Here is a 57,671-nt window from a genome sequence, read left to right on the forward strand (position 1 = left end):
GACACAAGGTCAATCACCACCTTGTCGAGTTTTAATAGGAAAAAAGAGGAGTTCCGTTATGGGTATTTTTTCTCGATTTGCAGATATCGTTAACTCAAACATCAGTGCATTGCTGGACAAGGCGGAAGATCCTGAAAAAATGATCCGTCTTATCATTCAAGAAATGGAAGACACACTTGTTGAAGTGCGTACTAACTCGGCTAAAGCGATTGCAGACAAAAAAGAGTTGGCTCGTAAAGTTGAAACGTTAGAAGAGCAAATTGGCGAATGGAGCCAAAAAGCGAGCCTAGCGTTGGTAAAACAGCGTGAAGATTTGGCTCGTGCAGCGTTAATTGAAAAGCAAAAGCTTGAGCAAGTGATAAAAGGTCTTCACACTGAGCAGACGTTAGTAGAAGAAACGATCGACAAGCTTACAGGCGAGATCGGTAAGTTAGAAAGCAAAATTGCAGAAACGCGTGCAAAACAGCAAGCACTAGCAATTCGTAACCAAACAGCTTCTAACCGTCGTGATGTGCAAAAACACCTGCACACTAGCCGTACTAATGAAGCGATGGCGAAGTTTGAGCAGTACTCGCGTAAAGTGGATGAAATGGAAGCAGAAGCAGATTTGTACGCACAAACTGGTAATGCAAAATCGCTAGAGCAAGAGTTTGCAGAGCTTCAAGCTCAAGACGAAATCGAAAAAGAGTTGGCAAAACTGAAAGAACAGATGTCATCGAAAGATAAATAACAAAGGAGCCATTTATGTCGACATTTTTTATAGCAGGACCAGTGATTGTCTTTTTAATCTTTGTCGCTCCACTATGGCTCTTCTTACACTATCGCAGCAAACGCAAAACAGATAGTGCACTGTCGAGCCAAGATTTAGAGCGCCTTCAGGTACTATCTGAAAAAGCGGAAGCGATGCAGTCCCGAGTTGATACATTGGAGCGCATCTTGGATGCTGAGTCACCAACATGGAGACGCAAGTATGACTAATCGAGAGCTGTATCGTGACCCAGTAAATGGCAAAATCTCCGGTGTTTGCGCCGGAATTGCCAACTACTTTGGTGCAGAGGTTTGGTTGATTCGTATTGTAGTGATTTCTGCAGCGCTGTTGGGCGGTACGTTTTTGGTGTTGTTAGCATACGTCGCGATGGCGTTTATGTTAGAAAAGCAACCAGTGACGTATTCTGAAAATATCCGAGCGCAACAAGAGCACACACTTAAAAGTAAGCCTTGGCAGAAAGGACAAAGTCCGGACCAATTGCTCAGTGTGTTGGAACGCGATTTTGACCGTCTTGATGGCAAAATCCGTAACATGGAAGCGTATGTTACGTCTGATACATATAGGGTGAATCGGGAGTTCAGCAAGCTCTAAACACTCCGTATCCAAAGAAGATTTAAACGAAGCAGGCGCAAAGCCTGCTTTTTTGTCACAAATTACTAATTTTAAAGCACTATTAATCTTTTCAACTCTGGAAGTTCGCCCAGAATTCATCTACTTTAAAAATAATCCCTTAATTTTTTATGGATGAATGTAATGAGAAGATTGCTCATTCCTGTCGCCATCTCGGCTGTGTTGTCGGGGTGTGGTAAAGAACTTCCCCCTGTTCCAGAACCTGAATCCCGCCCCGCAAAGCTATTTACAGTATCTGTTGGCAATGCCCAATTTGAACGACACTTTCCTGCCACGACGGAAGCTGGTGATAAAGCGGTACTGACGTTTCGAGTTCCTGGACTTCTTCAAACGATTGAGGTGAATGAAGGTCAAGTCGTCAGCAAAGGCGATGTATTGGCTTCATTAAACCCTGATGAATATGCTCTGCTTGAACAGCAAGCTCGGGCAAATTTCGCGCTCGCAGACGTGCAGTACAAGCGATACCAAAAGTTACGCAAAGACCAAGTGGTGTCCGAACAAGATTTTGATGAGGCAAAAGCGAATCACAATTCAGCCAAAGCTCAGTGGAATCAAGCAAAGGCAAATTTAAGGTATACCAAACTTGTCGCGCCATATGATGGTACGATTTCATATATTCCAGCAGAAAACCATGAGTATGTTGCCGCAAAAGAAGGCGTGATGAATATTCAATCTAACCAACTTCTTAAGGTGATATTCCAAGTCCCTGACTATCTGCTAAATCGTTACACCCAGGGTAGCGATGTCTCTGCCAGAATGGTCTTTGACGCTTTCCCCGAGCAGTCATTTGACTTGACCTTTCAAGAAATCGATACAGAAGCAGATCCTAAAACCGGTAGTTACAAAGTCACTATGGTTATGGAGCGACCAGCAGAAATAGGCCTTTTACCGGGCATGTCTGGCAATGCTTACCTCCTATCTAAAAATGCTGGTGCAACAAAAATTCCTAATTCCGCGCTGCTAGAAGAGAACGGCAAAACATACGTTTGGCGTGTTGATGAGCAAGGCATTGTGTCCAAAGCCGCTATTGAGATGAATGACAAAAACCAAGTGTTAGCTGGGCTTAACGATGGCGATCAAATCATTATCTCTGGTGTTAGTGTAATTGAACCCGGAATTAAGGTAAGAGCGTGGATTAAGGAAAGAGGGTTGTAATATGAAAGGAATCATCTCTCTAGCGGCATTATTTTCAACGTTTCTTCTTGTTGGTTGTGGCGATAAGGCACCAGAAAAAGCTCTTGAGACACCGCGTGTAAGAGTTACCTCACTAGCGGGAAATCGGGTGGATGACAACTTATATTTCCCTGCGGTTGCGAATGCAGCGGATCGCTCTCATTTGAGTTTCAGAGTGGCAGGAGAAGTCAGCCGCATCATGGTAAAAGAGGGCGATAAAGTCACGAAGGGTGATGTTATCGCAACGTTGGACCCTACGGACTATGAGTTGGATGTAGATAATGCGAGTGCGCGTTTTTCTGTTGTTGACAGTCAGTATCGCCGTTCACGTCCTTTGGTTGATAAAGGCCTATTAGCTAAGTCTCAGTTTGATGAAATTGCAGCACAACGACAAATCGCTCTGGCTGAGCTTAAGTTAGCGAAACTCCGTTTATCATTTACTGCCTTAAAGGCGCCTGTGGATGGGATCATTTCTCGAGTTAATATCGAGCAATTCGAAAATGTCCAAGTCGGACAGCATATCGTCAATATTCATAGTTTGGAGCGAGTAGAGGTGCTTATTCAACTTCCAGACAGGCTCTATGTGAACCAACCGCCAACGGAAGAAAGACTTACCGCGATAAAAGCATTGGTGCGCGTGCCTAGTGGTAACGAGTACAACGCGACCGTGAAAGAATTTACGACTGAGCCAGACCCAACAACAGGCACGTTTACCGTCACATTATCGCTTCCTATGCCGGAAGATGAATACATCCTAGATGGGATGGCAGTTGAGGTGACCTCCAAAGATAAGAACGTTGGCTTGGATCTCAATTTAGGAATTAATGTTCCTATTGAAGCCATTTTCAATGCGGACGGTGACGAGCTGGGGCGGGAAAACAAATTTGTTTGGGTACTGAATGATGGCAACACGGTATCGCGCAGACAGGTGCGAGCAGGTAAAGCATCTAAAACGTCCATTCAAATCCTTGATGGTCTCATGCTCAAAGACAAAGTTGTGATTGCCGGTGTTTCTCGGTTAAGGGATGGCATGAAAGTGGAAGTGATACAGGAAATGGCTACGCAGGAGGCCGGTCTATGAGCGATCTTAATAAATCAGTGCCTCAAAGTGATGATGATGTGACCGGTATTGCTGCGTACTTCATCCGAAATCGTGTCATCAGTTGGATGGTCGCACTGATCTTTTTGATTGGTGGTATCGCTGCATTCTTTGGGTTAGGGCGTCTTGAAGACCCTGCTTTTACCATCAAAGATGCCATGGTGGTGACCTCTTATCCTGGTGCGACGCCGCAACAAGTCGAAGAAGAAGTGACTTATCCGATCGAAAAAGCGATTCAGCAGCTTACTTATGTTGATGAAGTGAATTCGATTTCTAGCCGAGGATTATCGCAAATCACGGTCACGATGAAGAACAATTATGGCCCTGATGATCTGCCACAAATCTGGGATGAGTTACGCCGTAAAGTGAATGACCTTAAAGGGACGTTGCCTCCGGGTGTGAATGAACCTCAAGTGATCGATGATTTTGGTGATGTTTACGGGATTTTGTTAGCGGTGACTGGCGACGGTTATAGCTACAAAGAGCTACTGGATTACGTCGATTACTTACGCCGAGAGCTCGAACTGGTTGATGGCGTGAGTAAAGTTTCGGTATCCGGGCAACAGCAAGAGCAAGTTTTCATCGAAGTATCGATGAAAAAGCTGAGCAGTATAGGACTTTCCCCCGATACGGTCTTTAATCTTCTCTCGACGCAAAACGTGGTTTCTGACGCAGGGGCGATCAGAATTGGTGACGAGTACATCAGAATTCAGCCGACTGGCGAATTCCAGAGTGTGGATGAGCTAGGCGATTTGTTGATTACTGAGTCGGGTGCTCAGGGGCTCATTTTCTTGAAAGATGTGGCGGAAATAAAACGCGGGTATGTAGAAGTACCGAGTAATATTATTAATTTTAACGGAAGTCTTGCACTAAACGTCGGCGTTTCTTTTGCTGAAGGCGTCAACGTCGTTGAAGTCGGAAAAGCGTTTGATCATCGCCTTGCAGAGCTAAAGTACCAACAACCTGTTGGTATCGAAATCTCGGAAATTTACAGTCAGCCTAAAGAGGTGGATAAATCGGTTAGCGGTTTTGTTGTCAGCTTGGCTCAAGCTGTCGGTATCGTCATTATCGTACTTCTGTTCTTTATGGGGCTACGTTCAGGTCTGCTTATCGGTTTAATTTTACTGCTGACGGTGTTGGGTACGTTCATTTTCATGAAGTATCTCGCGATAGATTTGCAGCGGATTTCATTAGGTGCCTTGGTTATCGCGTTAGGTATGTTGGTGGACAATGCAATCGTCGTGGTTGAAGGGATTTTGATTGGTACTCAAAAAGGACGAACTCGACTCCAAGCAGCGACTGACATTGTTACCCAAACCAAGTGGCCATTACTTGGGGCAACTGTGATCGCGGTAACTGCATTTGCGCCCATTGGACTGTCTGAAGACTCGACGGGTGAATACTGTGGCACTTTGTTTACGGTTCTGCTGATCTCATTGATGTTGAGTTGGTTTACCGCTATCTCGTTGACACCGTTCTTTGCTGACATCTTCTTTAAAGGCCAGAAGATTAAACAAGGTGAAGGGGAAGAAAATGATCCATATAACGGGGTTATTTTCGTTATTTATAAAAAGTTTCTCCAGTTCTGTATGCGCCGTGCTTGGTTTACCGTTGTGGTGCTGATTGCGGGATTAGCGGCAAGTGTTTATGGGTTCACCTTTGTGAAGCAAGCGTTTTTCCCATCGTCGACAACGCCTATTTTTCAGTTAGATGTATGGATGCCGGAAGGAACTGATATTCGCGCAACCAACACAACGCTTAAAGAGTTAGAAAGTTGGTTAGCTAAGCAAGAGCATGTTGACCATATCACGACGACCGCGGGTAAAGGCTTACAGCGCTTCATGTTAACGTACGCGCCAGAGAAAAGTTATGCGGCTTATGGTGAGATAACCACTCGTATGGAAAATTACGAAGCGTTAAAACCATTAATGGCGAAGTTTCGAGAGTATTTAAAAGCCAACTACCCAGAAATCAATTACAAGCTCAAACAGATTGAGTTAGGCCCTGGTGGTGGTGCAAAAATTGAAGCGCGCATTATTGGCTCAGATCCAACCGTCCTTCGTACGATAGCCGCTCAGGTCAAGGACATCATGTACGCCGATCCTCAGGCAACAAATATCAGGCATGATTGGCGTGAACGAACCCAAGTTCTTGAACCTCAGTTTAACGAGAGTCAGGCACGTCGCTATGGCATTACCAAATCGGACGTCGATGACTTCTTGTCCATGTCATTCTCTGGAATGACGATAGGTTTATACCGAGACGGCACGACGCTCATGCCTATCGTGGCTCGCTTACCTGAAGATGAACGCATTGATATTCGTAACATCGAAGGCATGAAAATATGGAGTCCAGCACAGAGTGAGTTTATCCCACTTCAACAAGTTACAATGGGTTACGACATGCGCTGGGAGGATCCTATCATCGTGCGTAAGAACCGTAAGCGCATGCTCACTGTGATGGCAGACCCTGATATTCTAGGTGAAGAAACCGCATCGACGTTGCAAAAACGTTTACAGCCCCAAATCGAAGCGATTCAAATGCCTCCTGGCTATTCACTAGAATGGGGTGGTGAGTACGAATCTTCAGGTGATGCTCAAGAGTCGCTGTTTACTACCATGCCAATGGGGTACTTGTTCATGTTCTTGATCACCGTATTCCTATTTAACTCTATCAAAGAGCCACTCATTGTTTGGCTTACCGTGCCGCTGGCGTTAATTGGTGTCACCACCGGTTTGTTGGCACTCAACACGCCGTTTGGTTTTATGGCATTGCTCGGCTTCTTAAGCTTATCGGGAATGGTGCTCAAAAATGGTATCGTATTACTGGACCAAATTGAAATAGAAATGAAATCGGGTAAAGAGGCTTATGATGCGGTCGTTGATGCTGCGGTAAGCCGTGTTCGTCCTGTGTGTATGGCTGCAATCACGACGATCCTTGGTATGATCCCACTATTACCAGATATTTTCTTCAAACCAATGGCGGTTACGATTATGTTTGGTTTGGGCTTTGCGACAGTCCTGACACTGATTGTCGTGCCAGTGTTGTATCGTTTGTTTCATAAAGTGGCAGTACCGAAACAGGCTTAGTGCTACTGATATAACGATGAAAAGTATCGCGCCTCTAGCTCATCAGTTAGAGGCGCTTTTTAAGGAAGAATAATGACAGAACAAAAAACGTGTGCGTGGGCGATGAATCACCCATTAGAGCGCGAATATCATGATTCCGAATGGGGCGTGCCAGTATATGACGACCAAGTCCTGTTTGAATTTATTACGTTGGAAGGTGCACAAGCTGGGCTTAGTTGGATCACCATTCTTAAAAAGCGCGAAGGATATAGAGAAGCGTTCGAGAACTACGACCTAGATGCGTTGGAACAAAGAAATGAAGAACGCGCTGAATACATCGTGGAAAACTTCGATGTTGTAAGGCATCGCGGAAAGATTAACTCGGTTTTCAGTAATGCCAAAGCGGCCAAAGCGTTAATTGCTGAATACGGGAGTTTATCAGACGCGTTGTGGCAGTTCGTGGACGGCGAACCAATCGTCAATCAATGGCAGCATATGAGTGACGTACCAGCTTCGACAGAGCAATCCAAAGCCATGAGTAAATTCCTTAAAAAGAAAGGCTTCAAGTTTGTCGGTGAAACCATCTGTTATGCTTTCATGCAAGCCGTCGGCATGGTGGATGACCATATCGTTGGATGTCCTAAAAAGCAGAATAAGTAACGTTTGGCTTATTAAGTTTATGTTGTTAGTTCTGGCTATCATGAATACGTTCCAAAGCTTCGATTCGACGCCATTGAGTGGCATCGAAGCTTTGCTTTCTTAAAGCAATGATTTCTGCCTGTTTTTCGTCTTGCCCTAGAAAATCTCTATTCAGAATATCTTGACGCTGTTTTAAGTAAGTGGCGAGTTGAGTCTCAAATGATGCTCTTTGCTCATCAAGCTTTTGCAGCCTCTGCGCTCCGGCATCTCCTACCAGAGCAACACGGGCGATGTACTTATCTTGTGAATCAAGCTGAGAAGCTTGCTCGAGCTGCTCTGCTAATGCGTTATTGCGTTCACTTTCTCGGATGTAATCTGGTTGTTCTGATAACGCTTGATTGAGAAGGTGTGTTTGACTCTCGATATCCGATGCCTGTGTTTTAATCGTCAGTTTTTCCAATGCAAGTTGGCGAAGTCGGTTTTCTTCGTCAAACAATTGAGCTATCTGGACCTCGCTAAAGTATTGAAGTTGTAAATTCAGTATCGCTTCATTCAGCATGGTTAGCTGTTCAATCGTTAGTTGGTTGTGGTCAAAAGGCTCTAATGCAGAGAGCGCTTGCTTGTAGGAAAGGTAGGTCTGGAAGAGTTTGGCATCAATATTCAGTGTTTGTTTTACTAAAGTGTCATCATTGACTTCCGCTTTGATCGTATCGAGATCTTCTTCGCCCAGCCGGCTAAGAGAATATTCGAAGAAGTCTTTTGGGGAAGAAACATCGGCGGCTATGTCTTGCTGAGATTGCGAATGGCTAGAGGTTATCTCTTGTTGTTTGTCGCTTTGCAATAGAGAAAACGCTCCCACGCCAAATATCGAGAGCAGGATAAAAGTGGTGAGAGCGACTTTCTTCATTGTGATGACCTCTTATAAACCTTGAAGTTTGAGACGATTTGCATGTTGGCGATAAAGCGTGACTGGATCGGTTTCAAAAAGATGATGAATACCGAGTAGGCCGTTAATTTCATCCAAATGGTTCATTTGATAATCATCACGTATGACTTTGCCCAAATGTGTGCTGCACGCACCAACTAAGCCATCATTTGGCCCATCAAAGGCTAAGCCAAGTACCATCATGGCAGCGTCGGTCGGATCGAAAACGTTTGTAAAAGTGGATGATCCGGTCCATGAGTAGTAATAAACGCCATTTGAAGCTAGCAAGTCGCCATTACCACATTCGCTAGTAGGCACTCCCTCTGGGTAGTGCTGGTTAAACGCCAATGAGCCTTCCGTGGTCAAGGCTGCTAATGAGGCTAAAGGGTCTTGGTCGAGATCAGAACCGCCTGATAGAAGATTAATAAGAGTGGTTAAGCCTTGCGCCAGTTTTACCGCGAGCTGCTCACTACCAGAACCCTCAGATACGGTGCCACGAACTAAATCTGCCACTTTAGACCCTTTATTAACGCCACCGATACTCGTAACTGATGCGACTAGGTCAGGACGGACAGAGGCAACATAGCGCGTTGTGGGACCACCATGACTGTGACCAATGAGATTGACTTTCTCTGCGCCTGTTGCAGCAAGTAAGGTTTCTACTTGAGCAAGCAGTTGCTCCCCTCGAACTTCGCTGCTGTTGGTCGCGGATACCTGCGCGACATAAACTTTAGCGCCGTCTTTCGTTAAGGAATGTGGTATTCCGAAAAAGTAATCTACGCCTGCGAGGGTATCAAAACCAAATAATCCATGAACCAGAACAATTGGATACTTGGTTTGGGTATAACCCGTTGCGGCGTGTACGGTGGTTATTGGGACGGTAATTAAGGTAAAAAGCATTAGCGCTATGAATTTGAGTTTCAAAACTATCTCCTTGTGGTATGACCTCTTATGAATGATAAAAAGTAGGAGAGAAACTCTAAATTTGGAAAGCCTATTTGTGGCACATTATTTCATTCTGTGACTGCTCAATTGAAAAACAACACAAATGATTAACATTAACGAATAGGTGGTGGGAATGTTAGGTAATTCTAATTAAGTCAGCGAGTTATAAAAACGCCCCGCGAAGCAGGGCGATTCAATTACTATTTTAGAGAGACTTCTTTTTCTAAAATTAACGCGTTATAGCGTGCAAAACCAGCCTCTAGATCGGCGAGCAAGTCATCCACGTCTTCTAAGCCAATATGAATACGAACTAAAGTGCCCTCAAAGTGTGGGTGCGCTACGGTTCTCAAGCTGTTAAAGCTCTTTGGTTCGTTAGCTAGAATGAGGCTTTCATACCCGCCCCAAGAATAACCCATACTGAAGTGTTTCATACCGTCAAGCAGAGCCGTCGTCGCTTTTGGATAAGACGTTTTGAGAACAAATGAAAACAAGCCGTTTCCACCAGTGAAGTCACGTTTGAAAAACTCATGGCCAGGGCACGATTCCAATGCTGGGTGGCGGACATGATCAACTTCCGGACGAGAAGCTAGCCACTTGGCGACTTTCAAGCTACTTTCTGCGTGTTGTCTTAGGCGAACATCCAGCGTGCGAATACCACGAAGGCCTAGGTATGCGTCGTCAGGAGAAACGCACTGACCCATCAAGTAGCTTTGTTCACGCAGTTGGGGCCAGTATTTTTCGGAAGCTACGGCTGTACCTAACATTACATCAGAGTGACCAACTATGTATTTGGTGGCGGCTTGAATGGAAATATCGACACCATGTTCAAATGGTGAGAAGTTCACGCCAGCTCCCCATGTGTTATCAAGCATCACAATAATATCGTGCTCGTGAGCAATGCGCGCCAATGTTGGTACATCCTGCACCTCCATTGTGACTGACCCCGGAGATTCTAGGAAAAGGACTTTGGTATTTGGTTTAATCAAATCACGAATACCTTCGCCGATCATCGGATCATAATAGGTAGTTTCGATGCCCATTTTCTTCATGATGGTATTACAAAAATCACGAGTTGGTTCGTAACAAGTGTCCACCATTAGAATGTGATCGCCAGTTTCGACGAAAGAGAGAATCGCATTTGAAATTGCTGCCGTCCCACAAGGGTAGAGAGCACAACCTGCTCCACCTTCAATCTCAACCATTGCATCTTGAAAAGCGAAGTGCGTGTTAGTGCCACGGCGACCATAAAATAATGTTTTATTGGTACGGTTCATGGTGGCTTGGTTCTTCTCTGCAACCGTGTTGAATACCACGGTTGAAGCGCGTTGAACGGGTGGGTTTACAACACCGTTTGTCCACTTTTTATCGCGGCCAGCGGTAATGAGCTTGGTTTTTTTGCCCTCTGACATAAAAGTTCCCTGTCTTAAATATTACGATTTTGATTATTTAAAACATGGACGACATAACGTTTGCAAGGGAAAAGTCAACTATCACCCAATAATAGCCGAGATTATCGAGTGAAGGCGTCAAAGCTGAAAGGTTGAGTTGCAGGCTTAGAACGTATCGCTAAGGTGAAAAACGTAAGTAGAACAAACCTCCAGCAAGATGTTTGAAGCACTGGAGGTTTTTTTAGTGGGTGTATTTGAGGTATTAGAGGAGTGGATTGAAGAGATAGAACACTCGCTCTAAGAACCGAGAAAATAGGCTCCTTTTCTCCCATTCTTCCAATACAACAGTGTGAGATTGCTTAATATAGCTATCTTGTAACCAAGACATTTGCTTGGTGAACTCTTCGTCATCAACGGCGAGGGTAACTTCGAAGTTTAGCCACAAGCTGCGCATATCCATGTTTACGGTGCCAACTAAACAGAATTGGTCGTCAATTACGACGGATTTCGTATGCAGCAAACCACCATAAAACTCATAGATTTTGACTCCTGCACACAAAAGCTCACTATAAAAAGCGCGTGATGCCCATTGCACCATCATCGAGTCATTTTTATGTGGAATAATGAGTTCAACATCAATGCCTCGTTGTGCTGTCATCTTTAACGTTTCAAGTAAGTCTGCATTGGGCACGAAATATGGCGTTGTAATTCGTACCGAGCGATTGGCTTGGTTGATTGCCAATGTTAATACTTGATAGATCAGATATTCCGGCATACCAGGGCCAGAAGGCACAACCTGAATAGGGTGTTGGAATTCACTCTCATCGATCTTGCATTCAGGTAGTCTCGGTAAATGACGTTCGCCAGTTTCGACTTCCCAATCCCAACAGTGGATAGCACTCAATACGTTTACCGTTGGTCCCGTAATGCGAACCATGATGTCCACCCAATGCCCGACGCCACTGTTTTGTTTGAAGTAAGCCGGGTCAACCAAGTTCATTGAACCTGTATAAGCAATTTCATCATCAATTACGATGATCTTGCGATGTTGGCGAAGATCAAGACGACGTAAGAAAATACGCCACATCTTCACTTCTAGCGCTTGAATAACTTCAATTCCAGCATCCTGCATCATTCGATACCAAGGACTTCTGAAAAAACGTGGACTACCTGCTGAATCGAGCAATAGTTTGACATCTACGCCGCGTTTAGCCGCTTGGATAAGTGCAGAAGCGACAGAGTCAGCCAAACCACCTGGATGCCAAATGTAGAATACCATTCGAATACTGCTCTGCGCGTTTTCGATGTCTTCAATAATGGAATGCAAAATCTCATTAGGTGACTGTTGCAGCGACAATGTATTACCGCTCAATGCGGGAAGACCAAGGCGGTTGTTACAAAGTTCATCAATTCGGTAGATGTGCCTTCCCATCGTTTCTGGGTTGTGCGCGTTACAGTCGTTCAACTGACTGAACCACTTCTCGAATGGTGTAAACATCTCTTTTGCGCGTTCGGCCCGTTTTCTGCCTAAGTTCAGTTCACCGAAGAGGAAATAACACGCGACACCCAGAACGGGAAGGATATAAATGATCATTAGCCAAGCTAAAGACACGCTCACTGCACGGCGCTTTAAAACGACACGAATGGTCACACCTGCGACCAGTAACCAATATAGCCCGATGCCAGCTAAAGTAAGAAAGTGATAAAACTTGTCCATATACGCTCAGAGTAATATGCCCTTCTAGGATATTAAGCATAAAAGTGGGTTGGGGGAATAGATTTCCCATTTAGACGTGGGATTGACCTTATATGAGGAACAAATTTCATAACAGCTGATTCTGTTATTTTAATGTGAAAAATAAGGTCATTCTTTAACTTTTGAACAAAAAAGCAGCATTTAACCTGCGTAACTCGACACTTGTGCGATAAATGTACTTTTTTGGGGTTCCAATTTTAAAGGGGAGCTGCTTTACTTTCTAGACATAGTGCGTCGAACGCTTATTTTATAAGTGTACAATAATTTTTACATAAACTTTTTAGACGCCTATCTCTATGCATACACAACAAACTAATTTTGGAGAAAAAGCGTGGCTACAACTAATACAGCAGCACCACGTGATACGTGGAGGTCTAAACTAGGCTTCGTAATGGCAGCAGCGGGGTCCGCTGTCGGTTTAGGCAATATATGGAAATTCCCTTACACAGCGGGTGAGAGTGGCGGCGGTGCATTCGTTGCTATCTACCTTATCTTTGTTATTTTTATCGGCTTTAGCGTGATGCTGACAGAGTTCGCTATTGGTCGTAAGACAGGTCTTTCTGCCGTAGGTGCATTCAAAACAACTGACCGACGCTGGACGTTCACTGGCGTTATGGGAGTCTTCAGTGGTCTTTTGATCATGGGCTTCTACCCAGTGGTTGGTGGTTGGGCATTGGCCTACATCTTTAAAGTGGGCGGTGGTCTACTCAGCGCGCCAGAAGCAATTGGCGACAGCTTTGGCGGTTTCATCTCAGATCCGATTCAACCTTTAATGTGGATGGGTGTTTACCTGTTCCTTAACGTCATGATTGTGATGAAAGGGATTTCGGGTGGTATTGAGAAAGCCGGTAAGGTTCTGATGCCGCTTTTGTTCTTAATCCTAATCGTTGTTTCTGTTAAAGGCTTGATGCTGCCAGGTGCAATGGCTGGCCTTGAGTTCTTATTCATGCCGGACTTTTCTAAAGTCGATAGCAATGTGGTTCTTGCTGCACTAGGGCAGGCGTTCTTCTCACTTAGCTTAGGTATGGGCTGTATGATGACGTACGGTTCTTACCTGAAGAAGAAAGAGAACCTAGTTCAAACAACCGGTATGGTTACTGCGATGGATACAGGTGTAGCGATTCTTGCTGGTGTTGCTATGTTCCCAGCTATGTTTGCCTTTGGCATGGAGCCTGCGGCAGGCCCTGGTCTTGTATTCGTTGTTGTTCCTCAACTATTTGCTGAAATGGGCGGTGTGATTGGGTTGCTATTCGCGTTGCTATTTTTCATCGGCTTGACGGTGGCGGCATTAACTTCTTCAGTATCACTATTGGAAGTTGTCGTATCTTACCTAATCGATGAGAAAGGCATGAAGCGCTCTAACGCGGTTCTGTCTGCAAGTGCAGTTATGGCGGCATTATGTATTTTTGCGTCACTATCGTTAGGTGGAATGGGGCCAACGCTGTTTGGTACAGGTGCCTTTGATATCTTCGACTTGCTAACGGACAAAATCTTCCTAGCGGTTGGTGGTATGTTGGTTTGTATCTTTGCTGGATGGCGCCTAAGCCGTGCTGAGCTAGAAAAAGAGATCACTAATGACGGCGAAGTATCCTTCCCGCTATTTGGATTGTGGTACAACCTAGTTAAATACCTGATTCCTGTTGCGATTGCTATTGTTGCCTTCATGGGGATTAAGTCTGGCTTTGATAGTGGTAAAGGTGAAATCATGCTGCTGGGTATCGCAATCATTGGTCTTGCTGGTATTTTCTCTAGAAAGCTCTAGCTCAGGCCTTAGGGCAAGCCTCGATAGCTTTGTCCGATAACTTATGTATACTGCTGGCTCCAAACGTGGAGCCAGTTTTTTTATGTTCGATATTCTACATACCCATCCCGATTTTCTGATCATCAATAAGCATCCCAACGTCTCTGTTCATAAAGACGATGGCGACACAATGCTGCTGCAAGAAGTGGCTAAGCAGAGTGGTGATGAGCAGCTCTATCTTATCCATCGCTTGGATAAAATGACATCGGGTATTCTGCTCCTCGGACGCAACGCCAAAGCGGCCAGTGCGTTATCGCAAGCCTTCGCTGACCGCCAAGTGGAAAAGTTCTATCTGGCGATTGGCTCTAAAAAGCCGAAAAAGAAACAAGGTTTGGTCGTTGGTGATATGGAGCGTTCGCGCCGTTCATCATGGAAGCTGGTCAACAGCAAAAATAACCCAGCCGTTACCCAGTTTTTCTCTCTTGCGGCAGAGCCAGGAGAGCGCCTATTTTTATGTAAGCCACACACTGGTAAAACGCATCAAATCCGCGTGGCATTAAAATCGGTTGGCTCAGGTATTGTTGGTGACCCGATTTACAATGCAGGCAATGAGGCTGATCGCGGTTATCTGCATGCATTTTCACTTTGCTTCCAATACCGAGATGAGCAATATCGCTTTGTTTGCGACCCACGAGAACACAAAATGCTTGGTAAAAAATGGCACAGTGAGACCGTCTCTCAGGGTTTGGATACTTGGCTTTCCCCTTGGGAACTGAACTGGCCTACGATCAAATAACCGTCACAAAGAAAACTAATAAGAGAACTCGATGCAAGCATCACAACTTCCGCTGTTCTTTCAGCATCTAGAAACCGAGCTCGCGCAAGCTCCGAATGAAATTCGTCGACTGTTTCATGGTCGTGGCCGCCGTTTTGAGGGCCTAGAGCAAATTACCTGTGACTGGTTACAAGGTCAGTTGATCATCAACTTGTTTAAAGAAGTCGACGACGCGTTTCTCGCTGAGCTGAAAAGCGGCCTCAATGCGTTGGCACAATCACAACTGTGGGCAGATAAGCAAGGTCGCACTATGGTTCTTCAGCACCGTTATGCCGATGGTGCGCCTTCAGAAGTGCTTGTTGGTGAATTAGACGCTCGCCCTGTCGTTGAAGAAAGTGGTTTGAAATACCAATTGGATATTGGCCGCAACCAAAACTTCGGTCTGTTTTTGGACATGCGCTACGGTCGTGATTGGGTACGGGAAAATGCGAAGCATAAAAACGTGCTTAACTTGTTTGCTTACACGTGTGGCTTTTCTGTCGCTGCCATTGCGGGTGGTGCAGATAAAGTGGTTAACGTCGACATGGCGAAAGCGTCGTTGTCTAAAGGTCGTGAGAACCACAAGCTAAATGGTCATAACATCAACCAGGTAAGCTTTATGGGGCACGATATCTTTAAATCGTGGGGTAAGATTAAAAAATCTGGTCAGTATGACTTGATTATCATTGACCCACCTTCATTCCAGAAAGGCAGCTTTGCACTGACCAAAGACTACAAAAAGATTCTGCGTCGATTGCCTGATTTGTTGGCAGACAGCGGTCAAGTGATGGCATGTGTGAACTCGCCATCTGTGACAAGCGACTTCTTGATTGAAAGCATGAAAGAAGAAGCGCCAGAGTTGACATACCGTGAGCGTCTGGATAACCCGCCAGAGTTTATGGACGTAGACAGCGAAGCTGCATTGAAAGTGTTGTTGTTTAGCGAGAAGCAATGACGACGAAATGAAAGTTGTACCTATCTATAATACCAGCCGTTTGAGTACGGCTGGCATTTCCGCGATACCCCGTCAATCTGAATAGCGAGACACGAGTGTGATTCAGAGTCTATTCTCAGAGTGAGCTATTCCTAACACGCTGATATTAGATTCCTGATCTCGCCTAGGCTCGTCGGAATGACGGGAAACAATAAAAGATCGATACCAGCAGCATTAACCGATCTGCACTTCAAGATCCGCTTCGATGGTTGATGAGCAGGCGAGCACATAGCCTTGTTCAATTTCTTCTGGCGTTAGTGTTTCTAGGCTGGTGGAAGAGACGTTGCCTTGACGAACCTTGCATTTGCACGAGCCACAAATGCCGCTACGACAAGCGACGATTAATGGTAAACCTGCGCCTTCAAGCACACCGGACAGTACCTGACCTTTTTGCGCATCGATGGTTTGAGCAAAGTCAGGAACAGAAACACGAACAACTTCATCGGAGACCGATGTTTCTGCGCCAGTCGCTGGCGTAAAACTCTCTTGGTAGAAGTTCGTCATGTCAAAACCAAGGTCATTCAAATAGCCGTGAACATCTTGCATGAACTGACTTGGACCACACAGGTAAACGGTGCGTTGCTTGAAATCAGGAACAAGCTCTTTAAGCCAGTCGGCGTTCAAACGACCTTGTGGGTGTGACGTTCCTTCGCGGTTTTTCAGCAACAGCTTTAAATGGAAGTTGGGATACACAGCGTCGAACGTTTCTAGCTGATCGTAGTAAATCGTCTCTTCTGGGCTGCGTGCGATATGAAGAAATGCGATGTCCACATCGTTGTCGTTTTCATCTTGCTTACTCAGCCAGTGTTTTGCCATCGAAAATACGGGCGTGACACCGCAACCTGCACTGATAAGCAAGGCTCTTGTTTCGCCATCACGTAAAACGGGTGGGTGGTCAATGCAGTTAAATTCGCCCGCTGGTGGTAATGCTTGAACGGTATCACCGAGCAGCAGCGAGTCAACGATGTAGTTCGATACTTTACCGCCAGATACTCGTTTGATGGTGAGTTGAAGGTGATCGTCTTCATTGATAGAGCTGATTGAATAGGCACGAAACTCCATTTTTCCATCAATTTCGACGCCTAAGTTAATAAACTGGCCAGGCTTAAACTGAAACAGAAGTGATTCGGTTAGTTCGGCCAATTTGATGCTGACGGTGTCGTGTGTTTCGAAGTATTTGTCGATGCAACGGAGCGTGACGGGTTGGTTACCTTGCCATTCAAAAAACATAACAATCTCTTTGGTTGTGGCTATTTTTAGTTCGAAATAGATAGCGCCTCCACGTAAGGAGGCGCGTAACAAGCAGGTTTATTAGGCTGCTAGGATGGCTTTTAGATCATCCTGAACATTGCCAATACTGCGCATATCGAACTTCTCTTGGATGATGGCGATTAGGTTTGGCGTTAGGAATGCCGGTGCAGTAGGGCCTGTGTAAATGCCTTTCACGCCCAATGCAAATAGCGTTAGCAAGATAACGATCGCTTTTTGCTCGAACCAAGAAAGCACAAGCGTGAGTGGTAGTTCATTGATGTCACAGTCAAACTCTTTCGCCAGTGCAAGTGCAAGCTGGATTGCAGAGTAAGCATCGTTACATTGGCCCACATCCAATAGGCGAGGGATACCGTTGATATCGCCAAACGTATTCTTGTTGAAGCGGAACTTACCACACGCCAACGTCAGGATGAGCGTATCTTCTGGCGCTTCAGCCGTAAAATCGGTGTAGTAGCTGCGTTCCGCTTTATCGCCGTCACAGCCGCCGACTAGGAAGAAGTGTTTGATGTTGCCTTGCTTCACTTGGTCGATAACCGCAGGGGCAGCGTTCATCAGTGCATTGCGACCAAAACCAACCGTGATGTGGTGTTCGATTTCATCGTGTTGGAAACCGTCTTGCGCTAGAGCACATTCAATCACTTGGCTAAAATCATCGCCTTCGATGTGAGCCACACCAGGCCAGCCAACAATACTACGGGTGAATAGACGGTCTGCGTATTGACCTACATTTGGATTCAACAAGCAGTTTGACGTCATTACGATTGCGCCAGGGAAGTTTGCGAACTCTTTCTGTTGGTTTTGCCATGCGCTGCCGTAGTTACCGACAAGATGAGGGTATTTCTTCAGCTCAGGGTAGCCGTGTGCAGGCAGCATTTCACCGTTGGTGTAAACGTTGATGCCTTTGCCTTCAGTCTGTTGCAGGATTTTTTCTAGGTCATGCAAATCATGGCCAGAAACAAGAATACATTTACCTTTTACTGGCTTGACGTTCACCGTGGTTGGTTCTGGATGGCCGAAGGTCATTGTTTCACCTTGGTCGAGCATTTCCATCACTTTGTAGTTCATCAGGCCGACGCGCATTGAGCAATCAAGTAGTTCGCCGAGATCTTCAGGGTCTGTGCCCAACCACGCCATGATTTCATGGTATTCGGCATAGATATCGTTGTTGGTTTGATCAAGAACACGTGCGTGCTCCATGTACGCGGCTGCACCTTTAAGGCCGTATAGGCAAAGTAGGCGCAGGCCAATAACATCTTCATGTACTTGGTCTTTACCACGGTTAACGGCAACTTGAGGAGCAAAAGCTAAGATTGCTTCTGCACTGTTTGGCAGCTCAAAGTGAGCAACCGCAGGAATGTCAGCAACTTCGGTATCGGCGAGCGTGGCTGCAGACATCACTTGCTCTTTTAGCAATACTTTGTAAGTTGCTGCTTGAGAAGTCAGCTCTAGGACACGTTCAGGGTCGAAGTTTACGTTCGTCAATGTAGAGAAAAATGCTTTTGGTGCCCATTGGTTGATTTCATCGTTAATGATATTGAATTCAAGTGCTTTTGATGCCCAAAAAGAAACCCCTTGCAGTGTGTAAACCAACACGTCTTGTAGGTCTGATACTTCAGAAGTTTTGCCACACATGCCTTGTGCAAAAGAACAACCTTTAACAGCAGGGGTTTGAATTGTCTGTTCACATTGAATACAGAACATATTGGGTTCTCCAGTGATTGTTTTAATAGTCGTGATGTTGACCACTAGAGAGCAGAATGCGTGCCAGTTGTTATCTTATTGATTTATATTTAATTTTATCGTTTTTAGATGAGTGGTTGATGTAATTAAGACAACGCAGTTGATGTCTTAATTACATCGGGTTCTTGTGGTTGGTTATTTATTGATCCCGAGCTTTTTACCCATCCGATATAAGTTCCCGCGATCCATTTGTAAAAACTCCGCTGCTTTTGCCCAAACGCCACCAGTTTGGCTCAAAGCATGTTCAATTAAATCACGCTGATAGCTTTCTATTAGCTCTCGCATTGGCTGACTTTCTTTAGGCAGATAATGCGATGTGTTTTTTACATCATCGAGAGCCAATGAGGTGTCGAAATGGTTAAGCATGATCGTGCTCGCACCTTGTTGAATGGCGTGTAAAGCCGCGCGAGTTAAAGTGTGTTCGAGCTCGCGCACGTTTCCGTACCAAGGTAAAGACTCCAGTTGAGTCAACACCTTAGGATGAACGTGCAGATTGGGCGCATTAAATTGTTGGCGTACTTTTTCTAACAGGTATCCTGCTAAAACGGGAATATCACCGTCACGGGCACGCAGTGGGGGGACTTGGATTGGGAACACGTTCAAACGGTGGAAAAGGTCTGCTCGAAACGTGCCAGCTTCGACCTCTTTTTCTAATTGTCGATTGGTCGCGGCGATGGTGCGCACATTGACCATCAAATGCTGATCGCTACCCACACGTTGCAGCTCGCCTTGCTGAATTACGCGCAGCAATTTTGCCTGTAAAATCAAAGGCAGTTCGCCCACTTCATCGAGGAAAATCGTTCCGCCGTCTGCCAGTTCAAACTTACCGGCGCGGTGGCTATTGGCTCCAGTGAATGCGCCTTTGACATGACCAAACAGTTCACTCTCAGCCAGACCTTCAGGCAGGGCCGCACAGTTGACGTAAATCATAGGCTTATCGCTACGATGAGATTGCGCGTGCACCGAGTGCGCGACCAGTTCTTTACCAGTACCGGTCTCTCCTGTGATAAGTACCGCGTAATCCGATTGAGCAACGGTTGCAATGTTGTTTCGTAACTGGTTGATCTGCTGGCTCAAGCCTACCATTTCGCCATGTTGAGAACGGGCTTGCTGGATAAGGGTTTGAGTGACGCTTTTCTGCTTTTGGTTTTGTGCTTTGAGCGCTTTCAATTGGGCAATGTTACGCAATGTCGCAGCGGTCAAAGCCGCCAAGGTTTCGATAGCGACAGGATCGATGTCATCAAACGCGCCCACCGTTAGTGCATCCATAGTTAGTGCGCCAACAAGTTGGCCTTCTACATACAAGCTAAAGCCCATGCAATCGTGAACATCAATGCACTGGTCTTCGGTTAATAGTGTGCCGTCAAAAGGATCAGGCAGTGAACAATCGGCATCGAAACGCACCGGTTCGCGGCTATGAATAATGGCATCTAAGCGTGGATGCGCTTTGGGGAAATAGCGACGACCTAAGACCGAGCTGGATAAGCCTTTTACCGCGACAGGAGTCAGAAACCCATCCTCATCGAAGATAAACAGGCAGCTCGCATCACATGGGAATACTTGCGCGACCCCATCAATGAGGTTTTGATATTGCTGTTCGTGAGAGCGATTAGAGCTGAGGTTTAGCGCGATATTAAGGAGTACGTGGTCAACAGTCGGAGTCATAACAAGCCCAAAGTTATCTAGAATGGGCTCATGCTAGCAACTTGATGTCATTTGAACATCGAAAGGTGTGGGATATTGATGTTCCATTGACGACGATCAAACTTGATACAAATAGAGTCGCGCAAGCCGATGAGTAAGCAACGTACGCTTGCGCGGATTAAGCTCTTTGAAACAAAACAGCAGACCAATGGAAAGGAGTTACCGCGTTCAAATTAGCGAGGAACAACCCTTGCTTCATTGCCAGACATGTTGATTTGAACGGCTTGTCCTGGCTGAAAAATCATGTTTGGGTTTGCTTCTTGAACGACAGAGATTATTTTTCCATCCTCTAAGCGAATAGTCAGATTCACACCATTTCGTTTCGCGGTTGCTTCAGCGGCTTTACTGCCGGCATAACCACCCAGCAGACCACCACCAATAGCTGCGATATCCGAGCCAGAGCCGCCCCCGACTTTTGAGCCTAATATACCACCCACGGCGGCACCAGCGATTGTACCTATGGCGTTGGATTGGGTAGAGGCATCAATGGTTACTGGTTCAACTTTCTCTATCTTTCCGTAGTAAACCTGCTGAACTTTGCGCGTGTCTGAAGAGCCGTATGCATCTCCGTACGGGTTAGGTGAGGTACAGCCGCTAAGCATAACAATACAAGACATGATGAGCAGCATACCTAGCTTGACGTATTTTTTCATATAGCCTCCGAATGATTTCTCTCCATCCAAAGAGTATATACCCCAATTTAATATATGCTTTAGTGTTATATAAAACAGGTGCTTAGCGGCTGTTCTATCAAGGCAACGTGAACTTCTAAGTGGTTTAATGGCCTTTAAGCGTATGAAACCCAGAGTAAATTCGCGTAACTGTGGTAAACCAACATGCCGCACCAAAAATGTAAGCAATGACCGAAAAGTGCTGCGGCATCAGGCAAAACAGCACAAAACAGCCGATGGTTTCCGTGCCTTCGGTTAAACCGCTCATGTAGTAGAGAGATTTGTGTTTATACACCGGATTATCGATGCCTTGTTTCCCTGCCATGATGGCAAAAGCCAAAAAGCTGCTTCCCGTTCCGACAAAGGAAAAAATCAAAAATGCCCCTGCAATGGCATTTTGTTCTGGGTTTGCTAACACAAAACCAAAAGGAATCAGGGAATAGAACAGAAAATCTAAGCTGATATCGAGAAAACCGCCCGCATCAGTAATGCCTTGAATCCTCGCCAGTGCACCGTCTAATCCATCACAGATTCTATTCAGCAAAATAAACAGCAACGCCAACAAGTATTGTTCGGCGATCAAAGCCGGCAGGGTAAAACAGCCAAGCACAAAGCCAAATACTGTCGTTTGATTTGCGGTGATACCACATTTGTCGAGGTATGTCGCACTGAGTGCCAGCGGTTTGCGGATGAGCTTTATACTTAGGCTATCAAGCATGATTTGTCTCCCACGGCCAGTTTAGACAACGGCTGCCATTGGGAATATCGTCTTCATCGTGGGTTACCATCAAAGTAGGGATGTTCGCTTGCTGCAATTGCTCTACCACCCAACTACGGAATTGCACGCGCAGATCTTTATCTAACTTGCTGTAGGGCTCATCGAGTAGCGCAACTTTCGGCTTTGCCAACAGCATACGAGTCAAAGCAATACGGGCACGTTGTCCTCCGGAGATTTGATCTGGGAAGGATTCGGCAAGTTTGGTCAATGCAATGTTCTTCAGTGCTTGCATGGCGTGAGCTTTACGCTCTTCACCTTTGATTGAGTTTGGTAGCGCGAAGGCAAGGTTCTCCCACACCGTCAAGTGAGGGAAGAGCAAATCGTCTTGGAATAGAATACCGACCTGACGCTTATGGGCAGGGAGGGCATCCAACTTTTCGTTATCAAGCGTAATGGATCCAGAGTAGTTGAACTCAGCGGATAGGTGCCCAGCTATGGCATCCAACAAAGTGGATTTACCACAGCCGCTTGGTCCCATCAGAGTAACAATTTCACCTTTCTCTACGGTCATGTTGAACGCTGAAAAAAGCGTGTCGCCATTGGCTTTACGGATGGCGAGGTTTTCGAGACAAAGACTCATTCAGTAGTAAACCTTTTATAGACAAGCGGCGATACTTCACGTGTAAGCGGCTTAGTAGTATCGCAAAAGAGAAGAACAAGAACGGCAAGAGTGCTTGCCAAATGGCGTAAATCGCGGTGACACGTCGGTCAAAACCACTGGATAGTGCAACGGCTTCGGTTGTGATGGTGCTAATGCGCCCAGCCCCTAGCACCAATGTCGGCAGGTATTGCGCCAGACTTACGCTAATCCCGACAGCCCATGCGAATGCAATCGCAGGTAGGAGGATTGGCAGTTTCACTTTTAACCAAGCTTGCATCGGTGATTTACCCAAGCTGAGTGCGACGCGAGTTAAGCCGTTATCGAAGCTACGCCATGGACCGTCTAGCGAGAGGTAAATAAATGGGAATGCGAAGAACACATGCGCCCAGCATACCCAAAAGAAATACGCGTTACTGTTAAAATACAGTGTCACTACTTGCATACCGAATAGCACCGATAGCTGAGGAATCAGCATTGGGATGGCGATAATGTAACCGGGCACCTGCCAGCGATAACGAAGGCGATACTCGTGTGCGATCAAGGCAAGGACTAGAGCGACGGTCGCGCTGATAACGGCAATCAGCATGCTCTGTTCCAGCGTGCCAAGAATGCTGTGCCATTCGTATTCCCAAAAACGCAGGCTATAGCGGCTCGGTAGTAAATCTGGAAAGCGCCAGCGTTGAGCAAAGCTCCACACCACCATGAGTGGAATCATTAGAAGTGCGAGTAGCGCGATCAGTGAAAATAGGGTTTTACCGGGTAAACGAAACCCGTTTCGACCAGAGTACTGCCAGCGTTTGAAGCCTTTGGTAATACACCATTCCATTAAGCGTGCAAATCCAATCAAAAGGCTAGCGATAGCAAACAACACGACCGCGCCTGCGGCAGCTCTTGGTAGAAGTGATAAATCAGGATCGTTAAACCACTGCCATACCAAAACCGCAAACGTCGGTGGGTTGGTAGGGCCAATAATCAATGCAACATCAACAACCGACAAGCTGTAAGCCAATACCGCCAGCATTGGAAAGCGCAGTTTTGCTATCCATTGTGGGAATACGCATTTCCACCACGCTTGCGCCGAACTGTAGCCCATCGAATGACTGACTTTTTCAATCTTATCGACTTTCAATTGCTGAAGAATTGGAATACTCATCAACAATAAAAACGGCACTTCTTTAATCGCAAGCATGATGACCAAACCGAATGCATGCGGGTCTTTAATCAGCAATGTTAAGTCATTCACCGTTTGTGCATTGGGATCGTAACCAAACAGTTGGTTGAGAACACGAACGCCCATACCTGTTGGTGCAAACAAGAACGCAAAGCCAATTGCAAACGCGACATGCGGCATAGCGAGAAGTGGCGAGAGGCTAACTTCAATTTTTCGCCAAAACTTGCTGCCCCACGATGCTTGCAAAATTGCAAATGTGATCAAGCAAGCCAAGTAGCTACTAAAAATGGCAGAGTAGAAAGTCAGCCCGATGGATGTCCAAACACCCTCCCAATCAAAAACAGCGTTAAAGCCATCCAAAGAAAAGTGGTGCAAGCCGATAGGAGGTACATAACCGAGCGCAGAAACCACCACTCCGAGTAGTCCCGGAATGGTAGGTAAAATACAAACAGCGATAATAACTAAATATAGCGCTCTTAACATGGGCTCTTATTAATTCCCGTAGCGTTTCAACCATTCTTTTTCTAAGGCAGATTGCCAACTCGGATGCGGCTCAGCGATAGATTTGAATTGTTGAGTATTTTTAGCCGAACCTGTTAGGTATTGGCTGCTTAGCACTGAAGGATCGCCCCAGATGTTAAGGTTACCTTTGCGAGATTGTGCTTCAGGGCTCAATAAAAAGTTTATCGCAACTTGCGCACCGGCACTGGCATTTGCGTTCCAAGGAATCGCTAAGAAGTGAATGTTTGAGAGTGCACCTGCGTCCATCGCATACGCTTTGGTGCTGTTTGCAAGATTACCACTTGATTGTGCAGAGAAAACCGCGTTTGGGTTAAAGGTAATCGCAAGATCAATCTGACCATCATCCAGTAATTGAAGCGTTTCAGCCGTCCCTCCTGGGAATTGCTTACCGCCACGCCAAGCAACTTTATGGAACTCATCTAGGTAAGCCCACAGCGGTTGAGTGATTTGCTCAAATGTTTCGCCAGTGACTGGTTTTTGCAAAGCGGGATCGTTGTTGGTCAACTCAATCAACAGTGCTTTAATAAAGCTTGTCCCATGAAACTCTGGTGGGCGAGGGTAAGTTAGGCGATTTGGAAACGCTTTTGCGTAACTCAGCATTTCAGCAAAAGATCGAGGAGGGTTATGCAGGGTTTGCTCATCGTGAATAAACACTAATTGCCCCACACCCCAAGGTGCTTCCAGACCTTCAGTCGGCTCTGAAAAATCCACATCAATTGGCAATGATTTATCAACGTACTGCCAGCTTGGCAAACCTTCAACAAAAGGACCAAACAGTAATTGGTTATCCTTCATTGATTTGAAGTTCTCGCCATTAATCCAAACCATATCAACACTGCCACCGCTGTTTTTGCCTGCGGCTTTTTCTGCGATAAGTCGAGTGGTGGTCTCAGAAATATCGGTGACTTTAACGTGGTTTAGCGTCACGTTATAACGCGATTTTAGCTCTCTACTCGCCCACTGGATGTAGCGATTAATTTCTTGGCTTCCGCCCCAAGCATGAAAGTAGACGGATTGTCCGTCGGCTTGTTGTTCGATTTTTTGCCATTCACTAGCAACCGATGAGTTGGCAAAAGAAGATGTCGCGAAAGTGGTGGCTAAAATGCCAACGGTACTGAGTAGCTTTTTCATATCTATTCCGTGTTATGTCTTTTTATTCTCGTTTCCGGCGTTATTGACGTCTAAACAAGTCGCTCCGCTTTGTTACAAGGATAGTAATCCATCTCTCTCTATTATCAATGGCAATCCCAAACGGAATCACTCATTGATTCAAAGAATTATTCTCAATGTGAAGCAAAACGAAGAAAGGACAATTCTGGTGTCGTTTTAGGTATACAGGAGCGGACCGCTTGTTTGACGATATTCTTTCAAGTAATTGAAAATTATTGTCCTCAAGCAACTTCGATATGTTGATTTGGAAGACTGAACCCGCATCGTAGACGTGGCGTTGAGGGCGTAAAGAGGGAAAGAGTTTGTCGTTTTAAACGATTTTGCTAACCGAAACGTGCGAAACAGACATCCTGCCTGCTTTGATATGGATTAGGACGCATAAAAAAGCAGCCATTTTATGGCTGCTCTTAGAATATGAAATGGGACTTAGTTTACCCAATCACGCAACTGAAACGTTAGTTCGTGATCGTCATTTTTAAGCATTAGCCCTTCTTTGGTTAGCGTTATATCACTCCATTCAGTAAGAGTTTCAGACATCGCTTGCTCAATTTTCATTTGGTCATCCATACACATCTTCATGGTCATTCCCATTTTTTCGATGCGTAGTTGATTGTTTTTTAGTTCAGCTTGACCAAAGAAGTTGTTACACCCCGCGTTACCATTTGCAGTCAGATTTTCTCCGATTTCTAAGCGAGGCGCTTGCTGACGTTCTTTTAATTCGATGTTTTTACCATCAATCTGAACCAGCTCCCAATTATGGTGCTGTAAATCTTGAGCCGTAATTTCTTTCACATTGTCACCGTTGCTAGCACATGCAGTCATAAGAACAGGAAGAGAGATTGCTGTAACTAACGTTTTTAGGCTAAGCTTCATTTTATAGACTCCGTTTTTAGAAAACGTGGTAAGTATAGGTAATAAAACACTGTTTTTGTCAGCATAAGGTAATAGTTTCGTATTACTGTGACAGAGTCCAGTTTATATACTCAAACGGCTTCAAGGTGCAAGATGTATAGCACTGTTGGGAGCTTATATTGAAGTCGTTATAATATCATTACAGCACAGCGAGCAAAAACGGTTAGAGCATGGAGCAACTAGAGTTTTTTACCGTCCCAAACCCTTGCGTTGGTATTTGTAGTGTGGACGAAAAAGGGTATTGCAAAGGATGTATGCGTAAAAGAGAAGAGCGATTTAACTGGCTCACTTATACCCCTGCTCAACAGTTGCATGTAATTAAGCTATGCCGTCAGCGCTATAGAAGAAAGGTATTGGCAGGGAAGGGCAAGGCAGAAGAGTCTCAAGAAGAATTATCACCACAGCAAGATCTCTTTTAAATTTCGAATTATCCCGGCTCGGCAATAATCAATGATGAGCCGGGACTGTATTAGCTCTTACTATGCGGTGCGTGTAAGGCATACTCGTTAAATTAGCGCTACTTCATTGACCAACGGTCACTGACCCATCCCCCAGCATGTTCGTCAAAGTGGCTTCCTGAAAATCGATGATTGAATTCAACATCTAATTTACTTGTCGGGCGTTCATCCATCAGCTGATGAATGTATCTCGCCATAGGATCCGTGCAAGCTTCGCGCTCTCTACGGGTAACCACTTCTTTGATCATTTGAAGTCTGTAGCTATTGCTGGCTCGTTTCATTTTTGACCTCCTGAACTCGATGGCAGCAGTTTGAACATATTGACGTCCAGATCGCTGCTCATTGGTGAACGCTTGGCGGCGAATCACCTTCGTTTTAGGTCAAAAAGACAAATTGTTTGAGAGCAGTGTTTGTAACGCCATTCACATCTTTCCTAGAATCATCCACTAAGCTACGAAACTTCATAGCGAAAAGTTAGTTGATGAATCTGTATTTTCGAAAGACCTTATCAAACATAGAAGCCCAGCACATGGGCGTCAACAACACAAATGAATAATTTTTGAACACTTTATGAAGGGCGATAATTTTCAGCACTTTAACGAAAATAAAAAAACCGAAGCGTCACGCTTCGGTTTTTAGGGAGGCTCTGACGGAACAACTTCTAAAAGCTCTTCACGTCAGAGTGTAAGGTGTTTTTAGCTATTAGTTGCTGGGCAACCTTTCACAGCTTGACCGTTACTGAAGTACTTGATGTTTTCTAAGTTTTTGTTGTAGCTATCCGCAGAGATCTGTGGGTTATTTACGAAGAACTCACGTAAAACGTATGCATCGGTTAGCTGGGTAGATTGAACATCGATGATTGGATAGTTATCGCCACCAGCAGCACTGAAACTGATTACAGAGAATGTGTACGTTGCGTCTAGATCGAAGCCTTTATTGTTAATGTCAGTAATGGTTACTGAGCCAGCATCACAATTTACATCTAAAGTGATGTTATCCAGTTGAGCGTAAGCACCAGAGCCTGCAGATTTCGTCGCAACCACATCTAGGTACTCTTTAACTTCTTTGCCTGTCATAGTTGCTTTAGTCACGAAGTTACCAAATGGCTGAACGGTTAGTACGTCACGGTAAGTGATATCACCATCTTGGATTGAATCACGCACACCGCCAGAGTTCATCACACCAAAGTCAGCACCTACCGTTTTGTAAGTACGGTATGCCTCGCCCAGTAGATGACCTAGGTTAGTTTGTTGAGAGCGAACTACGTTACGATCACCTTCTAACTTACCCGTTGTATTAGAAATCTTCTCATCTAATAACTCTTGACCTTGCTGTTGGTATGGCAGTAGTAACGCTTTTACCGTCGCATCTTGTTGAATGCGTTCACCGATCACTTCATCGTTGTCGTCCAAAAGGTTTACAGGAATCAGTGCGTAATTCGCTAAGTGAAGCTTGCCGTCGTAATATTCGAAGTCCGCACGACCCACATATTTACCCCACTCATGCGCTTGCATAATCCAAGTGCCTTTTTGTTGGTCTGGCGCGCAATCATCACCAGGTTTGAAATCAGCATACTCATTGGTACCTGGCTCCATACACACTGGGTTTTGTGAGTGACCACCGATGATAGCGTCTAGTTGTCCCTCTTCAAGAGAGCGAGCGAGCTTCACGTCCCCTGGTGCTTCACTACCATTATTACCATCTTGGTAGTGACCCATGTGCGTCGTTGCAAATACTAGGTCTACTTTTTCGTTTTCTTCGATTTCCTTAAGTACTTTTTTGATTTCAACTTGAGGGTCTTCGAAGTGGATGTTTGATACGTTGTCTGGATTAACTAGCTTCGCCGTGTCCTGGGTGGTTAGACCAATAACAGCGATCTTAAGGCCGTTGATAGTAAATACTTTGTAAGGGTCGAAGTAACGCTCATTGGTATCTTTCTTATAGATATTCGCAGCCAGCATAGGGAAGTCAGCTAGCTCAGCTTGCATATCGAGAATATCTAGTGAGTTATCAAACTCGTGGTTACCGACAGCCATTGCATCGTAACCAAGTAGGTTCATCCCTACGAAGTCTGGAACCGCATCTTGCATGTCTGATTCTGGTACGCCGGTATTAATATCACCGCCAGATAGTAGAATGGTTTCACCGCCTTTTGCTTCGACTTCTGCGCGAATAGATTCGATTAAAGTGTGACGCGCAGCCATGCCATATTCGCCGTCGCTGTTATGCCAAAAGCGACCGTGGTTATCGTTAGTGTGGAGAACGGTGAACTTAGTACAAGAATCTGCAGTCTCGCAGGTTACTGGAGAATTATCGCTGTCTGAGCCGCATCCTGCTAGCGCAGCGCCCACTGCCATTACCAAAAGAGATTTGGAAAACTTCATAAGGGATCCTTTCTTTGTGATTTTGTTATTGTTACGGCGTGAAATATACGGAATTAATGTGAAACTTTAGTGATCTATCTCTTATTTATACTTCTATCGGAGACATGAATTAATAAGCCTGCAAACTACGTCTCCAATTAAACAGAAATAGTTTTTAGTATATTGAAATTAGAGGGAGGGGGTTATTTTGTGAAGTGGTCAATTGAATGAATGTGGTTTGTGTGAATCAATGCACATTTTTGCGAAGTATAGCGCTGATTTTGGTGATTATTTTGCCAAGTTCATGTTTTTCTTAGCAGCTATGACACAAATCGTTATAAATTTTCGCTCTGATGATGAGGGAAATGTTTTGTATATAAAATGATCACTGTAAAACCCAAACTCGTTTGATCTTGGCTTACTCTGTTTAATACAACCAGAAATGGTATTTCTCTCTTTACTATAATTGCGACCGTTTAGAAGTCTTATGCCTTAGATATCGTTTATTTATTCTTATTCGATACCTTACCGTGTTTATCCCGCTTTCGATACCCGGATGTTAAAACAAATAGATTCAATCTAATGAGCGAAAGTGAAACGTAAATAACGTGGCGTTTTCTCGAATATTACGATGTGCACTATCATTGAATTAATGAAAATGAAATGGAGTAATGTAAAGCGTTGCATCTGTGGCTGCTCGCTTTGAGCTTCGATTCAAAGAGTAGGGTTGAAAGAATTTGTAAGTGGCGAATTTTAAGAAAGGATAGTAATGAGATACACAGTAAGGAACGCAGTCAGAGAGGAAGCAACTCAAATCGCCAAGATACATGTTGATTCGTGGCAGGTAGCATACAAAGGGTTAATGCCACAGAGCTACATCGATCAGTTTACGATTGAGCGCCGAGAAAGGATGTGGACGCGAGTCATGACTGAGCAACTGGCCCAATTGATCGTGGTTGAGAGGCAAGGGGAAATCGTCGGCTTTTTAAGTTACGAACTACCTAACCACACCTGTGAAGATAAAACGGCGTGGGTAACATGTTGCTATGTCTCTCCTTTGCATTATGGGCAAGGGGCAGGGAGTGCACTGTTAGATGAACTAGAAACGCGTCTACTCTCTACGCCCGTTATACAGATAAGCCTGAAAGCACTGGATACCAATAAACAGGGGCTTAACTTCTACAAGAAGTGTGGTTTTGTACGTACTGGAGAGGAAGAGGCGGAAATCATTGACCGTATGACGCTGACGGATCTCACTTTAGTGAAGTACATTGCCCGTTCGTAAATCAATTGTTATATGCCACATATAGTAAAACCCCGGAGGTGGTAAGACTCCGGGGTTTTGAAATTTTTTAGATGTCTCGGTTGGTAAGTCCGATTATCTTTAATGCAAAAGGTTTGGATTTAATCCGATTAATTCCTTGGTAGGGAATTAGATACGGATGAAGTCCATGTGTTCAACTTTTGGCTTGAACGCGTGACGTTGAACGTCTTGTGGCTTAACTTTAACTTCTTTGCCATCGATAACTAGAACTAGGCCTTCGTAGAATTCAGGCTTGTCCATTTGGTTTACGATGTCGTCGTGGTTAAGAACGATAGCTACTGCTGCTTCTTCACCGCCGTATACAACTGCAGGGAATTTGCCAGCGTGACGTAGGCGGCGGCTCGCACCTTTACCTAGTTCAGTACGTACTACTGCTTCGAATTTCATAGTATTTACTCTCAAATTAGTAAAAATCAAATGTTCACAATCAACAATGCGACCTTGTTGTTCGTGGTAAAGCTTGAAACAGGAACTGTTCAAGCGAGCGCGGATACTATCATTCCACTTATAAATGGGCAACCCAAATCGTACCCAAATCAACAAAAAGGTATGATTTATCTGGGTGTAAGGCTATCCCTTTTAACGCTTTGCTTGGATTTTGTTCACATCGGCTTCATTTTCATCGGTTTACTAATCATGGTCCGAAGAACAAAGTTTATGCGTTATATGCTTTATGTTCGGCTGAGGTGTAAGACTAAAGATGCTTTTAAGCCACCTAAAGCGCTCGCTTCCAGTGTTAATTGACCTCGGTAACTGTGTGCCATTTCACTGACTATATTTAGACCAAGACCTGACCCAGGGGTTGCTTCATCCAATCTAACGCCTCTCTTGATTACTTGACTCAGTTTATCTTTAGGGATGCCTGGCCCATCATCTTCAATGATGATGTGTATATTGTCTTTATCCTGAGAGGAGTGCACACGAATCATGTTGTTGGCCCACTTATAGGCATTTTCAAGCAAGTTACCCAGCATTTCGTCGAGATCGGTCTGCTCTACCGCTACATTCAGCTCTGAATCAAGTTCATTAATTAAGGAGATATCTCGGCTCGCATACACTTTATCAAACGCCATTGAGATAGCATCCACACGCTCTGCTGGGTTCGATTTCACTGATAAAATATTCATAGACCCCGCCATGCGGGCACGGCCCAGATGGTAATCGATATGATCTTGTATTTGATTGATCGGAGTACGCAGACGGGATTGCGTATCAGGTTCTAACGTCTGTACTTCATTTTTTAGGACAGAAAGGGGGGTTTTTAGCGCATGTGAGAGATTGCCTGCATGATTCCTAGCTCGTTCTAACAACTCCTGATAATGGAAAAGCAGAGCGTTGAGGTCGAAGATAAGAGGAGAAATCTCTTTCGGATAGGTTTCTTCTAGACTCTTTTTGTTACCAGACTTCAGCTCGGCCAACTCTTTTTGTAACTTTGTAAGCGGACTCAATGACCATGCAATTTGCAGCAAAATGACGGCAAGAACCCCTGCGAATAATAAGCCTAAAATAAGCCAGAGTTGCCCGATTAGCGTTTGCAGGGTGCTTTTGATAGGCTCTTCGTCAATACCAATAATGATATGGATAGGCCCATCGTAATCTGGTAAGTACAGAGCTTTTTCGATGGTAATCAGCCTTTCACCTCTCGCGCCGTAAGCATCGTTATCCAGACCTTTGTATTCGATTTTTTTGTCCCACAAAGAACGAGAACGCTCGAGACTCGTCTCAGTAGAGGCACTCCAATATAAACCACTGTAAGGTCGGTTAAATCGAGGATCTGAGAGCAGAGCAGCGAGTGAGAGGTGCCCAATCTCATCGACTTCTAACTGAGCGGCGATTTCATCCATAAAAATGCTCAGCTGTGAGCGAGTGTCGTCAACCATATAGTTGTACACTTGGGTCGGTATCGTCACACCAGCTGCGAGGATCATTGCCGTCAACCAAACGATCGCCGCTAAAACGAGGCGACTTTTGATACTCAGTCGTTTTATTGCGTTCAACGGTAGCCTGTTCTTATTCGGCATTTAATTGGTATCCCAACCCTCGGACAGTTTTGATGATCTTTGGTGCGATTTTTTTGCGAATTCGGCCGATAAAAACTTCGATTGTGTTGGAGTCACGATCAAAGTCTTGTTTGTAAATGTGCTCGACGAGTTCGGTGCGAGAAATTACTTTTTCTGGGTTATGCATAAAGTAAGCGACCACTTTATACTCCAGCGCCGTTAAGCTTACTGCTTGCCCTTGCCACATGACTTTAGAAGTGCGCGTATCCAAGCTCAAGTCGCCAATTTGCATCACAGGAGAGGCGTTACCTGATGCTCTTCGCAGTTGTGCGCGAATACGAGCGATAAGCTCAACCATTTCAAACGGCTTAGTTAGGTAATCGTCTGCACCTGCGTTTAGACCTTCAACTCGCTGCGTTAGGGTATCGCGAGCACTCAGGATAACGACAGGGGTATTGATGTTTTCATCTCGAATGCCTTTTAGCACGGTAAGGCCATCCAATTTCGGCAGTCCTAGATCAAGAACAATAGCGTCCCATTCTTCCGATGTCGCGCGATACAGAGCGTCTATGCCATCTTGAGATAATTCTGGTACCCAGCCGGTACTTTCTAATGTTTCGATGATTTGCTCGCCTAAACGAGGGTCATCTTCAACGACAAGTATTTTCATATTGGTGATTCTTATTATGTTTGGAGTGTTATCGAAGTAAGTTACGCATTGCGTCGGGATTACGCATTAGACCAGTTTAGTTGTTTTGTGGCTTTAACGCTTTGTTAAAGCTGCGACCTTTGATCTCAAGCATTTCCAGCGTAGCGGCGTCGTACTCAACTTTCAGGACGCTATTGTTGTACAGAATTTTCAATTCATACACCCAAGCATCATCATCTTCTTCAAGCTCGACCTTGATGATACGGCCGTATAGGTCGTTTTCTACTGCGGCGTAAAGGTCCGAAAATGGTCGTATATATCCTTGTTGAACCGCGCGATAGACCTCATCTTGATCTTCATCGAATTCAATACGTGTTCCAGGCTTTTCGACATCTTGCACGATGGCGTGACCATTTTGTGATGCATAGTAGTCGTCATGCTTGGCGAAACTTGGTGCACACATCAATGTCGCGATAAGGCCGAAAAGTAACGCAGAATGTTGAGAAGTCGTTGCTTTATACATAGTCAAACCTTTTCTAGAACGTTAGCCGCAGTATATCGGATATAGATGAACAGAGAGTGAATCATCGAGTTCAGTTTTACTAAATGTTGCGGACGTTATTTCAACTCGTCTTCAAAAATTTTGTCTCGCAATTTCCAAAAGCGACCGGATTTCCTTGCAATAACAAACTGAGGCAAACGGAAACGATGTTGATTGGCAACAACACGTGTCGGTGAAGCCTCTTCAAAAGGGCGATGCTTGTCTGCCAAGTGAGGGCGCACAAATTGGTCTTTAAACGTTTGTTTTTGTTTTTTGGTACTCAATGACCAAAACTCATGAACTAACGCATTGCCTTCGCCTTGGTATGGTTCGCCAGAATATGTCACCTTGAGTTGAGATTTACCATCACTGGACTTGAATACTGACAGGTCCATTTCTGTGCATTCAAAGATTAATGCATCCTTCAGATTAAGGGCTTCTTTTAATTTTTTATCTGGATCAACAAGCGTTGCGTCACACTCATGACAAATGCGCGCAGCAATATCGTTGTCGGCACCACATTCACCACAGTATTTGGCACGAAAACGGTAGCCACAGTGTTCACGCTCGCCTGTGTCTTCATCTTCAAAGTAACCCTGGCAACGTCTGCCAAAGTGTTCAACCAAGAAACCGTTACTATCCAACTTACCCCAGAAGTTGTTATTGAATCCGCAAGCCGGGCAGGGAATCGTGATAATTTCACTGTCAGAGTCTGGTTTGGGATCACCGACTTCAGGTTGGTATAAATCGTAGCTGTTGCCTGCGTAATCAAGCACTAAACATTCTGATTTTCCGTCTGATAAGCGTAATCCTCGCCCTACAATCTGCTGGTATAGACTGACTGACTCTGTTGGTCGCAAAATCGCGATTAAATCGACATGCGGCGCATCAAACCCGGTAGTCAGTACCGAAACATTGACCAAATATTTTATTTGACGATTCTTGAACGCTTGGATGATCGCGTCACGTTCCGGCGTAGGTGTATCACCAATGACGATTTCAGTTTCGCCTTCTGGCAGTAAACTGTGGATCTCTTGTGCGTGTCGGACAGTCGCGGCGAAGATCATGACCCCTTGACGCTCTTTCGCATATTGCATGATTTGCTCAACAATTTGCGGAGTGGCGCGCTTGGCTTTATCGATCACCATGTCCATTTCTGCTTCTTTGTAGCGTCCGGTGTTTGCGGGTTTCAGTTGCGAGAAGTCGTAAGACAAAACGGGCGCGTCCATCATGCGGGCCGGAGTGAGGAAGTTTTCGTCGAGCAAGTAACGGATCGGCAGTTCGAAAATACAATCGCGGAAGAATCGAGGCTCTTCGGTGCGTACTTGACCTCGGGTGTGATACTGATAAATCCAGCCCATTCCTAAACGATAGGGCGTTGCAGTTAGTCCCAGCACCTTAATGCCTGGGTTCAGTTCTCGTAAGTGAGTAATAACTTTTTGGTAGCTGCTGTTTTTGTCATCCGGCACACGATGGCACTCATCAATAACGAGCAGAGAAAACTGGTTTTTGAACGAATCTAAGTTACGTACGACCGATTGAACCGAAGCAAACACGACTTGCTGGTCAGTTTCTTTTCGCCCCAATCCTGCTGAGAAGATGGAACCTTTTAAACCATAACCTTCATACTTCGCGTGGTTTTGCTCGACCAGCTCTTTAACGTGAGCGAGGACTAACACTCTCCCTTTCGCAAGGCGAGCAAGCTCTGCGATCACCAAGCTTTTTCCGGCACCAGTAGGCAGTACGATCACTGCTGGTGTCGAGTGTTTACGAAAGTAGTGAATGACTGCTTTAACCGAGTCGGCTTGATAAGGGCGAAGTGTGTACATGAAAATATGTGAAATTGCTCAACTATTCGAACGAGGAACGCTATAATACCTGACTTTTATACCCAAGTGACCTTTAAACCGAGATTTGGAGGTTACTTGGGTATAATTCAATGAGGTATTCATGCGTTTAGATAAATATTTGTGTGACGCTCTGGGTGCAACGCGCAAACAGGCAACAAAGATCATCAAAAGTGGTGACATCACCGTTGACGGTGAGGTTCAAAAAAGTGGTGCATTTAAAGTACCTGAAGGTGCAGAAGTAATGTGGGAAGACCGCGTTATTGGTGCTCCTGGTCCTCGTTACATTATGTTGTACAAGCCTGCTGACTTTGTTTGTTCACATGAAGATGGCTACAACCAAACTGCATTCGCATTGCTCGATGAGCCTAAAATTGAAAACCTTCACTTTGCGGGCCGATTAGACGTCGACACAACCGGTTTGGTGTTGATTACGGATGATGGTAAGTGGTCTCACCGTATTACCTCACCTAAGCATAAGTGTGAGAAAACGTACCGTGTTTGGCTCGTCGATGCTATTCAGCCAGATTACGCGGAAAAGCTCGAACAAGGCATCATTTTGCGCAATGAATCAGAAGCAACATTGCCTGCTCGTTTGGAGATCGTGAACGAGGCAGAGAATGAAGTATTGTTAACTATTGTGGAAGGTAAGTATCACCAAGTGAAACGCATGTTTGCGGCGTTAGGAAATAAAGTTGAGTACTTACATCGTGAGCGTATTGGTTCGATTGAACTCGATGAGGCACTAGAACCTGGTGATTATCGCTACCTCACGCAGGAAGAAATTGATTCTATTTGGAATTAATTATCGGCATGGGAAATTCTTTAGTTCCCAATTGGAACTAGTTTTTTGGTAGGGATTGGCTCAAAATTAATTTTCCTACCAAAATTAGTGCCTAGACAATTCCGGTGTGCTTACTCATCTGAGTGATATGCCTTTGCATTTAGCTAAGCCATGCATACTCTTATTGCAAAGCATTCGGCTGTGGTGAATAAATGGTGGAATCAATTCCATCATTTTTACTGCATTGTGTTTAGTTCCCATAAACACACTTCGCTTTCACACGCTTTTCTATGTCGAGTTCGTCAAGGTCACACCTTGGTACATATTTGCCCTTATGATTCTCGAACGTTGATAGAACAGGCCTTTGGCTTCTAGATATCAGCGATATGAGAACCGTCCGTTATTTTCACTTGGTTTTGCAAGCATTGACGAAAGGGCTCCAACAAGAGGTAAAAGAATGACAGAAAAAGCTCAAAGCGCTCCGCAATCCCAAATCAGTTTTCTATTGTTTCTTGTATTAGGAGCGATTGGTGCTTTGACACCTTTGGCGATCGACATGTATCTGCCTGCAATGCCGACAATTGCGAAAGATTTGGGGGTCGCGCCTGGCGCGGTTCAGATTACGTTGACGGCTTATACGGCAGGTTTTGCGATTGGCCAGTTAATTCATGGGCCGCTTGCCGATAGTTTTGGCCGTAGACCTGTACTGATTTTGGGTGTGCTTTTCTTTGGATTAGCGGCGGTAGTGAGTGCGACCACAAACGGCATCGATGCATTGACTTATGTGCGAACAGCGCAAGGTTTTGCTGGCGCGGCAGCGGCTGTCATTATCCAAGCCGTCGTGCGTGACATGTTTGACCGTGAAGACTTTGCCCGTGCAATGTCTTTCGTCACCTTAGTGATCACCATGGCACCCTTGGTCGCGCCTATGATCGGTGGTCACTTAGCGATTTGGTTTGGTTGGCGTTCTATTTTTTGGGTATTAGCCATTTTCGCCGTGGTGGTAATTCTACTGGTACTTTGGAAAATTCCAGAGACGCTGAAACCAGAAAATCGTCAGCCGCTTCGTTTTCGCACTACGATGAGAAACTACGCCAGATTATGCTCCAACCCTGAAGCGATAGGTTTGATGCTTTCTGGAGCGTTTTCATTTTCCGGAATGTTTGCATTTCTGACCGCGGGTTCGTTTGTTTATATTGATTTATATGGTGTTCGACCAGACCACTTTGGTTATTTATTTGGTTTGAACATTGTTGCGATGATCATCATGACCAGTATTAATGGTCGCTTGGTGAAGAAAGTTGGCTCTCATGCCATGCTTCGTTTTGGGTTGTTCGTGCAACTTTTGGCGGGGATTGGTTTATTCGTAAGTTGGTTAATGGACTTCGGATTATGGGGTATCGTACCTTTTGTTGTGCTGTTTATCGGTACATTGTCGACGATAGGTAGTAACGCGATGGCGCTGCTTTTAAGTGGCTACCCATCAATGGCGGGTACAGCTTCGTCTCTGGCGGGGACGTTAAGATTCGGTATCGGCTCATTGGTTGGCGCGCTGGTGGCATCACTACCAGGTAATGTGGCGTGGCCGATGATCATTGTGATGTTTGCTTGTTCTGTGCTTTCAGCACTGTTTTATTGGACTTTAGGAAGAAAGGCGTAATGTCGAATTACACCAAAGAAATTCAAAACTTAGTTAACTCAGCACTTGAAGAGTTAGATCAAGAGCATCGCTCAGGTAAGTTAGCCAATGCCCCTGTTGCGAATAACCATTATTTAGTGCGCTGGGTTACCAAAGCACTTAAATCTCAGCGTTTCGGTCGAGCCGTAGGCGATGACTTAACACGTTGGCAAAAAGCAGGTCGTTCAAAGGGTAATGACGCTGGTTTGTTGTTTATCTTCAAGCGTATTTCCGCTTTTTACGCTCAGTTTTTTCCTGAAGGTGAAGAGTCCAAAGTGATAAAAGACTCCGATATTGAATCATTTCTTGATTTGATGGAGCAAGCTGGCTGGGAAGTATCAACGTCTGAGCAACTTGTTGGTTGTGGCAAAATCCAAATCTTCACGGAAGGTCAAAATTCTTTGGCACTATGTGCAGACCAATGCGAAAGCTGCTTCGACGGCGAGTTGCTCGTTAAACCAATGAGCTGGTTTGTGCGTGGCAACCATGCTGAGTTTGTTGAGAAAGCAGCGCAAGCGGGCTTTATGGTGCATAAAGTGACGGACTACAAATCGATGGTGAAATACCACGGCGAGTACCTTATCTTCCCTGCAAACGAAGGTAACCAATTGGCTGAGATTCCTTTGAGCTTCCAAGCTTAATCAACTTCTCACAGCAGTAGAATTGAAATACGAAAGCATCAGGCGCTTAAAACGTCTGATGCTTTTTTGTTACGTCACACTGTGCTTAAAAGCGATATTTCCAATAGACGCCGCCATACAGACCTTCATAGCTTTGCAAAACGTCGCCCATCGTTCCGGTTTCGTTGTTAAACAAGTAATCCTCTTCTGAGTAGTCTTCATAACGGAGGTTAAGCTGCACGTTTTGATTTTCAGATACTTCATAGTCAGCGATGACCTCAAATCGGTACGAGTTCGCCTCGTTATCGGGATATTGGTAGCCACCAGATGTGGTTGAAGATTTTCCATCAGCTTGGCTGTAGCTGTAATCAAACGAGATAGAAAGTTTGTCGTCTAGTAGCTGCTCTTTACTCACACCAAAGCCAATGGTTGTGATGTCATCTTTGAGTTTGGTGGTGTAGCGATTCCAACCGACAACGTCAGAGTTTGCTTGTTGTTGCTCGGAGCGGATGACCTGTTGATTGTAAAAAACATGCCCGTTTAGTCCGTCGAGTAAATTGAAGTTGACGCTGATATCGTAGCCGTAATCTTCTCCTTCGCTTAAACCTATATCGGGTTTAACATAGTCGTCGTTTCCGTACCAAAGCTCAGCAAGTAACTGGACATCGTTTGTTACGTCATAGCCGCCGTCGCCACGGAGCTCAATCCTCTCTTTATCGGCTAAATAGTATTGGCGCAAATTAGGCGAGTCGCTGCTGTCGTCCTGCCAATCAGAGCCATCGCGAAAAGAGTAGGAGACTTTACCGCCTAATTGCCACGGTCTATTTGGTCGGTACTGGGCCCCAACAAAAACGCGTTGTTCATCGGTACGTTTTCGGTCGGCATAGCTTCGCTCATCGTGTCTAAAATGGTAACCCGTATTCACTTTTACATCAGAAGTAACACGATGCTTGAGTGTTGCTTCCAGTTTGGTTTTGGTGTGGTCGTATTTTTCTCTCGTCGATCCGATGATGGTGTTTCTATCGGAGTTATCGTCTTTATCTGAATAGTCCGCAGAAATGGCGAAAGCAGTGTCTCACGAAAGTTTGTTGTGGTAATCCGCGCTCATTTGCCAAGTGTTAGTTTCGCCATGGAATGTATTGGAGTTAACGGGGGACTGCGGGAATGGATTTAACCCGCCTTCAGAAGACGTCTGTGACCAAAGTAAGCGGCCACTGAACGTTTGTTGATTCAACCGATAATTCCCCGAGACAGCAAATTGGTGAAAGTCGTTGTCAGGCTCATACGCAAGGTGGTTGGCGTAAGGGTTAGTAACACCGCCGTAATAGAGTGCGGACTTTTCATTGCGGAAAAATGAGCCGCGATACGCAATATCCACCAGCCACAAATCTTCAATGTAGCTCACTCCTACTTGAGTATTTAAGGTTTCATGATCGACGGCTTTGGGTATGAATCCCGGCGCGTTGGCGTAACCCGGAATGGTCGATGAATAGAGCGAAGTTGTGCCTTTTTTACGTTCGTGCTTCATGGATGCATATGGCTTCCATGGCGTATGTGGTGTGTACTTGAGTTCTAACTTAAACGTCTCTCGCGTCACTGAGTTTTCATATTTCGATAGGTCACCACTAACGAGTGCATCTTCTCTTGGATGATACGCACTGAGTGAGGACTGATTCCAGAAATACGGAGTTTCACTGTAACTGCCGAGGATACGTAATCCGTCGTACTGGCCCATTTCCCACTGCAGTAAGAAGCGTTGCAAACCAAGATCTTCGACGACGATTCGATTGTAGAACCCGTCGTCTTCATATTGTTCGATATCGGCGTTTAGGCTCGCGTTAAAGTGTTTGTTGTCAGAGTTTGTACCGTAAACGGGCGGATTCCAATTATAGAATCGAGAGGAACCGTCGTTGTTAAGGTAACCTACGCCCGCGCTGACTTCTCCACTCCATGTACCGTCGCTGCTGCATTCACTGCACTGCCAGCGGCTAGTGTCGGCTGGTTGAGAACGTTGTAACGAATAATCGTTGGCGTGCGCTTGCACAGCAAAAGCAAGGGAAATAGCGATGCACAGTTGAGATAGTTTCATGCCTCCCTCCTAATAACTTAATGTTTGACCACGTGGGTGGTTAGAGCCATGCACTTGATTGTGGCAGTTCAAACAACTTCCGCCGCGCACTCTCAAGTCGTTTTCAGGAATGGCTACGTTTGCATGTGGCGCACGGTGACATTCCTGACATAGCATTGGCAGCCGTTTATTGAGCAGGGCTTTGTTCACTGAACCATGAGGTGTGTGGCAGGATGTACAATCTTCAGTTACAGGCTCATGCTCCCATAAGAATGGGCCGCGTTTTTCTGCATGACACTCGTAACAAGCGTTATTGACGGTTGACCAGTTCAGGCTCGCTTCATTTAATGCCTGATGTGGATTGTGGCAGCTAGAACAAGTCATGACGCCGTCAATGATAGGATGACGACTGCGTTTGTGGATATCCGATTTGGTGCGGGAGTGGCAATCGGTGCATTTGTCTGCTTGCATTTCGGCAACCATCATCGGATCGTCTTTTTGATGCAGTTGGTGACAGCTTGCACAAGACAGCCCTTCAAAAGCGTGCTCACTGCTATGCCAAGTCGAGCGTTTCGCATCTTGGTGGCAAGATAAACACACGCTGTTTTGCTTTTCGGCCGGAACAGGGGAGTTTGGCCCAAAGGTGATCATCGGCTCACGAACTTGTCCTTTTCGCGGATTGCGCGCGTGATTGTTTGCTGGGCCATGGCATGCTTCACATTGTTTATCATTCATTGGCCCATGCAAATTCGCTGACTTGCCGTGGATGTTGTCGAAAATACCGGTTGCAGGTTTGTCTGAGGTATCGTCATGGCAACGAAGGCAGCCATCTGCTCCACGGCGTGAGTATTTCCCCTCAGAAAATTTGGTGTCCAATATAGTTTCAATTTCTTCTTGAGTTAACGTCGCCGCTTTGGGTTCTGGCTTGGCGATATCTTCCGAACTGACGGTGAAGATGACGCCTAACCCAAGTATCCCAGTTACCAACCACCGCAGAAACATTGCTTTCATAGCTCTTCCTTTTCTTATCCTTAAAGCATTATGTTCAATGACAAATTCAACGGTAGTCGTATACCTTGTGAACCTTATCTACCCCTTGTGACTGACCAATGGCATGGCAAGTTGCACATTGCTCGGAGCCCATGGCTTGTGCTGCTGTGTCTGCTCCAAATACCGCGCCGTGATTCAGCATATGGTTCAGAGGCGCATCTCCTGCCACGGTATCCGGGTCAGCATTAGCTAAAGATGACTCTAGGTGACACGCGCCACAGGCGACTAATGCAGGACTAAAGTACTTACCACTTGCCAGAGAAGGGCGCGTATTTTGTTGGCTAGGTAAGTTGTATTGAGCATTGGTATGGCAGGCCTCACAGTTGTTGACTGCGCCAGGGAAAGACGCTTCACCGCTATGAGCGGAGCCAAAGGCGTGGAATGAGTGCACGTGGTACTTTAGATCAGCTGCCATCCCAGGATAAAACGCAGAACGTTCAGAGTTATGGCAATTTTTACATTGTTGGAAGTCGGTGGCGGCATGTGGATGCTCACCAAGCTTATGGATAGTCAGCTCTTTGTGACAATCGTTACACGATGAAATGTCCGCGCCCACTGGCAGTTTGTGCTGCTTGTTGATACCAGACACATCAAACGAGCCGGATGCGTTATTGGCGGCAATGACGAAAGGCGATTTGATAAGATCGATGCCTTCAAACGTGACGCATTCGGCGAGCTCGCCATCTCTACGGTTGGCGCAAAGTGGCATGTCGGCGATGTTAACCGTCAACGTAGAGTTGGAGATTGGCTTAATCGCAGCGTCAGTGAAGTCTTTATGACACAAGAATAGGCCTTCTCCTTGAGCCTCACAGCCGTCACCAAGTGCGCCATCATCGGCGACGTTGAGACTGTTGTTTGCGACCATCGGGCCTTGGCCGTTATCCCAGTTCAGCAACAAATTGAGGTGCCCATGTTCATTGATGAAAGGTGTCAGTTCGTCGATGGATCCAATACCTGTGCCCGCTTTCGACACTCTTAGTTCAACCTCAAACTGGTCATCAATAAATCGCGCGCTTTCAACGTTGATTTCAAGCGAATCACGTGCCTTTGCAAGATTCTCTAAACGCATTACGTGAACCGTTTTAGCACTTCGGCTCGCGTCTTGGCCGATGATTGGAGCGCCATTGTCGTCTCGGTCATAAGGTCGGTGACAGCCAGAGCAGGAGTTTTGTGGTTCGCCGTTTCTTACCCAACCCGTACCGATTTGGTTATCATGCGCTCCTCTGTCTCGGTACAAGTGACAGGTCTCACAGGCAACTTGACTTGGGTGTTCAAACCAATTGTTGGCGTCTGATGCTTTCGCGACATCGGTTGAATGGCAGGTTGTACAGTTGCGGGCATCTTGCGGGAAAGGGTTGCCTTCAATGACTAAACCATTGATGTCGGTAACGAGCACGTCATTCTCGTCGACAGGCTGTTTGTAAGTCTCGGTGTTATTTCTGTCGCTACCTAATTTGAAAACATTACCGTGGTATTGATGAACAATGGCAGCGAGAGGGCGTCTGGCTGGCGCAGCGCCAGGGTTACTGTCATTGTGGCAAGCGGTACAAACGGCAATGTTGTTATCAATTGAGCGATAGCCCGGTCCATGATGAAGCGGTTCGCCCATATGACAGCTTTCACAGGTGCCTGTTTCAATCACATTGCGGGAGACAGCCGTATCTGAACTTTCTTGCGGCACCCATTCAAACACGTAGGTAAAACCGTTGCCTTGCTCGCCATACGCCATGACGATTCGGTGGAGTTTATCCGCATCCCAAGCGATAAAACCGTTGTTGCTAGAAGAGTCGGCAGTATAAGGATCGGACACTTTTAAAACGTCAGGAATGGCAAACGCGTAGCGATACCCTTCGTCTATTTTTACTAGTGTTCCATCCCAAACACTCTCCATGCTGGCACGGTTATTTACGGTATTACTTGAGTGATGGAAACTCTTCCAATAGGTATTGCCATGGCGTCCATTGAAGGCAAAGGCTGGATCGCTCGAGTTTTGTGTATCGACACGAGAGGGCATTGCTTTAAGAAGTGCGATGCGAAAATCTTTCGTTTCGTCTAGCTCATAAGATCTGCCACTGTCGTCTTTGACGGTAAAATCGACCACCAGTTTGGTTTCTCCGGTTTCTTGAGTGACCAATGATGGCTCGGAAACATTGATCTCGAAATCACCAAGTGCAGGTGGTGGTGTATTTTGATCGTTTTTGCTGTCTGGACCACATCCGGTGAGCAGTAAAATAAAAAATATTAATGTAGCGATCGACTTTAAACCGTTCATAGTCCCTCTCGATTCGTCCTAAAGTAAGTGGGAATGCGTTGGAATGGTTAAATATCTCAATAAACAATTGATTGAAATATTAATTTTATATTCAAGCCAAAAGCAAAATATCCATATTTACATCGCTTGAATAAATCGAAATACATGGCTTGTAAGAGTATAGACGCAATATGAAATATTATTAAAATAAACCGCTTTTTCTATGTGTGAATTTTTTGATTTTAAATTATTATGTTTTTAAATCAATTGTTTGTATTGAAGTTTGTTGTTCTTGAAGAGGTCGGTGCAGAAAAAGTAAGGGTATTGAACTACGCTACTTTAAATGGTTGACGGCTTAATATTTTTATCTTGGATATCGTTGGTTTTAAGTCGCGTTTATAAAATGATTTTCTTATCGTTTATTCGCTGTCTGGTTTTGATTAACAAAGATAATTACTACGGAGTCAGTCTAATATGCACCAACTAATTAAATTCTCACTAAAATTTTCCTCGGTGTTAGCCATTAGCTCAGTTTTGGCCTCCCACAGTTTAGCGTCACCAAGTGAGCTAATTTCACAACATGAATGTGAAGCTTGTCATGGGCCAAACGGTGTTAGCTCAGACACGAATATTCCTACCATCGCAGGGATTCCCGAATTCAATTTTTTTGACCAGATGCTACGTTACCTAGAAGGTAGGCCTGCAAATTCTGTTAGTCACGCTTACGGAGACACGAGCAAAAAAGGCGACATGGTGTCGATAGTTAAATCTTTATCTGAGGCGCAGATTGAAGAGTTAGCAAAGCATTATGCTGGGCTTGAGTTTGTGCCAGCTAAGCAGTCTTTTGATCAAGCGTTAGCGATGAAAGGTAAGGCTATCCACGCGAAAAGTTGCGAGAACTGTCATTCGGATGGTGGCAGTAACGCTCTGGATGAAGCTTCGATTTTAGCTGGTCAGCAGAAGGGCTATCTCGCCACGACATTGAAACAGTTTAAGCAAGGCAAACGCTCCGTTGATAAAAAAATGGATGAGGCGTTCAAAGGGCTTAGTGCCGATGATTTAAACGCGCTCGTAGAATACTATGCGAGTTATCGCTAGCGCTGCTTTGGGATGAACACCAATGAGTTTATGGCGTAAACCAAACAGAAAATGGATGCTCGGCATACCAATTGGTGGCTTATTGGCGTTTATCCTTGGTGGGGCGGCCCTCAGTGTTTTTCACTTTGGTATGGATTACACCAATCGCAACGAGTTTTGTTACAGTTGCCATATTGGGATGGATACGATAGTTGAGGAGTACCAAGCATCTCCACACTTCAAAAATGCTCAGGGTGTGGTTGCCGCTACGTGCAGTGATTGCCATGTCCCTAGGGAGTTTTTTGCTAAAATCGCATTGAAAATCGGCGCTACAGCCGATATCTATCACAAACTGACTGGAGAAATTACGTTAGAGAACTTCGAGGCGGAGCATCGTCCGAGGTTGGCTGCTGAAGTCACACAGCAGTTTATCGAGAATAAATCAAAACAGTGTCGATATTGCCATTCCGTTGACAAGATGGATTTCGAAGCGCAAGGACGAACCGTTGCGCGTCGACATCAAATGATGGAAAGTCGAGAGCAATCGTGCATTGATTGCCATGCGGGGATTGCTCATCACCTGCCTATTTCTCTAGATTCTCCAGAGACTGTCCCACCTGAGGAGTAATACTGATACTTTCGGCTTCTTTCGCGATGGCTTTGACCATGCCTTTGAATATGAATAGATGGGCTGGCATCATGGCAAACCAGTAAAGCAGCCCGAGAAACCCCTGTGGGTGCCACCAAGCGGTGATATCCAGTTCTCGTTCATCACCATGGTCTTTGATGGTAATTTCTAAACGTCCAAGCCCTGGGCCTTTCATCCCAAAAAACAGGGAGAGGAACTGATCTTCCTCGCAGCGAATCACTTTCCAAGAGTCAATATAATCGCCGACTTTGAGCTCCGGCCCCGGAGGAGAAACGCGAATCGGTTTCCCGTCACCAAAAAAGATGTCGAGCCATTCACGTGTGCGCCACAAAATGTTGGCAAAGTAATAGCCTTTTTCACGACTCCCGATTTTTTGAGCCACTTTCCATAATACCGCAGCGGAGGCTTGAGTTTTTATGCTCGCACCGGCTTGTTTAGGGTAGTAGCCATACCCCGGTTGCCATCGACGAAGTGCCGCTGGCTCAAAGCCCCAAACATTGCTGCGCACAAACGTGCCTTCATCTTGAATGGTATCGGATACCGCTTGCTCGTAGCTGATCAGCGTTTGCGGAAATCGTGCTTCAATCGCTTTGGAATCGGCAATGTAGTCATGCTCTAACCCCGCGAGTAATGCTTTGCCGATGTTTGCTGGTACAGAGGTGACCAAGCCGAGCCAGTACGATGCCATTTTGGGGGTAAGCAACGGTGTCGACCACAGCCGATAAGGCTTGTTGGTGATTCGGCATATGACTTTAAACTGCTCGCGGTAGCTGAGTGTATCTGGCCCACCAACTTCATAAATTTGGTTTTCTTCTGGGGGGGATGCTTCGGCCAGCTGCAATAAATAGTGATTGAGGTTGGGTAGGGCAATAGGGTTGGCTTTTGAGTCGACCCATTTAGGCGCTATCAAAATAGGTAAGTTGTAGACAAAATCTCGCATGATCTCGAAAGCCGCGGAACCGGGGCCAATGATGACGCCTGCACGCAATTCAGTTACTGGAACGCCAGACTGTCGGATAATTTTGCCCGTTGCTTTGCGAGCGGCTAAATGGCGCGAGTTTCCGGTTTGCGGTTGGATGGCACTTAAATAAATGACATGTTTGACACGGCTTTGCTCCAACGCGTATTTAAAGTTCAAAGCAAGGTTTAGCTCGTACTCAACAAAGTCATCGCCTTGTGCCATTCCGTGTACTAGGAAAAATACCAAGTCAAAATCGTTCACCACAGCGAGCGTGGCTTCTGCGTCGGCTAGGTCCAGATACCGCAACGTTAAATTAGGATGGGGTCGAGTCCTTGACTCCAAATAATCGATATGTCGCGCCGCAGCCGTGACGGCGTAACCTTTATCTAAGAGTAACGGAAGAAGTTGAGAACCAATGTAACCCGAGGCGCCTAGCACCAACACCTTTTTCATTATCTGTCCTTTTAATCGTTGGTGGAATAAACACCACAGAGTATAATCATGAGACACTTTCCCCATTCTATCAATAAGTTGTCGTTGGAGTGCTTGTGACTTTTCTCTCTCAACTCTCAATACATGCAGATAAAGCATTCTTACGTCGCTTATTTGCGATCGCGCTACCAATTACACTGCAAAGCATGATGTTTTCTAGTCGAAGCCTCGTTGATGTGCTTATGCTCGGCCAACTTGGTGAAGCTGAAATAGCCGCTGTTGGGGTAGCGGCGCGCGCGACGTTTGTTACTACTATCATGTTAGTTGGAGTGACGACGGGTGGTGCATTACTGACCGCACAATATTGGGGGGCAGGCGATAAAGTCGGGGTACGTCGCAGTACCGCTTTAACATGGATGATAGCCATGGTGTTTGCCGCCATTGCTGTTGCTTTGTTTGTTATTTTCCCACAGCCAGTCATGAAACTGACGACAGACTCACAAGAAGTGATTGAGTTAGGGGCCAGCTATCTAATTATTTCATCCGTTAGCATGTTTGCTGTTGCGTGTGTCGCTAGTATGTCGGTGGGGTTGAGAGCGATGCACCAACCGGGGCTGAGCACATTTTTTAGTGGTATAGGCATCCTGTCTAATGTTTTCCTCAACTGGGTGTTAATTTTTGGTCACTTAGGTTTTCCTGCTTTAGGGATTACAGGGGCAGCCATTGCAACGGTTATCAGTGGCGCTATCGAAGTCGGTTGTCTATTTGGCTATTTATGGCTGAAGAAACACATAATTGCATTTGGTTGGGATGATATACGCGCAGGTTTGGTTGTAGACAAAATAACGCGTTTCTTGAGCCTTTCCTTACCGACCACATTTAACTTTTTGGCATGGGCTGGTGGATTGTTCGCTTACCATGCCATCATGGGGCAAGCGGGTGTGCAAGGTTTGGCAGCGTTGTCGGTGATGACGCCCGTTGAGTCAATCGCTCTCGCTATGATGATTGGCCTATCGAATGCAGCTGCGGTTTTAGTGGGTAACCAACTCGGCGCGAAAAACTTTGAACCTGTGTATTACCAAGCTTGGGCTACGGTCATTTTGAATGTGTTTATCGCATTTGTGGTCGCTGTTGTATTGATAGTGTCCAATCAATGGATCCTTAATGCGTTTAGTGCACTGACAGCGGATACTCGCCAGTTAGCTGAACAGTTTATGGTGATTCTTGCTTTAGGTGTCGTATTACGCTCGGTGCCGATGATGGTCATTGTTGGGGTATTACGTGCGGGTGGCGACGTTAAGTTTTGTTTGTATCAAGACATTCTTGCGCAGTGGGTGATTGGGATTCCACTCGCGGCATTTGCAGCGATTCAGCTCGGTTGGGAGCCGCAATGGGTTTACTTACTCTTTTTGACCGAGGAAGTTGTGAAGTGGACGATTTGTCTGCCAAGAATGGTGAGCCGAAAATGGATGAAAAACCTTATCGGTCAATAGAGGTAAACAGAGCTTTCTGCAGCTGCAAAAATCTGCTCAATACGTCAACAAAATTAGGAACAGAAAGTGAATCGAGTTGCATTTGTACTCTCATAGTGTGATCAAGCATTCAAAATACTTTCTACTAACAGGATTTTAGTGTAGATTCTGATCCCAATTTTTAAATACCATCCGAGCGGCATAATCAATGTTAAAACTGTCAGACCTATGTAAAGGCTATGTAGACGGGGGAGAATTTCACCCTGTATTACAAGGGGCAGAATTAACATTACAGCAAGGTGACCAAGTCGCTCTGATGGGAGAAAGTGGTTCGGGTAAAAGTACTTTGCTGAACTTAATTGCCGGACTGGATACTGCAGACTCTGGTGAAGTTCAGTTTCCAAATTTTGCCATGCATGATGCGCCAGAGCATTTGAGAACCCTTTATCGCCGCAACAATATTGGTAATATCTTCCAACAGTTCAACCTGCTTCCTACGCTCAATATTGCCGACAATATTCGTTTTTGTCGTCAGTTAAAAGGTTTGCCAGAAGATAAAGAGTTGTGGCGTCAAATTCTTTCTGCTCTGGATTTAATGCCTCTGCTAGGGCGCTACCCGGAAGAAGCATCTGGTGGTCAGCAACAACGTGCTGCTATTGCTCGTGCACTCTATATGGAACCTAAAATCCTACTCGCTGATGAGCCAACTGGTAGCCTAGACGAGCGAAACGCAGAAGCGGTAATGCGCTTATTGACGAGTCTCGCTCGCCAACTGGAATGCACTTTATTGTTGGTGACACACAGTGAAAAAGTGGCGGCCCATATGGAAGGTAAGATTCGACTTCAAGGAGGGCAACTGCATGTTATGGCCCGTAGTTAAGGCACTACTCGGTCATTACCGTCGTTACCCACTACAAATTATTCTTGTCTGGCTAGGGTTAACCTTAGGCGTGTCCCTTCTTGTTGGTGTTACTTCTATCAATCAGCATGCAAAACAAAGTTATGCGACAGGAGAAAAGCTTTTCTCCAATCCTTTGCCATACCGAATCCGAACTAAACACTCTGCCAATAAAATCCCTCAAGGTTTCTATATCCAGTTGCGTCGAGCTGGGTTTAACCAATGTGCGCCGTTTGACGTGCTACATCTAGATGCTAAAACCGATATGAGCTTGATGCTGGTGGGGATTGATCCTGTCGCGATGATTCCATTGCAGCAAGGCAAATCTTTGGGTGAGATGCCCGTTCTATCATTAATGAAACCTCCTTATCCCATTCTAGTCAGTCAAGATTTGGCCGCTTACATGAGTTGGCAGGATGGGGACTTTATTGAGATGAATGACGGAAGTCGTCTCGGACCGATTCAAGTCGATAAAAACAAAATGCTCTCAGGGACTCGGCTGGTTACCGACATCTCATTACTGCGTATGCTCAAGCGGAGCTCAGGTTTGTCTGCGATTTCTTGTGGTGAAATGCCAGAGGAAAAACTAATAGCACTGAAAAACATGCTTCCCAATGGTATGACGCTCGTTAGGAATACGCGCACGGAGCTTGAGTCGTTAACTAATGCATTCCACATGAATCTCACTGCGATGGGGATGCTGTCATTTTTGGTCGGGTTGTTTATTTTTTATCAAGCGATGTCTTTGTCATTTATTCAGCGACAACGTTTGGTGGGTATTTTGAGACAGACGGGGGTCAACGGAACGCAGTTGGCTCAAGCATTGTTGTTAGAGTTGTCGTTGCTCGTCTTTATTGCGTGGGCGTGTGGTAACTTTTTTGGTTTGATCTTGGCAAATGAGCTGATCCCTGCAGTCTCATCGAGCCTGAGCGATTTGTACGATGCCAACGTAGGCTTAACAATAGGATGGTCTTGGCAGTCCAGCTTATATAGTCTGATCATGGCAGCGATGGGCGCATTACTATCGTGTTTGTGGCCATTGATTCGTTTGTTGAAGTCACAGCCAATTCGTCTATCTTCTCGACTGTCATTAATGCGATTTGCAGGGCGTGAGTTCTCTTGGCAGGCTCTTGCTGCGTGTGCGTTTTGTGTCGCGGCAATCGCAGTGTATCAAGCACCGAAAACACAAGAAACTGGCTTTGCCATTATTGCGCTGATGTTGGTTAGTGTGGCCTTGTTCATGCCATTTATTATGTGGCATATGTTCCAGAGCTTTTCTTACACCATGCGTTGGGTACGTGTACGTTGGTTTTTTGCCGATGCAGCTGCGAGCATGAGTTATCGCGGTGTGGCAACAATGGCGTTTATGTTGGCACTGGCGGCAAATATCGGCGTAGAAACGATGGTAGGCAGCTTTAGGGATACAACCGATAAATGGCTCAGCCAGCGATTAGCAGCGGATATTTATATCTATCCGACAAATAACTCAGCAGCTCGGATGAGTGCGTGGCTGCAAAACCAACCAGAAGTCAACTCGGTTTGGTGGCGTTGGGAAAAAGATATGCCAACCGAACATGGTGCTTTGCAAGTGGTGAGTACAGGCTCTTCTGAAGGTGAGCTAGATGCACTGACGGTAAAACTAGGTGTCCCGAATTACTGGTATCAACTGCACGCGACCAAGAGCTTGATGGTGAGTGAATCGATGGCCTTGAAGTTGGATATTCGCCCAGGAGACTTCATTAACTTGCAGGAACCACTGGGTGGAGACTGGCAAGTTGTTGGTGTTTATTACGATTATGGAAACCCGTATAACCAGGTGATGATGTCGCACCGGAATTGGCTGTATGCATTTGCAGGGACGGGCAATGTTGGCCTTGGTGTAGTGTTAAAAGATAGCGTTAATGGGGAGGGGCTGAAAAATCGCTTAGAAAATGTATTCCGCCTCCCGCAAGACCGTGTGTTTGATAATGGTAATATTTATAGTCAGGCAATGAGGGTATTTGATCATACCTTCGCTATTGCAGGAACCTTGGGCAACATCACGCTGATTATTGCTGTGTTTGGCTTATTCTTCGCGACATTGGCGGGCGAGTTGTCGCGGCAGCGGCACTTCTCTTTGCTGAGATGTATGGGGGTATCCGGAAAGGAACTTGTCGCATTGGGTGGTTTGCAGTTGTTTGTCTTCGGGGCCATTTCCGCAATTATTGCGGTGCCACTTGGTCTGGCACTTGCACACTTGATCGTTGATATTATCATTAAGCAATCATTCGGCTGGTCTCTGGAGCTTCAAACGATCCCTTGGGAATATGCTCAAACTATTGCTTGGGCGATGCTTGCCATCATGATTGCTGGCGCATTGCCAGTTATTAGAATGATTAAGAGTACGCCAATGAAGTCATTAAGGGATGCGTTGTAATGAAAAAAGTGGGCTCTAAAAAACGCTTGTTAGTTTCAACGATCATTGTTATTACGTTTGCCTTTTTGACCGGTGCTGCTTTTTACTCAACTTTTTGGTTGGAAGCGACAGCGACACAAGAAAGCGAGCTTAATTCTATTCTAACGCGTGAAAATCAAACGATTTTCGAACCTGTATTACCTGACGAGCATGTCTCTTTACCGTCAGATTTTCGCTTTCATCCCGAGTACCAACATGAATGGTGGCACTACTTTGCGAAACTGAAAGATGAACAAGGGAAAATATACAATGTTCAATGGAGTTACTTCAGGGTCGCGACGGACGAGCGAGAAACCAGCGGATGGCAAAACCCTCAACTGTATATTTCACATGTTGTCGTTAGCCATGGTTCGCACGTCTGGAAAGAGCAACGTGTAGCGAGAGGCGGGATAGGCCAAGCTGGCATGACTAATCGTCCTTTCAGGTTATGGATTGATAATTGGACGTGGCGTTCACTTGGTGCAACGCCTTTCCCTGGTAACTTGAATGTGACTACCGATACGTTTGGTTTAGATCTCAATACTATGACAAATGGCCCCTTTGTCGTGAATGGAGACAAAGGTTTTCAGGTTAAACATGCGTTGCAATCTGTTGCCTCTTTCAGTTTTAGTGCGCCATTTTTAAAGGTGAAAGGGAGTTTGAACATTAATGGCAAACGCTTCTCTGTTGCTGGCTCTGCTTGGGCTCAGAAAGAGTGGGGCAGTGGCTTAATTGGTGAAGGGCAACAGGGTTGGGATTGGTTTGTATTCAATTTAGATGATGGTCGAGCACTGACTGTCAGCCGCTATCGCCACCATGGACAAACACCGCACGTGTTTGGCACCTTGTCCACACGCTCAGGTAAAGTCATCAATCTCTCAGATGATGATATCAGTATTAAACCAATGCAAGTGACCAGTTTATCAAATGGAAGAAGGCTGCCTTTGCAGTGGATTATTAATATTCCAAAGCATCAAATTAACTTGACCACTCGTATTATCAAATCAGATATGTGGCTTCCTTTTGTTATACCGTATTGGGAAGGTCCTACCTTAGCTTCTGGCTCCAACGAGGCTTGGGGCTTTATGCAGCTCACCGGTTATTAAATTCTGATAAAAACCACCCCAATGGGTGGTTTTTTAGTGGATGAAACTTCCTGAATTTTTCTCAAAAGTATGGGGTTATCATGACAGTACATGCCATGTTATGCTGATTTTCTCATAATCTTGATAAACATTTGGCGCGATAACAACAAGTACGCGCTGTGATCAAAATTGAGTGTTATGTTGGAAAATACGATGTATAGTAAACTTCATATCGGAAAAATCGAAGTTTATACTCTGAAGAAGCGATTATTCTAAAGTTTTCGACCGCTATACACTCTTATCACTCTTTGTTAATCGTTTATTAAGATAATAAATATAAGGACGAAACCATGAACGATGTCATTCGTGACTTTTTCAAAATGGAATCAGCTGGTGGTATTCTTCTCGTGATTGCCGCGGCAATTGCGATGACCATTGCTAACTCACCGCTGGGCGAAACGTATCAATCTGTACTGCATACTTATGTATTTGGTATGTCAGTTTCTCACTGGATTAATGACGGCCTAATGGCTGTTTTCTTCTTACTCATTGGCCTTGAAGTTAAGCGAGAGCTACTTGAAGGTGCGTTAAAATCAAAAGAAACCGCAATTTTCCCTGCGATTGCAGCGGTTGGCGGTATGTTAGCTCCTGCTCTTATTTACGTAGCCTTTAATGCCAACGATCCTGAGGCGATTTCTGGTTGGGCAATTCCAGCGGCGACAGATATCGCTTTTGCTTTAGGTATCATGGCGTTATTAGGTAAGCGTGTACCAGTAAGCCTAAAAGTGTTCTTGCTAGCGCTTGCTATCATCGATGATTTGGGTGTGGTTGTTATTATCGCGCTATTTTACACTGGTGACCTGTCGACCATGGCGTTGCTTGTTGGCTTCATCATGACTGGTGTCCTATTCATGTTGAATGCGAAGGAAGTAACAAAACTTACGCCATACATGATCGTCGGTGCGATCTTATGGTTTGCGGTGCTTAAATCTGGTGTTCACGCAACATTGGCAGGTGTAGTGATTGGTTTTGCTATCCCACTAAAGGGAAAGCAGGGCGAACATTCTCCACTTAAACATATGGAGCACGCGCTTCACCCATACGTGGCATTTGGTATTCTGCCTCTATTCGCATTTGCCAATGCGGGGATTTCGTTAGAAGGCGTATCGATGTCAGGTCTAACTTCAATGCTGCCACTCGGTATTGCTTTGGGTCTACTGGTTGGTAAGCCTCTAGGTATCTTTACCTTTAGCTGGGCAGCGGTAAAAATAGGCGTTGCTAAGTTACCTGAAGGCGTTAACTTCAAGCATATCTTTGCGGTATCTGTGTTGTGTGGTATTGGCTTTACAATGTCTATCTTCATTTCCTCTTTAGCGTTCGGAAATGTAAGTCCTGAATTTGATACCTATGCTCGACTCGGTATCTTAATGGGTTCGACGACAGCAGCATTACTTGGCTATGCCTTACTGCACTTTTCTTTGCCTAAGAAAGCGCAAGCGTAAGATAAAAATGCGCTATTTTGTAAAGCCTCCCAATCGGGAGGCTTTTTTATACCCATAGTTCAGTACATCAGCGACTTAATAGCGACACTTTCGTATTGAGCGGATATCTAGACCATGGAGATGAACGGAATCATCGAAAAAGGTAGGTTGGTAGATCTGCGGGCGAAAAAAAGCCCAGCCGAAAATTTGACTGGGCGGATACAAACATAGGAGTTAATAAGAAAAAAGCAGCAACGTAACAATTAGATGGAAACAAGTTTGACGGCCAGTGAAACTTAAAATGCCCTAGTTGTTACATTTATTCAGACCGAGCCTTTTCCAAACAGTTCCATTTTTTTTCAAAAAAAAATTCGATTTAATTCTTTCTGCCCGCTTGTATCGTAAAGAAGTAAGAGAAGAGGCGAACAGCGTAACCAACTTAATGGCGGTTTGAAACTCGATAGCCCTCTTTTCTATAGTAGCTATAAACTTAAATTGCATTTCAAACCCGCACCTCCTGCTCCGACCGCCCAACGACATTGCTAGCGTTTCAAATACGATGGTTTGCGAAACTTGGTCATTTTCTTCAGGCGAGCATCATTTGCTTATTAGACTTAAATTCAAAAGATTAGATCACACCTTCTAAGTTCTGGTCAGACCAATTGGTGAAAGTGTGATGTTAATCATTTGTTAATCTAAGGTTTCAGGAGTATATTTTCAAACAGTTGTTTAATACGAGTGATTAAAATGGCCCCGAGAACATCAACAAAAGAAAAAATACTCGATGTCGCAGAAGGACTCTTTGCTGAACATGGTTTTAATGATACTTCGCTAAGAACGATAACAGGTAAAGCGAACGTCAACTTAGCATCGGTAAATTATCACTTTGGCGATAAAAAAACGCTAGTTAGAGCGGTTTTAGATAGATACCTAGAAGCGCTCATGCCGAGCATTAAAACCTCACTAATTGAGTTAAATACGCGTGATAGCTACGACATGGACGACGTCTTTGAGTCATTGCGTTTACCTTTGCGTACATTAAATGATGTGCGCCCCAATGGTACTGCATTATTCATGTTGTTAATTGGCCGTGGTTACACAGACGTACAAGGTCATCTGCGTTGGTTCATCACCACTCGATATGAAGAGGTACTTAACCTCTTCACCTTCTCGATAATGAAGGCAAACCCGGAACTATGTGAGGAGCAGCTGTTTTGGCGACTGCACTTCACGCTAGGTACCTGCGTATTTACGATGGCTTCAAGCCAGGCTCTTTCGGAGCTTGCTGAAAGTAAATTTGAAAAGGAAGTCGATGTGAAATCTGTCGTCGATTTACTGATTCCTTATTTGTCAGCAGGAATGTCAGCGAAGCAGTTGGCACAAGACAAATAAGAAAGTTAAACCAATAATAAAATTATGCCCAGAGCGGTTACGTGAACAAAAGGATCTGAACTATGAGCTCTCTACGAAGAAAATGGATTAGTGACCCAGCTTTTAAAGTGTTCAAAAAAGTATTGCCACCTCTCTCTAGCACCGAGAAAGAGGCGATGGAAGCGGGTAGTGTGTGGTGGGATGCCGAACTATTTTCAGGCAAGCCTAACTTCACTACATTGCACCATTATCCAACGCCGACACTGACAGCAGAAGAGCAGTCATTTATGGATAATGAGCTTGAAACCCTGCTAGAAATGCTTGATGACCAGAAGATTGTCAAAGAAGACAGGGATTTACCGCCTGAAGTATGGGAGTACTTACGTAAAGAGCGATTTTTCTCACTGATCATTTCAAAAGCGTATGGTGGTCGTGAATTTTCCGCTTTAGCGAACTCAACCATTGTTTCTCGTATTGCGACTCGAAGTATCAGTACCGCGGTATCGGTAATGGTACCGAACTCTCTTGGTCCAGGTGAGCTTTTATCGCACTATGGCACGCAAGAGCAAAAAGATTACTGGTTGCCTCGTTTAGCTGATGGTACCGACATTCCTTGTTTTGCATTAACAGGGCCCGAAGCGGGATCTGACGCCGGTGGTATACCAGATCAAGGCGTAGTTTGTTATGGCACTCACGAAGGCAAGGAAGTGCTTGGCGTGCGAGTTAGCTGGAATAAACGCTACATCACACTTGCGCCAGTGGCGACAGTGCTCGGATTAGCATTTAAGCTACAGGATCCAGAAGGGCTACTTGGTGATAAGAAAGAGGTTGGAATCACATGTGCGCTGATCCCCGCTGACCATGAAGGTGTCGAGATAGGCGAGCGCCATGATCCTCTGGGTTCTGCATTTATGAATGGTCCGACTCGTGGTGAAGATGTCTTCATCCCTATGGACTGGTTGATCGGTGGCGCTGATTACGCAGGTAAAGGTTGGCGTATGCTGGTTGAGTGTCTTTCTGCTGGTCGTGGTATCTCTCTCCCAGCGCTTGGCACAGCGATTGGTCATCTTACTACACGTACAACCGGTGCTTATGCTTACGTGCGTAAACAGTTTGGTATGTCGATCGGTAAGTTTGAAGGTGTCGCAGAAGCAATGGGGCGCATTGGTGGTCTTACTTACCTACTAGAAGCGACACGTACGCTGACGACGACTTCTCTCGATATGAAAGAAAAACCTGGGATCGTAACCGCGATTGCCAAGTACCACATGACGGAAATCGCGCGTACTATTCTAAATGATTCGTTTGATATTCATGCAGGTCGTGCGATTCAAGATGGCCCAATGAACTATCTTGCTAAACATTATCTCGGTATTCCAGTTGCTATCACTGTTGAAGGCGCGAATATTCTGACTCGTAACCTGATGATTTTTGGTCAAGGTGCGACTCGTTGTCACCCATATGTACTAAAAGAAATGGAAGCTGCTGCGAATCCAGATTCTGAACAAGGGGCGAAAGAATTTGACAACTTGCTCTTTAAACACATCAAACATGCGGTAGGCAATACATTTGGTGCATTTGGCGCGGCGCTAACTGGTTCTCGGTTTGTAAAAGCGCACATGAGTGGCCCAACACAGCAGTACTATAAAGAAATCACAAGATTAAGCCGAGCGCTTGCCGTTAGTGCTGACTTCGC

The 57,671-nt window shown here is 45.3% G+C and carries 47 protein-coding genes and 1 pseudogene (1 of these 48 cut by a window edge); 24 read left to right on the forward strand and 24 right to left on the reverse strand.

All coding sequences use genetic code 11. The features are described from left to right. Positions 1-58 precede the first annotated feature (58 nt). The 7 genes from pspA (at position 59) to NL645_RS07475 (ending at position 7,399) form a co-directional block, all read left to right on the forward strand. Positions 59-730 (forward strand): phage shock protein PspA, encoded by a 672-nt coding sequence (gene pspA / locus NL645_RS07445; RefSeq protein WP_005393294.1) that lies wholly within the window; start codon positions 59-61, stop codon positions 728-730. Between the two features lie 14 nt (positions 731-744). After that, complete coding sequence (gene pspB, locus NL645_RS07450) at positions 745-978, forward strand: envelope stress response membrane protein PspB (RefSeq protein WP_054867313.1); 234 nt, start codon at positions 745-747, stop codon at positions 976-978. Continuing rightward, positions 971-1,360 carry an envelope stress response membrane protein PspC gene (gene pspC, locus NL645_RS07455; RefSeq protein ID WP_012841944.1) on the forward strand — a complete coding sequence of 130 codons (390 nt, stop codon included), beginning with the start codon at positions 971-973 and terminating at the stop codon, positions 1,358-1,360. The genes pspB and pspC overlap by 8 nt, the downstream gene beginning before the upstream one ends. Positions 1,361-1,522: 162 nt before the next feature. Then, entirely contained in the window at positions 1,523-2,554 is a 1,032-nt protein-coding gene (locus NL645_RS07460; protein WP_253651497.1) for an efflux RND transporter periplasmic adaptor subunit, read from the forward strand. A gap of 1 nt (position 2,555) precedes the next feature. Continuing rightward, positions 2,556-3,653, forward strand: a complete 1,098-nt coding sequence (locus NL645_RS07465; protein ID WP_253651498.1) for an efflux RND transporter periplasmic adaptor subunit — start codon at positions 2,556-2,558, stop codon at positions 3,651-3,653. Beyond that, the gene (vmeI, locus tag NL645_RS07470; protein ID WP_006742842.1) at positions 3,650-6,760 is read left to right on the forward strand and encodes an efflux RND transporter permease subunit VmeI; all 3,111 of its coding nucleotides are present in this window, start codon (positions 3,650-3,652) and stop codon (positions 6,758-6,760) included. Before NL645_RS07465 ends, vmeI begins: the two co-directional genes overlap by 4 nt. Positions 6,761-6,832: 72 nt before the next feature. Continuing rightward, positions 6,833-7,399, forward strand: coding sequence for a DNA-3-methyladenine glycosylase I (locus tag NL645_RS07475; protein ID WP_005378109.1), 567 nt, complete (start codon positions 6,833-6,835; stop codon positions 7,397-7,399). A gap of 25 nt (positions 7,400-7,424) precedes the next feature. Here the strand turns inward: NL645_RS07475 and NL645_RS07480 are convergent, their stop codons facing one another. From NL645_RS07480 to cls, 4 genes are all read right to left on the reverse strand, one after another. Next, the gene (locus NL645_RS07480; RefSeq protein WP_253651499.1) at positions 7,425-8,285 is read right to left on the reverse strand and encodes a lipase secretion chaperone; all 861 of its coding nucleotides are present in this window, start codon (positions 8,283-8,285) and stop codon (positions 7,425-7,427) included. A gap of 12 nt (positions 8,286-8,297) precedes the next feature. After that, positions 8,298-9,203, reverse strand: coding sequence for a triacylglycerol lipase (locus NL645_RS07485; RefSeq protein WP_031780337.1), 906 nt, complete (start codon positions 9,201-9,203; stop codon positions 8,298-8,300). Between the two features lie 245 nt (positions 9,204-9,448). Next, a complete protein-coding gene (locus tag NL645_RS07490; protein ID WP_253651500.1) occupies positions 9,449-10,657 on the reverse strand; it encodes a cystathionine beta-lyase in 1,209 nt (402 codons plus the stop codon). Between the two features lie 241 nt (positions 10,658-10,898). Beyond that, positions 10,899-12,353, reverse strand: a complete 1,455-nt coding sequence (gene cls / locus NL645_RS07495) for a cardiolipin synthase (protein WP_005393277.1) — start codon at positions 12,351-12,353, stop codon at positions 10,899-10,901. Between the two features lie 430 nt (positions 12,354-12,783). On the opposite strand from cls, the gene NL645_RS07500 reads away from it, so the two are divergent. The 3 genes from NL645_RS07500 (at position 12,784) to NL645_RS07510 (ending at position 15,902) form a co-directional block, all read left to right on the forward strand. After that, positions 12,784-14,154, forward strand: coding sequence for a sodium-dependent transporter (locus NL645_RS07500; protein ID WP_043884644.1), 1,371 nt, complete (start codon positions 12,784-12,786; stop codon positions 14,152-14,154). Positions 14,155-14,236: 82 nt separating this feature from the next. Continuing rightward, positions 14,237-14,929 (forward strand): TIGR01621 family pseudouridine synthase, encoded by a 693-nt coding sequence (locus tag NL645_RS07505; RefSeq protein WP_104974250.1) that lies wholly within the window; start codon positions 14,237-14,239, stop codon positions 14,927-14,929. Positions 14,930-14,960: 31 nt separating this feature from the next. Further along, entirely contained in the window at positions 14,961-15,902 is a 942-nt protein-coding gene (locus NL645_RS07510) for a class I SAM-dependent methyltransferase (protein ID WP_253651501.1), read from the forward strand. Between the two features lie 213 nt (positions 15,903-16,115). Here the strand turns inward: NL645_RS07510 and NL645_RS07515 are convergent, their stop codons facing one another. The 9 genes from NL645_RS07515 to NL645_RS07555 all read right to left on the reverse strand — a co-directional run bounded on the left by NL645_RS07515 (position 16,116) and on the right by NL645_RS07555 (position 26,443). Further along, complete coding sequence (locus NL645_RS07515) at positions 16,116-17,171, reverse strand: hybrid-cluster NAD(P)-dependent oxidoreductase (RefSeq protein WP_253651502.1); 1,056 nt, start codon at positions 17,169-17,171, stop codon at positions 16,116-16,118. A gap of 81 nt (positions 17,172-17,252) precedes the next feature. Then, a complete protein-coding gene (hcp, locus tag NL645_RS07520; RefSeq protein ID WP_253651503.1) occupies positions 17,253-18,914 on the reverse strand; it encodes a hydroxylamine reductase in 1,662 nt (553 codons plus the stop codon). A gap of 174 nt (positions 18,915-19,088) precedes the next feature. Then, positions 19,089-20,618, reverse strand: coding sequence for a nitric oxide reductase transcriptional regulator NorR (norR, locus tag NL645_RS07525; protein WP_253651504.1), 1,530 nt, complete (start codon positions 20,616-20,618; stop codon positions 19,089-19,091). A gap of 212 nt (positions 20,619-20,830) precedes the next feature. Then, complete coding sequence (locus NL645_RS07530; RefSeq protein ID WP_114322470.1) at positions 20,831-21,310, reverse strand: glycine zipper 2TM domain-containing protein; 480 nt, start codon at positions 21,308-21,310, stop codon at positions 20,831-20,833. A gap of 124 nt (positions 21,311-21,434) precedes the next feature. Then, positions 21,435-22,046, reverse strand: coding sequence for a CDP-alcohol phosphatidyltransferase family protein (locus NL645_RS07535; RefSeq protein WP_253651505.1), 612 nt, complete (start codon positions 22,044-22,046; stop codon positions 21,435-21,437). Continuing rightward, positions 22,039-22,686: an ATP-binding cassette domain-containing protein gene (locus NL645_RS07540; protein WP_025515761.1), complete on the reverse strand. Its 648-nt coding sequence runs from the start codon at positions 22,684-22,686 to the stop codon at positions 22,039-22,041. Before NL645_RS07540 ends, NL645_RS07535 begins: the two co-directional genes overlap by 8 nt. Then, a complete protein-coding gene (locus tag NL645_RS07545; RefSeq protein WP_253651506.1) occupies positions 22,652-24,361 on the reverse strand; it encodes an ABC transporter permease in 1,710 nt (569 codons plus the stop codon). The genes NL645_RS07540 and NL645_RS07545 overlap by 35 nt, the downstream gene beginning before the upstream one ends. Positions 24,362-24,370: 9 nt before the next feature. Next, a complete protein-coding gene (locus NL645_RS07550) occupies positions 24,371-25,531 on the reverse strand; it encodes an ABC transporter substrate-binding protein (RefSeq protein ID WP_253651507.1) in 1,161 nt (386 codons plus the stop codon). 465 nt (positions 25,532-25,996) lie between these two features. Continuing rightward, on the reverse strand, positions 25,997-26,443 hold the full coding sequence (locus tag NL645_RS07555) for an META domain-containing protein (RefSeq protein WP_005393252.1): 447 nt from the start codon (positions 26,441-26,443) through the stop codon (positions 25,997-25,999). 209 nt (positions 26,444-26,652) lie between these two features. Between NL645_RS07555 and NL645_RS07560 the strand changes: the two genes are divergently transcribed. After that, on the forward strand, positions 26,653-26,901 hold the full coding sequence (locus NL645_RS07560; protein WP_012841935.1) for a DUF1289 domain-containing protein: 249 nt from the start codon (positions 26,653-26,655) through the stop codon (positions 26,899-26,901). Between the two features lie 98 nt (positions 26,902-26,999). Here the strand turns inward: NL645_RS07560 and NL645_RS07565 are convergent, their stop codons facing one another. Both NL645_RS07565 and ushA read right to left on the reverse strand, forming a co-directional pair. Beyond that, complete coding sequence (locus NL645_RS07565) at positions 27,000-27,221, reverse strand: hypothetical protein (RefSeq protein WP_005393249.1); 222 nt, start codon at positions 27,219-27,221, stop codon at positions 27,000-27,002. A gap of 414 nt (positions 27,222-27,635) precedes the next feature. Further along, positions 27,636-29,324, reverse strand: coding sequence for a bifunctional UDP-sugar hydrolase/5'-nucleotidase UshA (ushA, locus tag NL645_RS07570; RefSeq protein ID WP_041852973.1), 1,689 nt, complete (start codon positions 29,322-29,324; stop codon positions 27,636-27,638). Between the two features lie 748 nt (positions 29,325-30,072). Between ushA and NL645_RS07575 the strand changes: the two genes are divergently transcribed. After that, positions 30,073-30,588 (forward strand): GNAT family N-acetyltransferase, encoded by a 516-nt coding sequence (locus tag NL645_RS07575; protein ID WP_253651508.1) that lies wholly within the window; start codon positions 30,073-30,075, stop codon positions 30,586-30,588. Positions 30,589-30,735: 147 nt separating this feature from the next. Here NL645_RS07575 and rplY read toward each other — a convergent pair whose 3' ends face one another. The 5 genes from rplY to NL645_RS07600 all read right to left on the reverse strand — a co-directional run bounded on the left by rplY (position 30,736) and on the right by NL645_RS07600 (position 35,646). Beyond that, entirely contained in the window at positions 30,736-31,014 is a 279-nt protein-coding gene (rplY, locus tag NL645_RS07580) for a 50S ribosomal protein L25 (RefSeq protein ID WP_005393245.1), read from the reverse strand. 284 nt (positions 31,015-31,298) lie between these two features. Further along, complete coding sequence (locus NL645_RS07585; protein ID WP_253651509.1) at positions 31,299-32,648, reverse strand: ATP-binding protein; 1,350 nt, start codon at positions 32,646-32,648, stop codon at positions 31,299-31,301. Continuing rightward, entirely contained in the window at positions 32,638-33,297 is a 660-nt protein-coding gene (locus NL645_RS07590) for a response regulator transcription factor (protein ID WP_005378073.1), read from the reverse strand. Before NL645_RS07590 ends, NL645_RS07585 begins: the two co-directional genes overlap by 11 nt. A 76-nt stretch (positions 33,298-33,373) precedes the next feature. Next, positions 33,374-33,799 carry a PepSY domain-containing protein gene (locus NL645_RS07595; RefSeq protein WP_114322464.1) on the reverse strand — a complete coding sequence of 142 codons (426 nt, stop codon included), beginning with the start codon at positions 33,797-33,799 and terminating at the stop codon, positions 33,374-33,376. 95 nt (positions 33,800-33,894) lie between these two features. Continuing rightward, positions 33,895-35,646 carry a DEAD/DEAH box helicase gene (locus tag NL645_RS07600; protein ID WP_021707635.1) on the reverse strand — a complete coding sequence of 584 codons (1,752 nt, stop codon included), beginning with the start codon at positions 35,644-35,646 and terminating at the stop codon, positions 33,895-33,897. 121 nt (positions 35,647-35,767) lie between these two features. Between NL645_RS07600 and rsuA the strand changes: the two genes are divergently transcribed. From rsuA to NL645_RS07615, 3 genes are all read left to right on the forward strand, one after another. Further along, positions 35,768-36,469 (forward strand): 16S rRNA pseudouridine(516) synthase RsuA, encoded by a 702-nt coding sequence (rsuA, locus tag NL645_RS07605; RefSeq protein WP_033905117.1) that lies wholly within the window; start codon positions 35,768-35,770, stop codon positions 36,467-36,469. A gap of 436 nt (positions 36,470-36,905) precedes the next feature. Then, the gene (locus NL645_RS07610; RefSeq protein ID WP_005393240.1) at positions 36,906-38,108 is read left to right on the forward strand and encodes a Bcr/CflA family multidrug efflux MFS transporter; all 1,203 of its coding nucleotides are present in this window, start codon (positions 36,906-36,908) and stop codon (positions 38,106-38,108) included. Further along, on the forward strand, positions 38,108-38,767 hold the full coding sequence (locus tag NL645_RS07615) for a DUF2913 family protein (RefSeq protein WP_046874809.1): 660 nt from the start codon (positions 38,108-38,110) through the stop codon (positions 38,765-38,767). Before NL645_RS07610 ends, NL645_RS07615 begins: the two co-directional genes overlap by 1 nt. 85 nt (positions 38,768-38,852) lie before the next feature. On the opposite strand, the pseudogene NL645_RS07620 reads toward NL645_RS07615, so the two are convergent. From NL645_RS07620 to NL645_RS07630, 3 genes and pseudogenes are all read right to left on the reverse strand, one after another. Next, positions 38,853-40,835: pseudogene (locus tag NL645_RS07620) on the reverse strand (MtrB/PioB family decaheme-associated outer membrane protein). 9 nt (positions 40,836-40,844) lie between these two features. Next, positions 40,845-41,825, reverse strand: a complete 981-nt coding sequence (locus NL645_RS07625; RefSeq protein WP_069490506.1) for a DmsE family decaheme c-type cytochrome — start codon at positions 41,823-41,825, stop codon at positions 40,845-40,847. A 46-nt stretch (positions 41,826-41,871) separates the two neighbouring features. Then, positions 41,872-44,136, reverse strand: coding sequence for an OmcA/MtrC family decaheme c-type cytochrome (locus NL645_RS07630; protein ID WP_253651510.1), 2,265 nt, complete (start codon positions 44,134-44,136; stop codon positions 41,872-41,874). Between the two features lie 453 nt (positions 44,137-44,589). On the opposite strand from NL645_RS07630, the gene NL645_RS07635 reads away from it, so the two are divergent. Beyond that, positions 44,590-45,213 carry a c-type cytochrome gene (locus NL645_RS07635; protein ID WP_152812362.1) on the forward strand — a complete coding sequence of 208 codons (624 nt, stop codon included), beginning with the start codon at positions 44,590-44,592 and terminating at the stop codon, positions 45,211-45,213. A gap of 22 nt (positions 45,214-45,235) precedes the next feature. Beyond that, a complete protein-coding gene (locus tag NL645_RS07640) occupies positions 45,236-45,820 on the forward strand; it encodes a NapC/NirT family cytochrome c (protein WP_012841927.1) in 585 nt (194 codons plus the stop codon). Here NL645_RS07640 and NL645_RS07645 read toward each other — a convergent pair. Further along, on the reverse strand, positions 45,777-47,255 hold the full coding sequence (locus tag NL645_RS07645) for a DUF2867 domain-containing protein (RefSeq protein ID WP_253651511.1): 1,479 nt from the start codon (positions 47,253-47,255) through the stop codon (positions 45,777-45,779). The two genes, NL645_RS07640 and NL645_RS07645, sit on opposite strands and share 44 nt — an antisense overlap. Positions 47,256-47,350: 95 nt before the next feature. Here NL645_RS07645 and NL645_RS07650 point away from each other — a divergent pair, with 95 nt between their 5' ends. From NL645_RS07650 to NL645_RS07680, 7 genes are all read left to right on the forward strand, one after another. Continuing rightward, positions 47,351-48,727: an MATE family efflux transporter gene (locus tag NL645_RS07650; protein WP_193447182.1), complete on the forward strand. Its 1,377-nt coding sequence runs from the start codon at positions 47,351-47,353 to the stop codon at positions 48,725-48,727. A 187-nt stretch (positions 48,728-48,914) separates the two neighbouring features. Next, a complete protein-coding gene (locus NL645_RS07655; protein WP_005393230.1) occupies positions 48,915-49,586 on the forward strand; it encodes an ABC transporter ATP-binding protein in 672 nt (223 codons plus the stop codon). Further along, positions 49,567-52,020 carry an ABC transporter permease gene (locus tag NL645_RS07660; RefSeq protein WP_253651512.1) on the forward strand — a complete coding sequence of 818 codons (2,454 nt, stop codon included), beginning with the start codon at positions 49,567-49,569 and terminating at the stop codon, positions 52,018-52,020. The genes NL645_RS07655 and NL645_RS07660 overlap by 20 nt, the downstream gene beginning before the upstream one ends. Then, the gene (locus NL645_RS07665) at positions 52,020-53,144 is read left to right on the forward strand and encodes a lipocalin-like domain-containing protein (protein ID WP_046874817.1); all 1,125 of its coding nucleotides are present in this window, start codon (positions 52,020-52,022) and stop codon (positions 53,142-53,144) included. Before NL645_RS07660 ends, NL645_RS07665 begins: the two co-directional genes overlap by 1 nt. Before the next feature lie 329 nt (positions 53,145-53,473). Further along, positions 53,474-54,625 (forward strand): Na+/H+ antiporter NhaA, encoded by a 1,152-nt coding sequence (gene nhaA / locus NL645_RS07670; RefSeq protein WP_253651513.1) that lies wholly within the window; start codon positions 53,474-53,476, stop codon positions 54,623-54,625. Between the two features lie 726 nt (positions 54,626-55,351). Further along, on the forward strand, positions 55,352-55,996 hold the full coding sequence (locus NL645_RS07675; protein WP_005393225.1) for a TetR/AcrR family transcriptional regulator: 645 nt from the start codon (positions 55,352-55,354) through the stop codon (positions 55,994-55,996). 62 nt (positions 55,997-56,058) lie between these two features. Next, positions 56,059-57,671 carry the 5' portion of an acyl-CoA dehydrogenase gene (locus tag NL645_RS07680; RefSeq protein ID WP_006742625.1) on the forward strand. The gene runs 670 nt beyond the window's last position, so the window shows 1,613 of its 2,283 coding nt (coding positions 1-1,613); it begins with the start codon at positions 56,059-56,061; its stop codon lies off the right edge, out of view.

Source organism: Vibrio sp. Y51_MX_L26 (assembly GCF_024181935.1).
In the GTDB taxonomy this organism is placed as follows: Bacteria; Pseudomonadota; Gammaproteobacteria; order Enterobacterales; family Vibrionaceae; genus Vibrio; species Vibrio diabolicus.

What these genes read in the sequence shown, in the direction of transcription:
- ushA (WP_041852973.1), bottom strand. Translation starts at nt 29,324, where the DNA reads ATGAAGTTTTCCAAATCTCTTTTGGTAATGGCAGTGGGCGCTGCGCTA.
- hcp (WP_253651503.1), bottom strand. Translation starts at nt 18,914, where the DNA reads ATGTTCTGTATTCAATGTGAACAGACAATTCAAACCCCTGCTGTTAAA.
- NL645_RS07540 (WP_025515761.1), bottom strand. Translation starts at nt 22,686, where the DNA reads ATGAGTCTTTGTCTCGAAAACCTCGCCATCCGTAAAGCCAATGGCGAC.
- NL645_RS07560 (WP_012841935.1), top strand. Translation starts at nt 26,653, where the DNA reads ATGGAGCAACTAGAGTTTTTTACCGTCCCAAACCCTTGCGTTGGTATT.
- pspB (WP_054867313.1), top strand. Translation starts at nt 745, where the DNA reads ATGTCGACATTTTTTATAGCAGGACCAGTGATTGTCTTTTTAATCTTT.
- pspA (WP_005393294.1), top strand. Translation starts at nt 59, where the DNA reads ATGGGTATTTTTTCTCGATTTGCAGATATCGTTAACTCAAACATCAGT.
- nhaA (WP_253651513.1), top strand. Translation starts at nt 53,474, where the DNA reads ATGAACGATGTCATTCGTGACTTTTTCAAAATGGAATCAGCTGGTGGT.
- NL645_RS07465 (WP_253651498.1), top strand. Translation starts at nt 2,556, where the DNA reads ATGAAAGGAATCATCTCTCTAGCGGCATTATTTTCAACGTTTCTTCTT.
- NL645_RS07665 (WP_046874817.1), top strand. Translation starts at nt 52,020, where the DNA reads ATGAAAAAAGTGGGCTCTAAAAAACGCTTGTTAGTTTCAACGATCATT.
- NL645_RS07480 (WP_253651499.1), bottom strand. Translation starts at nt 8,285, where the DNA reads ATGAAGAAAGTCGCTCTCACCACTTTTATCCTGCTCTCGATATTTGGC.
- NL645_RS07485 (WP_031780337.1), bottom strand. Translation starts at nt 9,203, where the DNA reads ATGCTTTTTACCTTAATTACCGTCCCAATAACCACCGTACACGCCGCA.
- NL645_RS07660 (WP_253651512.1), top strand. Translation starts at nt 49,567, where the DNA reads ATGTTATGGCCCGTAGTTAAGGCACTACTCGGTCATTACCGTCGTTAC.
- NL645_RS07600 (WP_021707635.1), bottom strand. Translation starts at nt 35,646, where the DNA reads ATGTACACACTTCGCCCTTATCAAGCCGACTCGGTTAAAGCAGTCATT.
- NL645_RS07550 (WP_253651507.1), bottom strand. Translation starts at nt 25,531, where the DNA reads ATGAAAAAGCTACTCAGTACCGTTGGCATTTTAGCCACCACTTTCGCG.
- NL645_RS07535 (WP_253651505.1), bottom strand. Translation starts at nt 22,046, where the DNA reads ATGCTTGATAGCCTAAGTATAAAGCTCATCCGCAAACCGCTGGCACTC.
- vmeI (WP_006742842.1), top strand. Translation starts at nt 3,650, where the DNA reads ATGAGCGATCTTAATAAATCAGTGCCTCAAAGTGATGATGATGTGACC.
- NL645_RS07490 (WP_253651500.1), bottom strand. Translation starts at nt 10,657, where the DNA reads ATGTCAGAGGGCAAAAAAACCAAGCTCATTACCGCTGGCCGCGATAAA.
- NL645_RS07510 (WP_253651501.1), top strand. Translation starts at nt 14,961, where the DNA reads ATGCAAGCATCACAACTTCCGCTGTTCTTTCAGCATCTAGAAACCGAG.
- NL645_RS07460 (WP_253651497.1), top strand. Translation starts at nt 1,523, where the DNA reads ATGAGAAGATTGCTCATTCCTGTCGCCATCTCGGCTGTGTTGTCGGGG.
- NL645_RS07595 (WP_114322464.1), bottom strand. Translation starts at nt 33,799, where the DNA reads ATGTATAAAGCAACGACTTCTCAACATTCTGCGTTACTTTTCGGCCTT.
- rsuA (WP_033905117.1), top strand. Translation starts at nt 35,768, where the DNA reads ATGCGTTTAGATAAATATTTGTGTGACGCTCTGGGTGCAACGCGCAAA.
- NL645_RS07630 (WP_253651510.1), bottom strand. Translation starts at nt 44,136, where the DNA reads ATGAACGGTTTAAAGTCGATCGCTACATTAATATTTTTTATTTTACTG.
- NL645_RS07475 (WP_005378109.1), top strand. Translation starts at nt 6,833, where the DNA reads ATGACAGAACAAAAAACGTGTGCGTGGGCGATGAATCACCCATTAGAG.
- NL645_RS07530 (WP_114322470.1), bottom strand. Translation starts at nt 21,310, where the DNA reads ATGAAAAAATACGTCAAGCTAGGTATGCTGCTCATCATGTCTTGTATT.
- NL645_RS07625 (WP_069490506.1), bottom strand. Translation starts at nt 41,825, where the DNA reads ATGAAAGCAATGTTTCTGCGGTGGTTGGTAACTGGGATACTTGGGTTA.
- NL645_RS07585 (WP_253651509.1), bottom strand. Translation starts at nt 32,648, where the DNA reads ATGCCGAATAAGAACAGGCTACCGTTGAACGCAATAAAACGACTGAGT.
- pspC (WP_012841944.1), top strand. Translation starts at nt 971, where the DNA reads ATGACTAATCGAGAGCTGTATCGTGACCCAGTAAATGGCAAAATCTCC.
- NL645_RS07610 (WP_005393240.1), top strand. Translation starts at nt 36,906, where the DNA reads ATGACAGAAAAAGCTCAAAGCGCTCCGCAATCCCAAATCAGTTTTCTA.
- cls (WP_005393277.1), bottom strand. Translation starts at nt 12,353, where the DNA reads ATGGACAAGTTTTATCACTTTCTTACTTTAGCTGGCATCGGGCTATAT.
- NL645_RS07655 (WP_005393230.1), top strand. Translation starts at nt 48,915, where the DNA reads ATGTTAAAACTGTCAGACCTATGTAAAGGCTATGTAGACGGGGGAGAA.
- NL645_RS07505 (WP_104974250.1), top strand. Translation starts at nt 14,237, where the DNA reads ATGTTCGATATTCTACATACCCATCCCGATTTTCTGATCATCAATAAG.
- NL645_RS07565 (WP_005393249.1), bottom strand. Translation starts at nt 27,221, where the DNA reads ATGAAACGAGCCAGCAATAGCTACAGACTTCAAATGATCAAAGAAGTG.
- NL645_RS07615 (WP_046874809.1), top strand. Translation starts at nt 38,108, where the DNA reads ATGTCGAATTACACCAAAGAAATTCAAAACTTAGTTAACTCAGCACTT.
- rplY (WP_005393245.1), bottom strand. Translation starts at nt 31,014, where the DNA reads ATGAAATTCGAAGCAGTAGTACGTACTGAACTAGGTAAAGGTGCGAGC.
- NL645_RS07675 (WP_005393225.1), top strand. Translation starts at nt 55,352, where the DNA reads ATGGCCCCGAGAACATCAACAAAAGAAAAAATACTCGATGTCGCAGAA.
- NL645_RS07645 (WP_253651511.1), bottom strand. Translation starts at nt 47,255, where the DNA reads ATGAAAAAGGTGTTGGTGCTAGGCGCCTCGGGTTACATTGGTTCTCAA.
- NL645_RS07555 (WP_005393252.1), bottom strand. Translation starts at nt 26,443, where the DNA reads ATGAAGCTTAGCCTAAAAACGTTAGTTACAGCAATCTCTCTTCCTGTT.
- NL645_RS07500 (WP_043884644.1), top strand. Translation starts at nt 12,784, where the DNA reads ATGGCAGCAGCGGGGTCCGCTGTCGGTTTAGGCAATATATGGAAATTC.
- NL645_RS07515 (WP_253651502.1), bottom strand. Translation starts at nt 17,171, where the DNA reads ATGTTTTTTGAATGGCAAGGTAACCAACCCGTCACGCTCCGTTGCATC.
- NL645_RS07640 (WP_012841927.1), top strand. Translation starts at nt 45,236, where the DNA reads ATGAGTTTATGGCGTAAACCAAACAGAAAATGGATGCTCGGCATACCA.
- NL645_RS07545 (WP_253651506.1), bottom strand. Translation starts at nt 24,361, where the DNA reads ATGTTAAGAGCGCTATATTTAGTTATTATCGCTGTTTGTATTTTACCT.
- NL645_RS07590 (WP_005378073.1), bottom strand. Translation starts at nt 33,297, where the DNA reads ATGAAAATACTTGTCGTTGAAGATGACCCTCGTTTAGGCGAGCAAATC.
- NL645_RS07635 (WP_152812362.1), top strand. Translation starts at nt 44,590, where the DNA reads ATGCACCAACTAATTAAATTCTCACTAAAATTTTCCTCGGTGTTAGCC.
- NL645_RS07575 (WP_253651508.1), top strand. Translation starts at nt 30,073, where the DNA reads ATGAGATACACAGTAAGGAACGCAGTCAGAGAGGAAGCAACTCAAATC.
- norR (WP_253651504.1), bottom strand. Translation starts at nt 20,618, where the DNA reads ATGACTCCGACTGTTGACCACGTACTCCTTAATATCGCGCTAAACCTC.